Genomic DNA, 57,671 nt, shown 5'->3' on the forward strand with positions numbered 1-57,671 from the left:
GGTCAGGCCGAGGGACGTTTGTTGGGCATGCTCGGCGCGGTAGGGAAGGACACCGAAGTGCAGAGCAGCCTGGATGCCATGCTGCAGAACATCATCACCTCTTCAGCCATCGAGGGTGAACAGCTGAATCTCGGTTCGGTACGCTCATCACTGGCGCGGCGTTTGGGGCTGAATGAAGAAGGCCGCACCACCTCACGCTCCGAAAGCCTGGCGGAACTCCTGCTCGATGCCACCCGTGCCCACCAGCAACCGCTGGACGAACAGCGACTGTTCACCTGGCACCGTTGGTTATTCCCCAGCGATGAGCAATTGCTGGCGCGGCCGTTACACATCGGCGCACTGCGTGGCGATGAGCCGATGCAGGCCGTATCAGGCCGGATCGACCGCCCTACCGTACATTTCGAAGCTCCTCCTCGCGAAGGGCTGGAAGCGCAACTGGCAGAATTTCTCGCCTGGTTCGAGCGCAGCCGCAGCGAGGCTAGCCTCGACCCCTTTGTACGCGCCGGCATCGCTCATTTCTGGTTCGTTACCCTGCACCCCTTCGATGATGGCAACGGTCGCCTCACACGCGCCATCACCGACCTGGCATTGGCTGAAGGCGAGCAGCAGGCCGTCCGCTTTTACGCCATGTCCGCAAGCATCCTCGATGACCGCACCGGTTACTACCGCATCCTCGAGGCCAGCCAGAAAGGCTCCCTGGACATCACCGCCTGGCTGCAATGGTTCCTCGCGACGTTGCTCAAAAGCCTGGAACAGGCCCTTGCTCGCATCGATCGCGTGCTGGCCAAGGCACGCTTCTGGCAGGCGCATCGCAGCCAGACATTGTCGGTGGAGCAGGTCAAAGTGCTCAATCGCCTGCTGGACGGTGGAGAACGTGGTTTTGAAGATCGCATCAGCGCCGCTCAGTACCAAGCGGTAACCAAGGTATCCAAAGCCACCGCGACCCGTCATCTGAGCGACTTGCTGAAAAAGGGCTGTATCGAACGACTGCCCGGTGGCGGGCGCAGCACACGCTATCGAATTACACGTTGAGCAACTGAACCGCCAGCGGGTCACTGCCCTTGCCCTCATCGCCAAGGGCTGGCTAGGCTGGCAGGCCAACCGTAGAGACTTGCCATGTCGGATTCCCGTTCCATCACGCTGGATGAAATCGATCGCCAGCTGATCGCCCTGCTGCAGATCAACGCCCGCGAAAGTGTCGCTACCCTTGCCCGCCAGCTGGGTATCGCCCGCACTACCGTCAACTCGCGCCTGGAGCGGCTGGAGAAGAACAAGGTCATCTCCGGCTATGGCGTGCGTCTGGGCCAGCGGGTATTGGGCGGCGGGCTGCAAGCGTATGTGGGGATCAAGGTGCAGCCGCGCTCGGGCAAGGAGGTGGTGCGGCGCTTGAGTGCCATGGGGCAGGTGCAGCAGCTGTGCGCGGTGAGCGGCGAGTTCGACTATGTGGCCTGGCTGCGTACGGATTCGCCCGAGCAACTGGACCAGTTGCTCGACCAGATCGGCAGTGTCGACGGGGTGGAGAAGACCACCACGTCGATCATCCTCAGCAGCAAAGTGGACCGCGGACAGCCGCTCTGAGCTGGCTGGCACTCAGGCCTCCTGGGCGTCGAGCAGGCTCTCCAGGATTGCAGAGAGGCTTTCGGCGCAATGCTGCATCGACCAGACCATGTCACGGCTGCGCTCGGGCGCATGGTGCTGGGCATAGTCGGTGACGATCTGATCGAGGCCACGGGCCAGAAGACAGGCGTGAACCAGAGCGTCTGCGGCGTCGATGCCGGGGCGGATGGCGAACAGCGGCGGGTGGCTGGATTCGCAGTTGCAGAAGGTTTTTTCGGCGGTGGGTTTCAGTTTTTCGAGTTGTCCAGAATCAGATTTCTTCACGATGCAGTTTCCAAATTGAGTCTTGAGGAAACTGCCGGCCAACTCCTTCTCACGGGAATAGGCGGCAGCCATGCACGGGGTGAGAAACCGGCCAACTTGGAAATCCGGCCAGACCGAAGCCTGCCCGCGCACAGCTGCCATGACACAAGCCTTGGTGCGAAGTTGGAGGATGGGTTCTCACACCCGCTCGCCCGAACAGCAGCGACACAGTGAAGTTAACGATGAGGTGTTTCCCACGCAGCCAGACCGAGGCTATAGCGGGCGTAGGGTAATTCTTTAACGCACGGCTCGGGTGTAGGAATTGGCTGGTCATCCCTGATCAAAGCCCCACAGGGGGCGGTGTTTGTCTTGGGCATGCTTTCACCAGTTTCGTCTTAATAGATTGACTGACAGTCATTTCGACGAAGCAAGTGACATTTGGACAACACTATGTACCTTAATAACGAACACCCCACTCCCTAAAATGGCCCTAGGCATCTCCTATACTCAGGCTCCGCTACCCGCGCAGCCCCCTCTGGCAAGGTCACTCCATGAACAAGAAAAACCGCCACCCCGCCGACGGCAAGAAGCCCATCACCATTTTCGGCCCGGACTTCCCATTCGCCTTCGACGACTGGCTGGAACACCCCGCAGGCCTGGGCAGCATTCCGGCCGAGCGCCATGGTGAGGAAGTGGCTATCGTGGGCGCCGGCATCGCCGGGCTGGTGGCGGCCTACGAACTGATGAAACTTGGCCTCAAGCCGGTGGTGTACGAGGCCTCCAAGCTGGGTGGCCGGCTGCGTTCGCAAGCCTTCAACGGCACCGACGGGGTCATCGCCGAGCTGGGTGGCATGCGTTTCCCGGTGTCGTCCACCGCCTTCTACCACTATGTGGACAAACTGGGCCTGGAAACCAAGCCCTTCCCCAACCCACTGACCCCGGCCTCGGGCAGCACCGTGATCGACCTGGAAGGCCAGACCTACTACGCCGAAAAGCCCAGCGACCTGCCCAAGCTGTTCCAGGAGGTGGCCGACGCCTGGGCCGACGCGCTGGAAAGCGGCGCCCAGTTCGCCGATATCCAGCAGGCTATCCGCGACCGTGACGTACCGCGCTTGAAAGAGCTGTGGAACAAACTGGTACCGCTGTGGGACGACCGCACCTTCTACGACTTCGTGGCCACCTCGCGCTCGTTCGCCAAGCTGAGCTTCCAGCACCGTGAGGTGTTCGGCCAGGTCGGCTTCGGCACCGGCGGCTGGGATTCGGACTTCCCCAACTCGATGCTGGAAATCTTCCGCGTGGTAATGACCAATTGCGACGACCACCAGCACCTGGTGGTCGGCGGGGTGGAACAGGTGCCGCAAGGCATCTGGCGCCATGTGCCGGAGCGTTGCGTACACTGGCCCGAAGGCACCAGCCTGAGCGCGCTGCATGGCGGCGCGCCGCGCACCGGGGTCAAACGCATCGCCCGCGCTGCCGACGGCCGCCTGGCGGTCACCGACAACTGGGGCGACACCCGTCACTACAGCGCCGTGCTCGCTACCTGCCAGACCTGGTTGCTGACCACCCAGATCGACTGCGAGGAATCGCTGTTCTCGCAGAAGATGTGGATGGCCCTGGACCGCACCCGCTACATGCAATCGTCGAAGACCTTCGTCATGGTCGACCGGCCATTCTGGAAGGACAAGGACCCGCAAACCGGTCGCGACCTGATGAGCATGACCCTCACCGACCGCCTCACCCGCGGCACTTACCTGTTCGACAATGGCGACGACAAGCCGGGGGTGATCTGCCTGTCCTACGCCTGGATGAGCGACGCCCTGAAGATGCTGCCGCACCCGGTGGAAAAACGCGTGCAACTGGCCCTGGACGCACTGAAGAAAATCTACCCGAAGACCGACATCGCCGGGCACATCATCGGCGACCCGATCACCGTTTCCTGGGAAGCCGACCCATACTTCCTCGGCGCCTTCAAGGGCGCGCTGCCAGGCCACTACCGCTACAACCAGCGCATGTATGCCCACTTCATGCAGCAAGACATGCCTGCCGAGCAGCGTGGCATCTTCATCGCCGGTGACGACGTGTCCTGGACCCCCGCCTGGGTCGAAGGTGCGGTGCAGACTTCGCTGAATGCGGTGTGGGGTATCATGAACCACTTCGGTGGTCGCACCCACCCGGAAAACCCTGGCCCAGGTGACGTGTTCAACGAAATCGGCCCGATCGCCCTGGCGGACTGAGACAAGGAGGCAGCATGCGCATCGCTCTGTTCCAGGGCGCGCCCAAGCCACTGGACGTGCCCGGCAACCTGCAACGCTTGCGCCACCAGGCGCAACTGGCGGCCGAACGCGGCGCCCGGTTGCTGGTGTGCCCGGAGATGTTCCTGACCGGCTACAACATCGGCCAGGCCCAGGTCGAGCGCCTGGCCGAGGCCGACGACGGCCCGGCAGCCATGGAGGTGGTGGAGATCGCCCAGGCGCACCGCATCGCCATCGTCTATGGCTACCCGGAGCGCGGCGATGACGGGGCGATCTACAACAGCGTGCAGTTGATCGATGCACAGGGGCGGAGCCTGGGCAACTACCGCAAGACTCACCTGTTCGGTGAGCTGGACCGCTCGATGTTCAGCGCAGGTCCCGACCACTTTCCGGTGGTGGAGCTGGAGGGCTGGAAGGTCGGCCTGCTGATCTGTTACGACATCGAGTTCCCGGAGAATGCCCGCCGCCTGGCGCTGAACGGTGCCGAACTGATCCTGGTGCCGACGGCGAACATGGCACCGTACGACTTTGTCTGCCAGGTGACCGTAAGGGCGCGGGCACAGGAGAACCAGTGCTACCTGGTGTATGCCAACTACTGTGGTGCGGAAGGCGAGATCCACTATTGCGGGCAAAGCAGCATCATCGGCCCCGATGGCAGCCTGCTGGCGATGGCCGGGCACGACGAGTGCCAGCTGCTGGCGGAGCTTGAGCATGAACGGGTGGCGCAGGGACGGGCGGCATTTCCCTACCTGAGCGATCTGCGCCAGGAGCTGCACCTGCGCAAAGGCTGACAGCCCTTTCGCGAGTTTACCCGCGAAGAGGCCGGGCCTGCCGGCAAATGGGTTAGCATGGCATGCAGCAACCGGAGCCCCCATGCCTGACGCCACCCGCCACCTCACCCTCGCCAACGGCCTGCAGCTGACCCTGCGCCACGCCCCGCGCCTGAAGCATTCGGCCGCGGCCCTGCGGGTGCATGCGGGCAGCCACGACGCCCCGGGCAAATGGCCCGGCCTGGCCCACTTCCTGGAGCACCTGTTCTTCCTCGGCACCGCGCGCTTCCCGCTTGAAGACGGCCTGATGCGCTACGTGCAGGCGCTGGGCGGCCAGGTCAATGCCAGCACCCGGGAACGCACCACTGACTTTTTCTTCGAGGTGCCGCCCAGTGCCTTGGCGGGCGGGCTCGAGCGCTTGTGCCAGATGCTCGCCGAACCAGACCTGGGCATCGAGCGCCAACGCCGCGAGCGTGAAGTGATCCACGCCGAGTTCATTGCCTGGTCACGCAACCCACAGGCCCAGCAGCAGTTCGCCTTGCTGCAGGCCGTGGCGCCCGGCCATCCACTGGGCGCTTTTCATGCCGGTAACCGGTACACCCTGGCCTTGCACGACCCGGCCTTCCAGCAAGCGTTGCATGGCTTTCACCAGCGCTTCTACCAGGGCGGCCAGCTTACCCTGAGCCTGTGCGGCCCGCAGCCGCTGGATGAACTGGAAATGCTGGGCCGCCAGCATGCTGCGCAGTTCAGCGCAGGTGCACGGGTATCTCAGGCCCTGCCACCGCCCCTGGCGGCGGCCACCCTGCCGCGGGTGTTCAGCCACGCGCAGTTGCCGGCGGGTGCCGAGCAAGCCCTGGAGCTGTTGATCAGTTGCCTTGGCGACAGCCGGCCGGGCACCTGGCTGGCTGCGCTTCGCCAGCGTGGCTGGCTGCAAGATTTCAAGGCCGAGGCGCTGTATGCGTACGCTGGGCAACTGATGTGGCATATCGATCTGCAGCTTACCGAGAACGCCAGTGCAGAAGAGGTCGATGCCCTCCTGCAGGGTTGGTTCGGCTTCCTCCAGGCCGCAGCAGAGCCATTGAATGCCGAGTTCGAATTGCTGCAGCAAAGCCGCGAACGCAGCGCCAGCGCCATTGAGCTAGCCCGCCGGGACAGTGCCGGGCAGCCGTTCGCCGGTTTGGATAGCCAAGCCCTGCAGGCCTTCCGAGCCCTGCTGGCAGGCCTGCCGAGTCGCGTGCATGGGCATTGGCAATTGCCCGCTGGCGAACCCTTGCTCGTGGCCGACCTGCCTGCTGCCAGGCCGCAGCCACTGCCAGCAGCACTGCAGATCAGCAACCTGCTCCCCAGCGCTCGCCAATACACGGCGCTGTACCTGCGCTGGCAGGTGCCGTCAGCCGCGCGCCAGCAGTTGCAGGCGGTGCTCGAACGCGCCCTGCAGCCCCTGCAGGAGCGTTGCGCCCGTGTGGCGGTGCAGTTGCAGTTCAATGCCGCTGGCGAATATTGGCAATTGCGCTGCGCCGGTTTACCGGCAGCGGTGCTGCGCACTGTGCAGCTGGCCCTGACGCTGCTTGTGCAGCCACCAGCCGGCAGCTGGCTCGCGCCCTCGACGCCGCCTGCGGGGTTGATCCCGATCAGGGCCCTGCTCAAGCAATTGCCCGACGCAGTGTTGGGTGCGTTGCCACTGCCTGGTGCGCCCGACACGCTGGCACAAGCCCAGCTCGACAGCCTGTGGCAGCAGGCACGCTGGCACGGCCTGGCGGTCGGCTTCGACGATACAGCCCTGAATGCGTTGGCGACGGCGTTGCAGCATTGCCCTGGCCAAGCTTCGACGCCTGGCCCGTTGCCGGCCTGGGCCAACCACCGCTGGCAGCGGGTCGACGCCCACGGCAGTGAACATGCCGTGCTGCTGTTCTGCCCATTACCGGCGGCGATGGAAGCCGCTGGCCGCCTGCTCGCCCAATCGCTGCAAGGGCCGGTCTATCAACGGCTGCGGGTAGAACTGCAACTCGGCTATGCGGTATTCAGTGCCTTTCGTCAGGTCGAAGGGGTCGGCGGCCTACTGTTCGGCGTGCAGTCGCCACACACCAGCCAGGCACAGATACTCGATCACCTGCTCACCGTGCTACGCCGGGGCGTTACTGTTGATCCGGCCGCTCGCCAGGCACTGGCCGGGCAATTCGCGGAACCCGCAATGGCCAATGAAGAACTCGCCGAATGGGCATGGCAGACATGCCTGGCCACGCAAGCTGGGGGGCTGGATGCTCTGCGCGGGGCTATTCTGGCCACGCAACAGATGGATCTGGACCACCTGCTGGACTACCTGCTCGACAGCGACAGCAGCTGGCTGTGCCTGGCCAACGCCGCCGCGCCAGATGGCGCCTGGTTGACCGCGACCGAGTGATTATTACGCGAGCTGCAAGGACACTTTGCTAATAATTAACCTTTCGGTACACCTATTTCTTGTAAGATAGCGCAATCTCAAATCAAGGGAACTGCCAGCCAATGGCGGTACCCTAGTATTAGCTGACAAACCCAACCCTCATCCGGAAGGAGTAATTCCATGTGGACCAAACCTGCATACACTGATCTTCGCATCGGCTTCGAAGTCACCATGTACTTCGCCAACCGCTAAGCCCGGCTTACGGTTCAACGCCTCGGCCTGCCGGGGCGTTTTCGTTTATTCGCTACGGTTTTCTGCATAGAGAGTGGCCATGTATATCCAGGTTCTCGGTTCCGCCGCTGGTGGCGGGTTCCCTCAGTGGAACTGCAACTGCGTCAACTGCAAAGGCTACCGTGACGGCACCTTGCGGGCCACGGCGCGCACACAGTCGTCCATTGCCCTGTCCGACGACGGCGTGCACTGGGTATTGTGCAATGCCTCGCCCGATATCCGCGCCCAGCTCCAGGCCTTTGCGCCGATGCAACCGGCCCGCGCCCTGCGTGACACCGGCATCAACGCCATCGTGCTGCTGGACAGCCAGATCGACCATACCACCGGCCTGCTCAGCCTGCGCGAAGGCTGCCCGCACCAGGTGTGGTGCACCGACATGGTCCACCAGGACCTGACCACCGGTTTCCCGCTGTTCAACATGCTCAGCCACTGGAACGGCGGCCTGCAGTGGAACCGCATCGAACTGGAAGGCAGCTTCGTGATCGACGCCTGCCCCAACCTGCGCTTCACCCCGTTCCCCCTGCGCAGCGCCGCGCCGCCCTACTCGCCGCACCGCTTCGACCCGCACCCGGGCGACAACCTTGGCCTGCTGGTCGAGGACACCCGCACCGGCGGCAAGCTGTTCTACGCCCCGGGCCTGGGTCAGGTGGACGACAAGCTGCTGGCGATGATGCATGGCGCCGACTGCCTGCTGGTCGACGGCACCCTGTGGGAAGATGACGAGATGCAACGCCGTGGCGTAGGCACCCGTACCGGGCGTGAAATGGGCCATCTGGCGCAGAACGGCCCTGGCGGCATGCTGGAGGTGCTCGATGGCTTCCCGCGTCAGCGCAAGGTACTTATCCACATCAACAACACCAACCCGATCCTCGACGAGGACTCGCCCGAGCGCGCCGAAGTACTGCGCCGAGGCGTGGAAGTGGCCTTCGATGGCATGAGTATCGAGTTGTAACAGCGCGCCCACCGGGTGGGTATTGCCAGGCCAGATAATCGTTTTACAGGAGCCAGCCGAATGAGCGACGCACTGCCAATGTCCCCTGCCGAATTCGAGCAGGCCCTGCGCGCCAAGGGCGCCTACTACCATATCCATCATCCCTACCACGTGGCGATGTACCAGGGCCGTGCCACCCGCGAGCAGATCCAGGGCTGGGTGGCCAACCGCTTCTACTACCAGGTCAACATCCCGATGAAGGACGCCGCGATCCTGGCCAACTGCCCGGACCGCGAAGTACGCCGCGAATGGATCCAGCGCCTGCTCGACCATGACGGTGCCCCCGGCGAAGACGGCGGTATCGAAGCCTGGCTGCGCCTGGGCCAGGCCGTGGGCCTGGACCCGGACCAGCTGCGCTCGCAGGAGCTGGTGTTGCCCGGCGTACGTTTTGCCGTGGACGCCTACGTCAACTTTGCCCGGCGGGCCAGCTGGCAGGAAGCGGCCAGCAGCTCGCTGACCGAGCTGTTCGCCCCACAGATCCACCAGTCGCGCCTGGACAGCTGGCCGCAGCACTACCCGTGGATCGACCCGGCCGGCTACGAATACTTCCGCACCCGCCTGGGCCAGGCCCGGCGTGACGTGGAGCACGGCCTGGCGATTACCCTGCAGCACTACACCACCCGCGCAGGCCAGGAGCGTATGCTGGAGATCCTGCAGTTCAAGCTGGACATCCTCTGGAGCATGCTCGACGCCATGAGCATGGCCTACGAGCTGAACCGCCCGCCCTATCACTCCGTCACCCAGGAACGGGTGTGGCACAAAGGGATCACCCTATGAGTTTCAATCGCAAGCAAGTACCGAACTGGCGCCCCGGCTACCGCTTCCAGTACGAACCGGCGCAAAAGGGTCATGTCTTGCTGTACCCCGAGGGCATGATCAAGCTCAACGACAGCGCGGCCCTGATCGGTGGCCTGATCGACGGCCAGCGCGACGTCGCCGCGATCATTGCCGAACTCGAACAACAGTTCCCCGGTGTCCCGCAAGTGGCCGACGACATCGAGCAGTTCATGGAGGTGGCCCGTGCCGAACACTGGATTGTCCTCGCCTGAGTTACCGCCTACGCCTGAGGTCGGCCTGCCGCTGTGGCTACTGGCCGAGCTGACCTACCGCTGCCCGCTGCAGTGCCCGTACTGCTCCAACCCGCTGGACTTCGCCGCCCAGGGCCAGGAGCTGAGCACCTCGCAGTGGTTCAAGGTCATGGCTGAAGCGCGGGAAATGGGTGCCGCGCAAATCGGTTTTTCCGGCGGCGAGCCGCTGGTGCGCCAGGACCTCGCCGAACTGATCGGTGAGGCGCGCCGGCTGGGTTACTACACCAACCTGATCACCTCGGGCATCGGCTTGACCGAGGCACGCATCGCCGACTTCAAGAAGGCTGGCCTGGACCATATCCAGATCAGCTTCCAGGCCAGCGACGAGCAGGTAAACAACCTGTTGGCCGGCTCGAAGAAGGCCTTCGCGCAAAAACTGGAAATGGCCCGCGCAGTGAAAGCCCACGGCTACCCGATGGTGCTCAACTTCGTCACCCACCGGCACAATATCGACAAGATCGACCGCATCATCGAGCTGTGCATCGCTCTGGAAGCGGACTTCGTCGAGCTCGCCACCTGCCAGTTCTACGGCTGGGCCCACCTCAACCGCCTGGGCCTGCTGCCGACCCGCGCGCAGCTCGAACGGGCCGAACGCATCACCAACGAGTACCGTGACAGGCTCAAGGCCGAAGGCAACCCGTGCAAGCTGATCTTCGTCACCCCGGACTACTACGAAGAGCGCCCCAAGGCCTGCATGAACGGCTGGGGTAGCCTGTTCCTCACCATCACCCCGGACGGCACCGCGCTACCATGCCACGGCGCGCGCCAGTTGCCGGTGCAGTTCCCCAACGTGCGCGACCACGACCTGCGGCATATCTGGTACGACTCGTTCGGTTTCAACCGCTTCCGTGGCTATGAATGGATGCGCGAGCCCTGCCGTTCCTGCGACGAGAAGGAAAAGGACTTCGGCGGCTGCCGCTGCCAGGCCTTCATGCTGACCGGCGATGCCAGCAACGCCGACCCCGTATGCGCCAAGTCGGCCGACCACGGCATCATCCTCAAGGCCCGCGATGAGGCGGAAAGCGCCAAGCTCGCGATTGAACAGATGACCTTCCGCAATGAGCGAAACTCTCGTGTCATCGCCCGCGGCTGAGTTCAGTGCGGCCCAGGCAGTCGCGGCCGGCACCGACTTCGCCGAACTCAAGGTCAGCGCTGCCGGGCTGTTCTGGAACGAGTTCCGCCCCGCCGATGGCGCTTGCCGCATCTGGCATTGGCAGCAGCAGCAGGCCCGCTGCCTGACACCGGATGGTTTCAGCGTGCGCAGCCGGGTCTATGAGTACGGTGGCGGGAGTTTCTGCCTGGGCGGCGACGGGGTGCTGTTCGTCAACGAGAAGGACCAGCAAGTCTACACCCAGGACCTGGCAGCAGCGCCGCCACGCGCCCTGACCGACAACGCCAATTGCCGCTATGGCGACCTGCAGTGGCACGCTGGCCTGGTGCTGGCAGTCGAAGAGCGGCATGGCGAACGGGTCGAGCATCGACTGGTTGCACTGGCTGAACAAAGCCGGCATGTGCTTGCCGAAGGCGCCGACTTCTACGCCTCGCCCACCTTGAGTGCCGATGGCCAGCGCCTGGCGTGGATCGAGTGGGACCGCCCGGCACAACCCTGGACGGTCACCCGGCTGATGTGTCGCATGCGCGACGACAGCGGCCAATGGGGCCCCGCGCAGTGTTTGGCCGCCGCCGACGAGTCGCTGCAACAGCCACGCTTCGATGCACAAGGCCGGCTTTACTGCCTGTCCGACCGCAACGGCTTCTGGCAGCCCTGGGGTGAGGTCGATGGTCGTTGGCAGGCGCTGCCTGCCGAGCCGGCAGACCACGCCGCCGCCCCCTGGCAATTGGGCGCGAGTACCTGGTTGGCACTGGGCCGGCAGAGCTACCTGGCCAGCTGGTTCGAAGACGGCTTCGGGCAGCTGGGGCTACGCACCGTCGATGGCCTGGAGCGATTCGCCAGCGCCTATACGCGTTTTCGCAGCCTGGCCATGGATGCCGAGCACCTGTACGCCATAGCTGCCTCGCCAATCAGCCCACCGGCAGTCATCAGCATCAACCGCAGCAACCATCAGGTCAGCGTTCTGGCCGGTGGCGCCGAAGTGCTTGCGGCCTCGCACATCAGCCTGCCACAGCCGATCCACTATGGCAGTGACGGCCACCAGGCACACGGATTTTTCTATCCGGCAGCCCGCTCGCAAGGGGCCACACCGCTGGTGGTGTTCATCCATGGCGGCCCGACTTCGGCCTGTTATCCGGTGCTCGACCCGCGCGTGCAGTACTGGACCCAGCGCGGCTTCGCCGTAGCCGACCTCAATTACCGGGGCAGCACCGGCTACGGTCGGGATTACCGCCAGGCCTTGCACCTGCGCTGGGGAGAAAGCGATGTGGCCGACGCCTGTGCGGCCGTCGAACATCTTGCGGCACGTGGCCTGATCGACCGCAGCAAAGCGTTCATTCGCGGCGGTAGCGCCGGCGGCTATACCACGCTATGCGCCCTGGCATTTCAGGATGTATTCCGCGCCGGTGCCAGCCTGTACGGGGTCAGCGACCCGCTGGCGCTGGGCCGGGCGACGCACAAGTTCGAGGGTGACTACCTGGACTGGCTGATAGGTGACCCGCAGCAGGACGCCGAGCGCTACCGTCAGCGCACGCCGCTGCTGCATGCGGGGCAGATCAAGGTACCGGTGATTTTCTTCCAGGGGGAACTGGATGCAGTGGTGGTGCCGGAGCAGACAAGATCGATGCTGGTAGCGTTACAGGCCAATGGGATAGAGGCCGAAGGGCACTTCTATGCAGGCGAGCGGCACGGGTTCCGCAAGGCCGAGAACCTGGCGCATGCGCTGGAAGAAGAGTGGAAGTTCTATTGCCGGGTGCTGGAAGGCTGAAATTCTGGGGCTGCCTTGCAGCCCCAAAAGGTCTCAGCGCTTGGCGATGATGTACACCGCGTGCACGATCCCCGGAATGTAACCCAGCAGGGTCAGCAGAATATTCAGCCAGAACGCCCCGCCGAACCCCACCTGCAGGAACACCCCCAGCGGCGGCAGGATGATGGCGATGATGATGCGAATGAAGTCCATGCGAGTCTCTCCTGAAGGGGTTACCTCACAGACTAGCCACACGCCACAGAGGTTCCACCCGCAAAAAAAACGCCCCGGGCCGAATGAAACAGGCCAGGGGCGATGCGCAGGAACGCCAGACGGTTCGTAGAATTCTCGGTTTCGCCAACCCGCTATGCCGGCATTTCCCGGCGCGCCTGCTGGCGGGCGTGCAGGCGGGCAAAGGCGCGGGCCAGGCGTAGCAGCATTTCGTCGATGTTGCCCTTGCTCACGGTCAAGGCCGGCGAGAAGCGCACCACATCCGCCTGCGGTGCATTGAGCAGCAGGCCTTCGTGCAGGGCGGCACTCACCAGCTCCTGGGCCAGGCTCTCTTTCAGTTGCAGTGCCCACAGCAGGCCCTGCCCGCGCACTTCCCCTTGGCCGTAACGCCCGGCCAGGCGGCTCAGGCCTTCGCGCAGGTGGCGCCCGTTGTCCTGCACCTGGGCAAAGAAGCCAGGCTCCTGCACGGCATCCAGCACGGCCAGGCCTGCGGCACACATCAGCGCATTGCCATGGTGGCTGCCTTGCAGTTCGCCAGGTTCGGCGCAGCACGCCGTGCCCCGGGCCAGCAACGCTGCCAGTGGCACACCACCCCCAAGGCCCTTACCCAGGGTGACGATGTCGGCACGCACGCCGTAGGTTTCTTCGGCCAGCAGCGCACCACAGCGGCCGATGCCAGTCTGCACTTCATCGAGGATCAGCAGGATGCCCAGCTCGCGGCAGAGGGTTTCCACCCCCTTGAGGTATTCCTGCGTAGCCGGGATGACACCCGCCTCGCCCTGGATCGGCTCCAGCATGATCGCCACGGTGCGCGAGTTGACCTCGGCGTGCAGCGCCGCCAGGTCGTTGAACGGCACTTTGCTGAAGCCGGGCAGTCCGGGTTCGCAACGATTGCACGGCAGCGGGTCGGATGCCGACAGCGCCCCCAGGCTACGGCCGTGGCAAGCCTGGCTGGCAGTGATGATGTGATAGGCGCCGTTGCGGTGCAGCTGACCCCACTTGCGCGCCAGCTTGATCGCGCCCTCGCACGCTTCGGCACCGCTATTGAGCAGGTAGGCCTGGTCGCTGCCGGTGCTTTGGCACAGGCGCTCGGCCAACTCCAGCAGACCACGACTGTGGAAACCCGAACCCGGGTTGATCAGCGCCTGGGCCTGGTTGCCCAGTGCCTTGACCAGCACGCTGGGGCTGTGCCCCAGGCTGTTGACCGCACCACCCTGGGTGAAGTCCAGGTAGGCATGCCCTTCGTTGTCCCATAGCCAGGAACCCTGGCCACGTACGAATACCTGCGCGGCGCGTTCGCTGCCAGGCATCAGTCGCTCATGCGACAGCTGCGGCGCTTCCGGCACGATCACCGGCGCACGCTTGGGCTCGGCGACGGCGGAGAGGGCCGGGCGGCGCAGCTTGAACAGGTTCATCAGGGCTCCAACCAATCACGGTAGAAGGCTTTGTCGGTGCGGTATGCATGCCGCCACTCGATATTTTGCCTTTCCTATCAAAAGTGTTTTTCATCCAAGGTAACAATCGAATAATTGATTGCTGTAACCCTTTGGAATACAGCGATAGACTAGGCCTCGCGGGGGTTTTCGACCATTTCGTTTTTCCAGCATTTTCGATAAGTATCACTTATGGATTTTCGCCAACTGCGTTATTTCGTCGCGGTGTATGAAGAGGGCCATGTGGGCCGCGCCGCCGAGCGCCTGTCACTGTCCCAGCCGGCGCTTTCCCAACAGATCCGCCAGTTGGAGCACAGCCTCGACCTGAGCCTGTTCGAGCGCAGCAACAAGCGCCTGCTGCCGACCCTGGCGGCACATACCCTGTACAACCATGCCCTGCCGCTGCTCGACGGCCTGCAGCGCGCCCACGAGGCCATGCGCAACTTCAAGGGCCAGTCGCTGCGCACCCTGGCCATCGGCGTGCTGCAGACCGTGCGCCCCAGCCTCGTGCCGCAACTGCTCGAACGCCTGCGCAGGGCACAGCCACACCTTGTGGTGCAGATCTACGAACTGTCGGGGCTGGAAATCGAACGGCGCCTGCTCAACGGCAGCCTGGACATCGGCATCAGTTACCTGCCGCCACGCCAGCCGGGGCTGCATGGCCTGTTGTTGTACGAAGATGAGCTGCAGTTGGTCATCCCCGCGACGCACCCGCTGAAGGACTTCAAGAAAGTGTCCATCCGCCAGGCCGCCGAGCTGCCCATGCTGATGCTGGGTGAAGAATTCCAGATCCGCCAGATCTGGCAGGCGCAGCTGGCCAGCCAGGGGCGTCGGCCGCAGGTACAGGCCGAAATGAACAACATGGCAGGGATACTCGACAGCCTGGCCCATACCGCGCTGGCGACCATCCTGCCTGGCCGGGCCAAGGAGGCCGCCGAGGATGACCAGGCGTTGTTGTGGAAGCCTTTGAGCGAGCCGCGCGTGCCGCTGAAGGTTGGCTTGGTGTTTCGCGATGCCCAGCGCCAGCAGGCCTCAGTGGAGCTGCTGCGCACGCTGCTGGAGGAAGAGACCGACGCCCGCGTGTTGGGGGCATCACCACTGGATGTGCTTGCCTGAAAAAACGCGCGCACAAAGAAAACCCCGCCTAAGCGGGGTTTTCCAGACTGTTTCCCTGTGACATCCGTATCGCCCCGCCATCCTGGCAGGTGTTCCTTCGTTGTCTTCCGTGATCTGTACTTTGCGCTTCCTGCGCAACGTCCATGTGGGAAAGATTAACCGTGGATCCAATGTGAGACCAGTGGTGAAAAGTCACCACGTCATGTAGGAAAAAGCTTACAAGACCAGATTCGATCGCAAGCAGGCCGAGAATTGGGGCCGCTGCGCGGCCCGCATGATCTGTCAGAACTGTTCAGCATCCAGCAGGTACAGCGATTCACTGCCCGCCTTCACCGCAGCCACCAACGAAGCCACCCGTGGCAGCAACCGCGCAAAGTAGAACCGCGCCGTACCCAGCTTGCCCGTGTAGAACGCCTGATCCCCTTCACCCGCCTGCGCCGCCCGCGCCATCAACGCCCACATGTAGGCGTAGGCCACATAGCCAAAGGCGTGCAAGTACTCGACCGAAGCCGCGCCGATCTCATTCGGGTTGCCCTTGGCCTGCTCCAGCACCCATTCGGTCAGCCCGTCGAGCTGGTCGAGGCTGGCCGCCAGCGGCTTGGCAAATTCCTCCAGCTGGCTACCTGCACTGGCGATGAACTGGCGAATCTCGTCGGAGAACAGGCGGTAGTACGCCCCACCACTGGCCACCACCTTGCGCCCCATCAGGTCCAGGGCCTGGATGCCGTTGGTGCCTTCGTAGATCTGCGTGATACGCACATCGCGCACCAACTGCTCCTGACCCCACTCGCGAATATAACCATGCCCGCCGAACACCTGCTGGCCGTGTACCGCGCACTCCAGGCCTAGGTCGGTAAGGAAGGCCTTGGCCACTGGCGTCAGCAATGCCACCAGCTCTTCGCTGCGCTTGCGCACGCTGGCGTCCTCGCTGTACTTGGCACTGTCCAGCTGCATGGCCACGTAGGTAGAGAAGGCTCGGCCACCTTCGATCAGTGCCTTCATGGTCAGCAACATCCGGCGCACATCCGGGTGGACGATGATCGGGTCGGCGGCCTTGTCCTTGGCTTGCGGCCCGGTCGGGGCGCGGCTCTGCAGGCGATCGCGGGCGTATTCCACGGCGTTCTGGTAGGAGCGTTCGGCCGAGGCCAGGCCCTGGATACCAACGCCCAGGCGCTCGTAGTTCATCATGGTGAACATTGCCGCCAGGCCCTTGTTCGGCTCGCCGACCAGATAGCCGACGGCTTCGTCGAAGTTCATCACGCAAGTGGCGGAAGCCTGGATACCCATCTTGTGCTCGATAGAGCCACAAGTGGCCGGGTTGCGCGCGCCGAGGCTGCCGTCTTCATCGACCAGGAACTTCGGCACCAGGAACAGCGAAATGCCTTTCGGCCCCGCTGGTGCATCTGGCAGCTTGGCCAGCACCAGATGGATGATGTTCTCGGTCAGGTCGTGCTCGCCACCGGTAATGAATATCTTGGTGCCGCTGACCTTGTAACTGCCGTCGGCCTGTGGCTCGGCCTTGGTGCGGATGATGCCCAGGTCGGTACCCGCGTGCGGCTCGGTCAGGCACATGGAGCCCGCCCACACACCGGCGTACATGTTCGGCAGGTACTTTTCCTTCAGTGCTTCACTGGCGTGGGCATTGATCGACAGGCAGGCACCGGCAGTCAGCATCGGATAAAGGCCGAACGCCAGGCTGGAGGCGTTGACCATTTCTTCGACCTGGGCCGAAATGGCCTTGGGCATGCCCATGCCGCCGAACAACGGGTCGCCGCCCACGCCCACCCAGCCACCTTCGGCGTATGTGTTGTAGGCCTCGATGAAACCGGCCGGCGTGCGTACGGCACCATTGTCCCAGTGGCAGCCCTCTTCATCGGCGGCGCGGCTGAGCGGCGCGATGGACTTGGCAGTGACCTTGCCGGCTTCTTCGAGCACCGCCATGGCTGTGTCGGCATCGACAACCTCGGCCAACCCGGGCAGCTGCGCCCACTGCTCGGCCACGTTGAAGACTTCATTCAGTACGAAGCGCATGTCGCGCAGGGGCGCTTTATATTCAGCCATGACAACCTCTCGCTAGTCGGTCGGGGCGGTCTCGGGGAACCGCGACACTGGGTAACGAGCAGTGTAACCGAACAACTTTTACGACACATAGGGTCATCACTAGACCGAGCAGTCAGTTCCAGTCACGCCATGCGCACCGCCCCACGCTGCGATTGCTGCCCATGCACCATGACACAATTGCGCCCTGCGCTCTTTGCGCTGTACAGCGCCTGGTCGGCGGATTTCAGCACAGCTTCGGGGTTGCGATGCTCGGCCTGGCGCTCGGCTACGCCGATGCTGATGGTGACCGAAACTGTCCCACCGCTGCTGCCTGCACGCCGCTGGCGTCCGGCGGTGTCGTCCTGCGGGCGGTTGTGCTGATCGCGCAGATGCATCACGTAATTGGCGATTACCTCGCGCACAGCCTCCACGTGCGGCACGCATTCTTCGGCGCTCTTGCCAGCGAACACCAGGGCGAATTCCTCACCGCCATAACGGTAGGCCCGGCCACCGCCGGTCACCTTGGACAGGCGGCTGGCGACCAGGCGCAGCACCTGGTCGCCGACATCGTGGCCGTGGGTGTCGTTGAACTTCTTGAAATGGTCGACATCGGTCATGGCAATCACATAGTTGCGTCCCAGGCGTTGCATGCGCTCGTTCAGCGCGCGGCGCCCCGGCAGGCCGGTCAGCTCGTCGCGGAAGGCCATTTGGTAGGCCTCGTGGGCCACCGCCGCCGCGATCATCAGCATCACCTGGCTGCACATGATGTTCAGGGTGAACGGCAGGATGAAGGTTTGCGGCAACATCCAGAAAATACCCAGCAGGCCCGAGATCAATGCGGCGTGCAGCGGCCGAGGAGCGCGCAGGTACTGCACCACCAGCAGGATCAACACGCCGAGGAACAGCGGGTAGACCATCTGGATCAGGCTCATCCACTGGCCATGCAGGGACGGCCAACGGATTTCTGCCAGCCAGGTCAGCAGCGCTTCGGGATAGCTTTGCTCGAGGGCCAGCGCAACGCTGCCGACGGCAAACAGCACGGCGCCACGGGCGACCAGGTCCTGCAGCAAATGGGTGCGCTCCTGCCAGGCGCCGTACAGCCCGAACAGGGCGGGCAACAGCAGGCACACCAAGTGGAAGACCAACGCCGCATCCTCGCGTACGCGACCATGGTCACGGTAGAAGTCGGTCTGGGTGTCGAGCAAAAAGTAGGCGATATACACCGTGAGCATCAGGAACAGCTCGCGCTGGCGACGGTATACCGCGCAATAGGCGCCGCCCAGCAGCAGGACCAAGGTGGGCAGGACATTGAACAGCGATGTGAAAAAGACACTGAGGTCTCTCACATAAGCCGCGGCGAGGCCTGCCAGCAACAGGATCAGCGAAGGCAGGAAGTGGCTCGCGCGAACAGCATTAAGACGAAGCAAGGGTAATCTCCAACCCGGCAGATCAATGGTGGCATTGTGCCCATACTTCATCGGCAGTGCACATGAACAGTTGAATTTCAAATCAGGCACTGCCCCTGCAAAAGGGGCCGCGCCGGGCCTGAAACACAAAAAACCCGCCTGCCGGTGAAGGCAGGCGGGTTTCAGTTACAACTACTGGATCAGTAGGACAGGCCGAAGCTTTCCTCGTCCATCGCCATCAGGTTGTCGGCACCCGACAGCATCGCTGCCACATGGGTACGGGTACGCGGCAGGATACGCTGGAAGTAGAAGCGCGCAGTCTGCAGCTTGGCGGCGTAGAACGCCGCTTCGCTGGTGCCGGCAGCCAGCTTCTCGGCGGCCAGGCGGGCGATGTCGGCCCAGAAGTAGGCCAGACAGGCATAGCCGGAATACATCAGGTAGTCGACCGAGGCCGCGCCCACTTCTTCGCGGTCCTTCATGGCGGCCATGCCTACTTTCATGGTCAGCTCGCCCCATTCCTTGTTCAGCGCCGCCAGCGGTTCGACGAACTCCTTCACCGCATCGTTGCCTTCCTGCGCCTGGCAGAACTTGTGCACGATCTTGGTGAAGCCCTTCAGCGCTTCGCCCTGGGTCATCAGCACCTTGCGGCCAAGCAGGTCCAGGGCCTGGATGCCGGTGGTGCCTTCGTACAGCATGGAGATACGGCTGTCGCGCACGTTCTGCTCCATGCCCCACTCGGCGATGAAACCGTGGCCGCCGTAGATCTGCACACCGTGGTTGGCGGCCTCGAAGCCGACTTCGGTCATGAACGCCTTGGCGATCGGGGTCAGGAAGGCCAGCAGGGCATCGGCCTTCTTGCGCTCCTCTTCATCCTGGCTGTACTTGACGATGTCCACTTGCTTGGCAGTGAAGTACACCATAGCGCGGTTGCCTTCGGCGAAGGCCTTCATGGTCAGCAGCATGCGGCGCACGTCAGGGTGGACGATGATCGGGTCAGCCGCCTTGTCCGGTGCTTTCGGGCCAGTCAGCGAACGCATCTGCAGACGCTCACGGGCGTACTTCAGGCCGCCCTGGAAGGCCACTTCGGCATGGGCCAGGCCTTGCAGCGCAGTACCCAGCCGGGCGGTATTCATGAAGGTGAACATGCAGTTCAGGCCTTTGTTGGCCGGGCCGATCAGGAAGCCAGTGGCGCCGTCGAAGTTCATCACGCAGGTGGCGTTGCCGTGGATGCCCATCTTGTGTTCGATCGAGCCGCAGCTCACGCCGTTGCGCTCACCCACGCCGCCTTCGGCGTTGGGCAGGAACTTCGGCACGATGAACAGCGAGATGCCCTTGGTGCCGGCCGGTGCATCCGGCAGGCGGGCCAGGACGATATGGACAATGTTGTCGGCCATGTCGTGCTCACCGGCCGAAATGAAGATCTTGGTACCCGACACCTTGTAGCTGCCGTCGGCCTGGGGCTCGGCCTTGGTGCGCAGCATGCCCAGGTCGGTACCGCAGTGTGGCTCGGTCAGGCACATGGTGCCGGTCCACTCGCCGGAGACCAGCTTGGTCAGGTAGGTGTGCTGCTGCTCAGGCGTACCATGCGCGGAAATGGTGTTCATCGCGCCGTGGGACAGGCCGGGGTACATGCCCCACGACCAGTTCGCACCACCGACCATTTCGCTCAGGGCCAGGCCCAGCGACTCCGGCAGGCCCTGGCCACCGTGCTCGACATCATGCGCCAGGCTCGGCCAGCCGCCTTCGACGAACTGCTGGTAGGCCTCTTTGAAGCCAGTCGGGGTTTTCACGCCCGATTCGCTCCAGGTGCAGCCTTCCTGATCACCCACACGGTTCAGCGGCGACAGCACCTGCTCACAGAACTTCGCGCCTTCTTCAAGGATCGCGTCGACCATGTCGGGCGTGGCGTCCTGGCAACCCGGCAGGCTCTGATAGTGCGCCTCATAGCCGAGCAGTTCGTCGCGAACGAAGCGGATATCACGCAAGGGGGCTTTGTAGTCAGGCATTGCGATGAACCTCTAGGTGAGTTCTGTGGGGTGACGCGCGCCATGCGGCAACGATCAAACAGTTGTTTGAAACTTACGTTTAGCTCCGTCTTATGTCAAGGATGGACTATGGTGCCATTTACGCCACGAAAAATGGCAAAAACGCCAAGCCATGACACAACCCCTGTGGGAGCGGGTTTACCCGCGAATGGGCCAGCCCGGAAAACAGAGATGTCCGGGCGGACGCATTCGCGGGCAAAGCCGCTCCCACAGGGATAGCGTCGGGTTCGGGAAAGGCCGCCGTATCAGGCGTAGGTATCGATGAACCGGCCAAGCATTTCGTCGGATGCCTTGGCGATCTTCACGCCAAGCTCGACTTCATGTTTACCCACGGCCAATTGCACGGTGCTGGTGGCGAGGTCCATCTGCTGGCTGCGGTCGACTGCGCGCAAGCGTTCAGCCTGAAAGTCGCTGGACTGGCTGGTGGCAGAACGTTCGGCAGTGGTATTGGCAATCTGGCTGGCGGCCTGATCGACGCGGTTCTGGCCGGTCTGGATTGCGCTCAAGCCCGCGTAGTAGGCGGAGCTACCGGTGATTTCCATGTCAGGACTCCATGACGCTGGATGACGAACAGGCCCAATTAAAGCAGGCCGGGCGCAAAAAGGCCCGTTTAAATCCCTAATGGCCTGGTGCCATTTGATAGGCCTTGGGTATTCCTGCAGCGGCCCGCGAAAAGGGGCCAGGCCTGGCAACGACTAATCCAGCAAATCCAGCTGCAGATGCTCAGCCACCATATCGGCGCTGGCCTGCTTGAGCTTGGGCACCCGTCCCAGGCAAGGCGCCGGCAAACGCTCAGCCAGGCTGGCCAGGTTTTCTTCCAGCCGCGAAGTACGGGGTTCGATGATGTTCGCCACCCATCCCACCAACTGCAGCCCGTCGCGGGCGATCGCCTCGGCGCTTAGCAGGGCGTGGCTGATGCAGCCCAGCCGCACCCCCACCACCAGGATCACCGGCAGCTTGAGGGCAATGGCCAGATCAGACAGGTTGGCCTGCCCCGACAACGGCACGCGCCAACCACCCGCCCCTTCGATCAGAGTGAAATCGGCATTCTGTTGCAGCACATTGCGCATCGCCGCAAGCAGCTCCGGTACGGCAAGGGTTACCCCCGCCTCACGCGCCGCTACATGGGGTGCGATAGCCGGTTCGAAGGCAAACGGGTTGACCTGCTCGTAGGGCAGCTTGATCGAGCTTTCATCAATCAGTGCCTGGGCATCGCTGTTGCGCAGCCCTTTCGCCGTCATCGTGCAGCCCGACGCCACCGGCTTGGCCCCCAGCGTGCTCAAGCCCTGCAAGCGCGCCGCATGCAACAGCCCGGCAGCGATGGTGGTCTTGCCAACGTCGGTATCGGTACCGGCAATGAAATAGGCCTGGCTCATCTCGCTCCCCTCACGCCTGTGGCTTGCGCAACACACCATAGACCACTTGATAAGTGGCTGGCAGCCCTTGAGGCTGGCGAAACGCCTCGTAGGCCTGCAGCAAGCCCTGCATGCGGGCCCGCCCCGTCAGCCCGGAAGGTCGCCCAGGGTTCAGGTTGTGCGCACCCAAGGCCTTCAGTTCGTGGGTCAGGCTGCGCACATCGGGGTAGTGCAGCACGTGCGGGCAACGCTGCAGTTCGAGTTGCTCAAGGCCACTGGCCGCGCACAGGCGCTGGTAGTCTTCAAACCGACGGAAGCGGTTCACATGCACCAGACCGTCCACCGCCTGCCAACTGGCGCGCAGTTCATCCAGGGTACCCACACACAGGCTGCTGAAGGCCAGCACACCGCCTGGCCGCAATACCCGCCGCACTTCTGCCAGCACGCTGGCGAACTGGTCGCACCATTGCACCGCCAGGCTGGAAAACACCAGGTCGACGCTGGCATCACGCAACGGCAAACGCTCGGCATCGCCAGCTACGTGATAGTGCGCCCCGCCTTGTTCGTTGCGCGCATGGCGCAGCATGCCTTCGGCGATATCCACCGCCACGCCACTGGCTGCGGCGAAACGCTCCGCCAGCGCCCGGCTGAAATGACCGGTGCCGCTGCCCAGGTCCAGCCAGCGCGATGGCTGCAGGCCTTCCGGCAACTGCGCCAGCAGGTTCAGGCCCACGGCGCGCTGCAGGGCCGCCACGCTGTCATAGCTGGCCGCAGCACGAGAGAACGAGGCCGCCACCTGGCGCTTGTCGGGCAGTGCGCCAGGCAGGGTTGGATGGGAAAGGTCAGTCATCGCCACTCTCATGCAGGAAACTCTTGATACCCGCCGCCAGCTCTTGCGGATACTCCAGCAAGAACGCGTGGGAACTGTCTTCGACCAGGCCCACTTCCACATCGGGCAACAGCTCGCTCAGGGCTTTTGCCGCTTCTGCCGGGACCAGTGCGTCGCTGCCGGCGAACAGGTGCAGCTGCGGGCCGGCATAGGCCTGCAGGGCTTCGCGGGTATCCAGCTTGGCCAGCACCTCCAGGCCGGTGACCAGGTACAGCGGGTCGGTGTCCGGCACGCCGATACCCAGCTGGCGCAGCAAGGTACGGGGTTGCTGGGCGCCGTCGCTGCATAGCGTACGGAAACGCTTGAGGGTGACCTGGGTATGGCTGCGGCAGCCGTCGAGGAAGGTGCCGAAGGTGTCTTCGGCCATGCCGTGGGGCCAGCCCGGGCGCACCACGAAACTGGGGTTGCTGGCCAGGGTCAGCAAGCCACAGCAGTGGTCGCCGCGCTTGTGTGCCAAGGCGCTGGCCAGCATCCCGCCGAACGACCAGCCGCCCAGCCAGACATCGTTCGGCAGCTTGCGATCAAGGTGCTCGACCCAGGCCTGGATATCGCTGTGAGGCAGCTCCGGCAGGGGCACGAGCTCTACCTGCAGGCGGGCGTCCTGGCCGCGCAGGCTGGCGGCCAGCGGCTCCAGGGACGCAGTGCCCAGGCCCCAGCCGGGCAACAGAACAAGTCGATTACGCATCGGCGCTCTCCAACTGTGGATAACACTCGGCCAATGCATTCAACAATAGCTGCACCTGCGCCTTGCTGTGGGCGGCGCTCAAGGTCACCCGCAGGCGTGCGCTACCCGCCGGTACAGTAGGCGGGCGGATGGCCGTCACCAGCAGGCCGCGCTCGCGCAGCATGCGCGACAGGCGCAGGGCCTGCGCGCTGTCGCCAATGACGATCGGCTGGATTGGCGTCGGGCTGTCCATCAATTGCAGCCCGATCTGCTGTGCACCTTCGCGGAACTGGCGAATCAACGCCGCCAGGTGCTCACGGCGCCAGGTTTCGCGGCGTAGCAGTTCCAGGCTTTTCAGCGTGGCGCAGGCCAGCGCCGGTGGCTGGCTGGTGGTGTAGATGTAGGGGCGGGCGAATTGCACCAGCGCCTCGATCAGTTCTTCGCTGCCAGCGACAAAGGCACCGGCAGTACCGCACGCCTTGCCCAGTGTGCCAATCAGCACCGGAACCTCATCCACGCCCAGGCCGAAGTGCTCGACAACACCGCCGCCGTGGTTGCCGAGGGTGCCCAGGCCATGGGCATCGTCGACCATCAGCCAGGCGCCTCGGGCCTTGGCGACTCCGGCCAGTGCCGGCAGGTCGGCCAGGTCGCCATCCATGCTGAACACGCCGTCGGTCACCACCAGGGTGTTGCCGACCGCCTTGTCCAGGCGGCTGGCCAGGCTGGCTGCGTCATTGTGCAGGTAGCGGCTGAAACGGGCCCCACTGAGCAACCCGCCATCCAGCAGCGAAGCGTGGTTCAAACGGTCCTGCAACACGGTGTCACCCTGCCCCACCAGCGCGGTGATGGCACCCAGGTTGGCCATGTAGCCGGTGGAGAACAGCAGCGCGCGCGGGCGCCCGGTGAGTTCGGCCAAGGCCTCTTCCACCTGATGGTGCGGCGTACTGTGGCCGATCACCAGGTGCGAGGCGCCACCACCGACACCCCAGCGCTCAGCGCCGGCCTGCCAGGCGGCAATCACCTGCGGGTGGTTGGCCAGGCCCAGGTAATCATTGCTGCAGAAGGCCAGCAAGGGCTGGCCGTCGACCACCACTTCCGGCCCTTGCGGGCTTTGCAGCAGTGGCCGCTGCCGATACAGGTCCGCGGCGCGCCGTTCGGCCAGGCGCGCGGCCAGGTCGAAGGCCATCTCAGGCAGACGCGGCGTTGTAGAACATCTCGCTGCTACGCTGCTCGACCAGCGCCTGCTCGATGGCTGCCTGGTGCACTTCGTCGGCGTGTTCCTCGCGTGCTTCGGGCTTGATGCCCAGGCGTGCGAACAGTTGCATGTCCTTGTCGGCCTGCGGGTTGGCGGTGGTCAGCAGTTTTTCACCGTAGAAGATCGAGTTGGCGCCCGCCATGAAGGCCAGGGCCTGCATCTGTTCGTTCATCTGCTCACGGCCGGCCGACAGGCGCACGTGCGACTTGGGCATGAGGATACGCGCCACGGCCAGCATGCGGATGAAGTCGAACGGGTCGACATCCTCTTCCTCGGCCAGCGGTGTGCCGGCGACCTTGACCAGCATGTTGATCGGCACCGACTCCGGGTGCTCGGGCAGGTTGGCCAGCTGGATCAGCAGGCCGGCGCGGTCGTCCAGCGACTCGCCCATGCCGAGGATGCCGCCGGAGCAGATCTTCATCCCGGCATCACGCACGTAGGCCAGGGTCTGCAGACGCTCGCTGTAGGTGCGGGTGGTAATGATGCTGCCGTAGAACTCCGGCGAGGTATCGAGGTTGTGGTTGTAGTAGTCCAGGCCGGCCTGGGCCAGCGCCTTGGTCTGCTCCTGGTCGAGCTTGCCGAGGGTCATGCAGGTTTCCAGGCCCATGGCCTTCACGCCTTTGACCATTTCCAGCACGTAGGGCATGTCTTTGGCCGACGGGTGCTTCCAGGCCGCGCCCATGCAGAAGCGGGTGGAGCCGATGGCTTTGGCGCGTGCGGCTTCTTCCAGCACCTTCTGCACTTCCATCAGCTTCTGTTTTTCCAGCCCGGTGTTGTAGTGGCCGGACTGCGGACAATATTTGCAATCTTCCGGGCAGGCGCCGGTCTTGATCGAAAGCAAGGTCGAAACCTGCACGCGGTTCGGGTCGAAGTGCGCGCGGTGCACGGTCTGCGCCTGGAACAGCAAGTCATTGAACGGTTGCTGGAACAGCGCCTTGACCTCGGCCAGGGACCAGTCGTGACGTGTTGTTGCAGTTGTGCTGGCGCTCATCGGTGTTTCCTTGTTTAGGCTGTAGCTGGCGCCGGGACAGGAAAGCCCGCCAGCGCATCACGGATAGCTCGCATAGTCATGGAAGGCCTATGAACTGTCAACCGCACTGGAAAAGACTGGTTTACAACTGTTCAATTATTAATCAAACGTGTTTGCTGTGCGACGAACGTGCCGAGCAGCCCTACCCGTTGTGCGTCGCCTGCGAACAGGAGCTGCCCTGGCTGGATGAGCAATGCCTGCGCTGCGCCCTGCCCATGCCAATGGCAGGCCTGACCTGCGCGCAATGCGGCCGCCGCACGCCGGCCTTCGAGCGGGTTGTTGCACTGTGGCATTTCGGCTTTCCGGTAGACACGCTGGTCAGCCGCTTCAAGCACAAGCGCCAGTGGCCCCTGGGGCGTCTGATGGCGCAAATGCTCGGGCATGGCTTGCTGCATCGCTTCGCCGAAGGGCTGGCCCGGCCCGACCTGCTGTTGCCGGTGCCCCTGGCCAGGCGTCGCCTGCGCGAGCGCGGCTTCAACCAGGCGGGAATGCTGGCGCGCTGGTTATCGGCACAACTGGGCATACGGTGCGACGAACGGTTGCTGGCGCGTCCCCGCGAAACGCCCGCGCAGCAGCAGCTGGATGCCAGGGCAAGGCGGCGCAATCTGCGCCAGGCATTTGCGGTCGCGGGTGGGTTGGCGGACCGGCATGTCGCCGTTGTCGATGACGTGCTGACTACCGGTGCCACCGCCCAGGCGGTTGCCGAAGTATTGCGCAAGGCCGGGGCGCGACGGGTCGATGTGTATTGCCTGGCACGCACGCCCAAGCCGGGTTATGTGTGATTTCAAGGGTCCCGGCTCACTTGACTGGCCCGAACAGGAGAGGCACCGTCCCTCCATCCGTTAATGACTTCATTACCTATGTCCCTGCCCCCCCTCCTCACCCAGCATATCGCCCGCCGCCCCCAGCGCATCGCCCTGCTGCATCACATTGCCGAGCAAGGCTCGATCACCCGCGCCGCCAAGGCAGCGGGGATCAGCTACAAGGCCGCCTGGGACGCCATCGACGAACTCAACAACCTGGCCAGCCAGCCGCTGGTCGAACGCAGCGCAGGCGGGCGTGGCGGCGGCGGTGCCCGCTTGTCGCTGGAAGGCGAGCGGGTACTGCGCCTGTATCAGAGGCTGCAGGCCCTGCAAGCGCAAATCCTCGAAGCGGCCGAACAATCCAGTGACCTCGACCTGCTTGGGCGCCTGATGCTGCGCACCAGCGCGCGCAACCAGTTGCAGGGGCAGGTCAGCGGGCTTCGCCGCGAGGGACGGCATGATCGCGTCAGTCTGGCCTTGGGCGGCGGGCTGGAGATCGAGGCGCTGATCACGCATGACAGCACTGCGCGGCTGGAACTGACACTGGGGACGATGGTAGTGGCGCTGCTCAAGGCGGGGTGGGTGCGGTTGCTAGCCGAACAGGAAGAGGCCGAAGCCGGCAGCAATTGTTTACGGGCGACGGTGGAAGACGTGCTGACGGAAGTGGAGGGGCCGAGTGAAGTCAGACTGGCGCTGGGCAACGGGCAGACATTGTGTGCGTTTGCCGAGGCCGATTGGTTGGCTGAACATCGGGTGGCGAGTGGCATTACGGTACGGGTGCAGTTTCATCCCTCTTATGTGTTGATCGGAGTTCCCGCGTAGGCTTGCCTGCGGGGAGGCCGGCACAGGTATAACGCGGTACCATGGGGCCCATGCCGCTTTTACCCGGAGCCCCCATGTCCCACCCCTTCGACACCCTCACCCCCGACCTGGTCCTGGACGCCGTGGAAAGCCTGGGCTTTCTCAGCGATGCCCGGGTGCTGGCGCTGAACAGCTACGAGAACCGTGTCTACCAGGTGGGTATCGAGGGCGCGCAGCCGCTAGTGGCCAAGTTCTACCGCCCAGGCCGCTGGAGCGATGCGGCTATCCTCGAAGAACACAGCTTCACCGCCGAACTGGCCGACTGCGAAGTGCCGGTGGTTGCGCCACTGCAGCACGGCGGTCGCAGCTTGTTCGAACACCAGGGTTTCCGCTTCGCGCTGTTCCCCCGCCGTGGCGGCCACGCCCCGGAGCCAGGCAACCTTGACCAGCTCTACCGCCTCGGCCAGCTGCTTGGCCGCCTGCATGCCGTAGGGGCCAGCAAACCGTTCGAGCACCGCGAGGCACTGGCTGTGGAAAACTTCGGCCACGCTTCGCTGAACACCCTGCTGGAAGACGGCTTTGTGCCCCCTGACCTGGTGCCGGCCTTCGAATCGGTGGCCCGCGACCTGCTCAAACGCGTGGAAGACATCTACACCCGCACGCCGCACCAGCTCATCCGCCTGCACGGCGACCTGCACCCCGGCAACCTGATGCATCGCGACGAGGTGTACCACGTGGTCGACCTTGACGACTGCCGCATGGGGCCGGCCGTACAAGACCTGTGGATGATGCTGGCCGGCAGCCGTGAGGAGCGCCTGGGGCAACTCGCCGAGCTGATCGATGGCTACAACGAGTTCCACGATTTCGACCCGCGCGAACTGGCCTTGATCGAACCGCTGCGCGCCCTGCGCCAACTGCACTACAGCGCCTGGCTGGCGCGGCGCTGGGACGACCCGGCGTTCCCGCCCAGCTTCCCCTGGTTCGGCCAGCCGCGCTATTGGGGCGACCAGATTCTGGCATTACGTGAACAGTTGGCGGCCCTGGATGAACCGGCATTGAAATTGTTCTAGAAGCATGCCCGCCTCTGTCTACAATAGGCGTCGCTTTATTTAGCTACCTAAGCAAGGATTCTGCATGCACGCCGCAAACCCGCGTCGCGGGTACCTACTGGGCCTGAGCGCCTACATCATCTGGGGGCTGTTTCCCCTGTATTTCAAAGCGATCCAGAGCGTCCCGGCGGTGGAGATCATCGTCCACCGGGTGCTGTGGTCGGCACTGTTCGGCTCGCTGCTGCTATTGGTGTGGAAACACCCTGGCTGGTGGCGTGAGCTGCGCGACAACCCGCGCCGGCTGGGCATCCTGGCCCTGAGCGGGGCGCTGATCGCCGGCAACTGGCTGACCTACGTCTGGTCGGTGAACAACGGCCGCATGCTCGAGGCCAGCCTGGGCTACTACATCAACCCGCTGATCAATGTGCTGCTGGGCATGCTGATTCTTGGCGAGCGCCTGCGCCGCCTGCAATGGCTGGCAGTGGCCATGGCCGCCGTGGGCGTGGCCCAGCAAGTGTGGCAAGTGGGCAGCCTGCCGTGGGTGTCGCTGGCGTTGGCACTGAGCTTCGGCTTTTACGGGTTGATCCGCAAACAGGCGCCGGTAGCGGCGCTGCCGGGCCTGGTGGTGGAAACCTGGATGCTGGTACCCCTGGCCTTTGGCTGGCTGCTGCTGCACCCGGCAGCAATGAGCGCCCAGGGTGCGTTCTACACCAGCAGCGAAGCGTTGTGGCTGATGGCCGCAGGGCCGGTAACGCTGATACCCCTGGTGTGCTTCAACGCTGCCGCGCGGCACCTGCCGTATACCACGCTGGGCTTCCTGCAATACCTGGCGCCGACCCTGGTGCTGTTGCAAGCGGTGTTGCTGTTCGATGAGCATCTGTCGTCGAGCACACTGGTGGCGTTCATGTTCATCTGGGCGGGGCTGGCGGTGTATAGCGTCGATGCGTGGTTGAGTTTGCGCAAGCGTAGCTGATCAAAAAATAACCATTATTCTGCAGGCCTCGCGGCGCGGGGCCTGCAGCGACATCTCCCAAGGTTATCCACACCCTCGTCCCCGTGCTTTGTGCACAAGCTGCTGATTTTTGGGTGTTTTTTGAACAAAGCTCTGCAGGGCCCGAATCTAATGGGCTGGAGAGGTAGACCCCCAGCTTATCCACAGGGCCTTCCCCGTGATATCGGGATAACCGCGAGGGCCGCTTTGCAGCCCCGACAATCTCGAATTACTCCTGCGGCCGCAGCTTCAACTCCACCATCAAGTCATCCGCCAGGCTCTCCAGCTTCTGTTGCAGCTCATCCAGCGACAGCGTCAACGGCAAAGCCAACAAGGCATCGGCATGAAACAGCGGCTCGCTGCTCATCGGCGCCGGGCGCACCTCAGTGGTGAACCGTTCGAGGTTCACCCCCAGGTCCGCCAGCAAGCGGGTAATGTCACGCACGATCCCAGGCCGGTCGTTACCCACCAGCTCCATGGCAATCGGTTTCCAGGTGCATGACGGCTCGATCCCGCTCTCGGCGATCAGCACGCGAATGTCATACCGCACCAGCCCCTGCAACGACGCCACCAGCTCGTCGTAGTTTTCTGCCGGCACCGCCACCCGCAGGATCCCGGCAAACTGCCCGGCCATTCGCGACATGCGGCTTTCCAGCCAGTTGCCGCTGTGGTCGGCAATGCACTGGGCAATGCGTTCGACCTGCCCGGCCTTGTCCGGGGCAATCACAGTCAGTACAAGATGATCCACAAGCCGTTCCTCGTGTCAGACCGCGCCGGGCGGCAGGAAATCAGGGGATCGACTCAGTATAGGCAAGGCGCGGCAACCTGCCGCAGGGCAATCTGCATAACCAATCGTGTACTGTTTCAAGATTTATCTGGAACAATCTACCTGTTTTTTGCGAACATACTCACTCCCAGCGTGACCATACGCGACCAACGGGTCGCATAACGGCGCTTTTAGTCTGATTTTGCCCCGCCTACTGCTTCATGTAGTATCCCGTGGCGCGGACTACAAAACGCTGTTTGGATGTCTGCCAAGGCGCCTGTGAAAATACGCACACTGTCTGCCAGCCAGTCTGGCAGGCCGCACCCAGCCGCGCTCGGGCTTTCCCCGGGCGCATGCACTGGTGCCGTGTTTAGAGAAGCGCTACAGGCTTAATACAGAAGAGCGAAATAGCTGAGCAGAGTGAGGCAAGCAATGACTGGATACGTTCAAGTCGGTGGCCTTCAGGTCGCCAAGGTCCTGTACGACTTCGTGAACAACGAAGCCATCCCCGGGACCGGCATCGTCGCCGAGCAGTTCTGGGCGGGTGCAGAGAAGATCATCAATGACCTCGCTCCAAAGAACAAAGCCCTGCTCGCCAAGCGCGACGAGCTGCAAGCCAAGATCGACGCCTGGCACCAGGCACGCAAAGGCCAGGCCCACGACGCCGCAGCCTACAAAGCATTCCTCCAGGAAATCGGCTACCTGCTGCCACAAGCTGACGATTTCCAGGCCTCCACCCAGAACGTGGACGAAGAAATCGCCCATATGGCCGGCCCACAGCTGGTCGTACCGGTGATGAACGCCCGTTTCGCTCTGAACGCTGCCAATGCCCGCTGGGGCTCGCTGTATGACGCGCTGTACGGCACCGATGCCATCAGCGATGAAGGCGGCGCCGAAAAAGGCCAGGGCTACAACAAGGTGCGCGGCGACAAGGTGATTGCCTTCGCCCGCGCCTTCCTCGATGAAGCCGCGCCACTGGCGGCTGGCTCGCATGTCGATTCCACCGGCTACCGCATCGAAGGCGGCAAACTGATCGTTGCCCTCAAGGGCGGCAGCAACAGCGGTCTGCGTGACGACGCCCAACTGATCGGCTTCCACGGCGATGCAGGCGCACCGACTGCCGTGCTGCTGAAGCACAACGGCCTGCACTTCGAAATCCAGATTGATGCCAGTACCCCGGTCGGCAGCACCGACGCCGCTGGCGTGAAGGACATCCTGATGGAGTCGGCGCTGACTACCATCATGGACTGCGAAGACTCGGTCGCCGCCGTCGACGCGGATGACAAGGTGGTGGTCTACCGCAACTGGCTGGGCCTGATGAAAGGCGACCTGGCGGAAAGCGTGAGCAAAGGTGGCAAGACCTTCACCCGCACCATGAACCCGGACCGCGAGTACGCCGCGCCCAACGGTGGCAGCGTGACCCTGCACGGTCGTTCACTGCTGTTCGTGCGCAACGTTGGCCACCTGATGACCAACCCGGCGATCCTCGACGCCCAGGGCAACGAAATTCCCGAGGGCATCCAGGACGGCCTGTTCACCAACCTGATCGCCCTGCACAACCTCAACGGCAACACCAGCCGCAAGAACACCCGCACCGGCAGCGTGTACATCGTCAAGCCGAAGATGCACGGGCCGGAAGAAGTTGCCTTCGCCGCCGAAATCTTCAGCCGCGTCGAAGACTTGCTGGGCATGAAGCGCAACACCGTCAAGGTCGGCATCATGGACGAGGAACGCCGTACCACGGTCAACCTCAAGTCCTGCATCAAGGCCGCAGCCGAGCGCGTGGTGTTCATCAACACCGGCTTCCTCGACCGCACCGGCGACGAAATCCACACCTCGATGGAAGCCGGCGCCGTGGTGCGCAAGGGCGCCATGAAGAACGAGAAGTGGATCGGCGCCTACGAGAACAACAACGTCGACGTTGGCCTGGCCACCGGCCTGCAAGGCCGTGCCCAGATCGGCAAAGGCATGTGGGCCATGCCTGACCTGATGGCGGCCATGCTCGAGCAGAAGATCGCCCACCCGTTGGCCGGTGCCAACACCGCCTGGGTGCCGTCGCCGACCGCCGCCACCTTGCATGCCCTGCATTACCACAAGGTTGACGTACAGGCGCGCCAGCGCGAACTGGCCTCGCGTACCCCGGCCTCGGTGGACGACATCCTGACCATCCCACTGGCGGCCGACACCAACTGGACGGCCGAAGAGATCCGCAATGAGCTGGACAACAATGCCCAGGGCATCCTCGGCTACGTGGTGCGCTGGATCGACCAGGGCGTGGGTTGCTCGAAGGTGCCGGACATCAACAACGTTGGCCTGATGGAAGACCGCGCCACCCTGCGCATCTCGGCCCAGCTGCTGGCCAACTGGCTGCGCCACGGCGTGGTCAGCCAGGCGCAGGTGCTGGAAAGCCTCAAGCGCATGGCCGTGGTGGTCGACCAACAGAACGCAGGCGACGCCTTGTACCGCCCGATGGCTCCGAACTTCGATGACAACATCGCATTCCAGGCAGCAGTAGAGCTGGTGCTGGAAGGTGGCAAGCAGCCGAACGGTTACACCGAGCCGGTACTGCACCGCCGTCGCCGCGAGTTCAAGGCGCGTAATGGGTTGTAGGTAGCATCCGCCAACGGGGGCCGCTTTGCGGCCCCTAACCTGCCTTACTGGATCTGCAACTCTTTCCTCACCAGCTCCAGCAGCTTGTTCAGGTCCACCGGCTTCAACAGGAAATCCACCACCCCCAGGTGCATCACGTCCACCGCCTCTGCGACATCGGTGTCACCCGAAACCACAATGATCGACAACGCCGCCCGCTCCGATTCGCGAACCTGCCGGATCAGCGTCAGGCCGTCCTCGGGCTGCATACGCAAATCGGTGATCATCAAGCCTATCCGCGGCTGGTAATGCAGGTACAGCCTGGCTTCTTCGGCGCCGTCCGCCCCTACGCAGTCGATACCTCGGCTTTTCAGGTAATAGATCAGCGCATCGCGGTTCGCCGCATTGTCATCCACCACCAGCACCAGTGGCCTGGAGGCCGCCGGCGCATTGGCCAGGGCCAGAGCCTCGCGCTCTGCATCGCTCAGGATGTCGTGTGGCTCAACCATGGTCATCTCGTCAAAAAAACTCCGCTTCAGCATTAGGACCACAGAACTTGCGTAACCCGGTTCGCCTTTCGTCGGGTCTTTGACGGGCCGCTCATAGACTTACGTCCAATGGGCACCACACCGCCGCAAGCCGACCATGGAGGCAGAGAACAACATGGCCGGCACCTATATATAGATATATATAGATCGGCATAGCGATACGGTCAGTTTCATGAGCAAAAAGGACGCCTACAGCCAGGCGGGCAGGACAGCAGTGCTGCAGAATATCCAGGGCACCCTGCAGTTCCTGCAGCGCTTTCCGCCGTTCAACCAGATGGAGCACAGCCACCTGGCCTATCTGGTCGAGCAGTGCCAGCTGCGCTTCTATGCCAGCGGCGAAAGCATCGTCAAACCGGCCGACGGACCGGTGGAGCACTTCTACATCGTCAAGCAGGGCCGCGTGGTCGGCGAGCGCCAGCACCTGGTAAAGCCCGGCGTCGAGACCACGTTCGAGATCACCAGCGGCGAATGCTTCCCGCTGGCGGCCCTGCTCGGCGAACGGGCGACCCGTACCGAGCACCTGGCTGGTGAGGACACCTTCTGCCTGCAACTGAACAAGGCCGCGTTCATCCGCGTGTTCTCGATGTCCGAAGTGTTTCGCGATTTTGCCCTGCGCGGCGTCAGCAGCCTGCTCGACCAGGTCAACCAGCAAGTACGCCAGCGCGCAGTGGAAACCCTCGGCACCCAGTATTCACTGAACACCCCCTTGGGGGAGCTGGCCATGCGCCACCCGGTGGTGTGCAGCGCCGACACCCCGCTGCGCGATGCCGTGCGGCTGATGCACGAGCAGCAGGTCGGCAGCATCGTGGTGGTCGATGCGCAGCGCTATCCCACCGGCATCTTCACCCTGCGCGACCTGCGCCAGGTAGTCGCCGCCGCCGATGCCGAGCTGGGCGCGCCGATCGAACGACACATGACCGCCCGGCCGTTCTACCTCAGCCCCCAGGCCAGCGCCTTCGACGCAGCCATGGCCATGACCGAGCGGCACATTGCCCATGTATGCCTGGTGGAAAACCACCGCCTGTGCGGGGTGGTTTCGGAGCGTGACCTGTTTTCCCTGCAACGGGTCGACCTGGTCCACCTGGCGCGTACCATCCGCCATGCCCCACGGCTGGAGAACCTGGTCTCGCTGCGCGGCGAAATCAGCCAGCTGGTCGAGCGCATGCTGGCCCACGGCGCGTCATCCACGCAGATTACCCAGATCATCACCCTGCTCAACGACCACACCGTGTGCCGGGTAATCGAGCTGGCGCTGGCCGAGCGCGGCGACCCCGGCGTGCCGTTCAGCTGGTTGTGCTTCGGCAGCGAAGGGCGCCGCGAGCAGACCCTGCACACCGACCAGGACAACGGTATCCTCTTCGAAGCTGCCGACAGCGCCGAAGCCGACGCCATCCGCACCCGCCTGCTGCCGTTGGCGCAGTACATCAATCAGTGCCTGGCCCAATGCGGCTTCACCCTGTGCAAGGGCAACGTCATGGCCGGTAACCCCGAGCTATGCCTGTCACGCAGCGAATGGGCACGGCGCTTTGCCGGTTTCGTCCGCGAAGCCAGCCCGGAAAACCTGCTGGGCTCAAGCATCTACTTCGACCTGCGTGTAGTGTGGGGCGACGAGCAGGGTTGCGAGCAACTGCGCCAGGGCCTGCTCGAGCAAGTGGCCGACAACCGCCTGTTCCAGCGCATGATGGCTGACAACGCCCTGCGCCAGCGCCCACCGGTTGGCCGCCTGCGCGAGTTCGTGCTGACCCGCCAGGGCAACGACAAGGCCGCCACCCTCGACCTCAAGGTCCAGGGCCTGACGCCCTTCGTCGATGGTGCCCGGCTACTGGCCCTGGCCAACGGCATTGCTGCCTGCAATACCCTGGAGCGCCTGCGCCAGCTGGTGGCCAAGGGCATCATCGAGGCGCAGGACGGCGCGGCGTATGAGGAGGCCTACCACTTCATCCAGCAAACCCGCATGCAGCAGCACCAGCGCCAGACCCGCGATAACCTGCCCTACTCCAACCGGCTCGACCCGGACAGCCTCAACCACCTGGACCGGCGCATCCTGCGCGAATCCCTGCGCCAGGCCCAGCGCCTGCAAAGCAGCCTGGCCCTGCGGTACCAGTTATGAGCCTGTTCGCCTGGCTGCGCCCCAGCGCGCCCGAGCTGGATGCGGCCACCCGCCAGCGCCTGGCCGGGCTGCCCAGACCCGCACCGTTGGGGGTATGTACCCTGCGTGAACAGCGCTGGGTGGTACTGGACCTGGAGACCAGCGGCCTCAACCTCAACCGTGATCAGGTGCTGTCGATTGGCGCCGTGGCGATCGAGGATGGCGCCATCGACTTTGCCCAGCAGTTCGAGCGCACCCTGCACCGGCCAACACAGAAGACCAACGCCAGCGTGCTGATCCACGGCTTGGGCCCAAGTGCCCTGGCTGCCGGTTGCGACCCGGCCGAAGCCTTGCTCGATCTGCTCGACTTCATCGGCAACAGCCCGGTGCTGGCGTTCCATGCCCCCTTCGACCAGCGCATGCTGGCCCGCGCGCTGAAGGACAGCCTGGGCTACCGCCTGCAGTCGCCGTTCCTCGACATCGCCGAACTGGCACCGATGCTCAACCCCGACACAGTGCTGCGCGAGGCTGGGCTGGATGACTGGGTGGCGCGGTTTGGCCTGCAGGTGGAGGAGCGCCATCATGCCAGCGCCGATGCCCTGGTGACCGCCGAACTGGCGCTGATCCTGTTCAGCCAGGCCCGGCGCCAGCAGCTGGACAGCCCGTTGCAGCTGGAACAGCGGCTGCGCGGATGGCGGCGACGCAAGATCCAGAGTCACGGCCTGTAGTCGCTTTGCAGTTCAGGCCTCATCGTATTCAAGTCATGTGCAATCCATGTGGGAGCTGGCTTGCCGGCAATGAGGCCATCAGCCTTTCCATGATGGCCATCCGATAAGCGCCCATTGCACCCTCCCCTTGCCTCTGTAACAATCGCGAATAATTATCGTTAGTCAATGCGAACGTTCCAGGGGGACGCTGCTTGTCGTCTGCACAAAGCCCACACGCCGAACTGGTCGGTGCGCTGTACCGCGACCATCGCGGCTGGCTACTCGCCTGGCTGCAACGCAGCATGGCCTGCCGCCAGCGTGCCGAGGACCTGAGCCAGGACACCTTCGTGCGCCTGCTCGGCCGCGAGCGACTGGACACCCCTCGTGAGCCACGCGCCTTCCTCACCGCCGTGGCCAAGGGGCTGCTGTTCGACCACTTCCGCCGCGCCGCGCTGGAACAGGCCTACCTGGCCGAGCTGGCCCTGATGCCGGAAGCCGAGCAACCTTCTCCGGAAATGCAGCACCTGATCCTCGAAGACCTCAAGGCCATCGACCGCCTGCTGGGCAAGCTGTCGAGCAAGGCCCGTGCGGCGTTCCTGTACAACCGCCTGGACGGCATGGGCCATGCCGAAATTGCCGGGCGCCTGGGCGTTTCGGTGTCGCGGGTACGCCAGTACATCGCCCAGGGCCTGCGCCAGTGCTACACGGCCCTGTACGGGGAGCCGACGTGAGTAGTGGCCCGGTTTCGTCCCGTGTGCTGGAAGCCGCAATTGCCTGGAAACTCAGCCTCGACGGCGGCAGCAGCACACCCGACGATCGCAATGAATTCATGCGCTGGCATGCTGCCAGCGAGGAGCATGCCCGCGCCTGGCGCCAGTTGGGTGCCATGGAGCAGCGCGTCGGCGCCGCAGTCGGCCCGGCACGCCAGGCCCTGTTGCAGTCGCGTGCAGGCCTGCGCCGCCGAATCGGCAAGGTAGGCAGCGGGTTGGCCGGCATGTTCCTGCTCGGCTCGCTGCTGGCCTGGCCTGGCGCGCCGTCGCTGGCGCCCAGCTACTGGCTGGCCGACCAGCGCACCGCCACCGGCGAACTGCGTACCTTGCGCCTGGAAGACGGCACATTGCTGAGCCTGAACAGCCATACCGCCGTGGATATCGACTACGCAGGCGCACAACGGACCATCGTGCTGCACCAGGGCGAAATCTCGGTGCAGACCGGTCATCAGGACCCGCGCCCACTGCTGGTCAGCACCGACGATGGCCGCCTGCGCCCATTGGGCACGCGCTTCCTGGTGCGCCGCGAAGCCAACGGTACGCGCCTGGAAGTGCTGCAGGCCTCGGTCGCTGCCATGCCGCTGAACAGCGGCGATGAACAGGTGCTGCGCGAAGGCCAGCAAGTGCTGATGCACGCCAACGGCCTTGGCCAGGTCGGCGCGGTAGCCGCCGGTGCCGACGCCTGGACCCGCGGCATGCTGGTGGTGGACAACGTGCGCCTGGCTGACTTGCTGGCCACGCTGGGCCAGTACCGCAGCGGTTACCTCGGGGTGGACGACAAGGTAGCCAACCTGCGCGTGACCGGCAGCTTCCCACTGACCGACACCGACCTGGCGCTGTCGTCGCTGGTGCCAGCATTGCCGGTGAAGGTCGAGCGGCATACCCAGTGGTGGGTGACCGTCGGTCCCAAGTAGATCTGTACCGGCCCTTTCGCGGGTTTACCCGCGAAGGGTCGGTACAGACAAAAGCCAACTTCAAATAATTCTCGATTTTCTTCAGATTCGCCCTGTCACTTTTCAAATCTCGCTCGGCATGGAAGCACAAAGCACTTATCCGTCGAGGAGCCGCTGCATGTCCCGTGCTGTTGATCGTATCCTGCGCCCCAGTCTGATGGCCCTGGCCATCGCCGTGGCCACGCCATTGACCAGCCCTGCCCTGTCCGCCGCCGAGCAATCCGCTCAGCGCGCTTACGACCTGCCCAGCGCCCCGCTGGCCACCACCCTCAACCAGATCGCCAGCCAGGCCGGCATTACCCTGGCCATCGACCCGGCACTGGTCAGCGGTCGCACCTCGGCACCGGTGAGCGGGCAGTACGATGGCCTTGGTGCCCTGCAGGCCGCTCTGCGCGGCACCGGCCTGCAGCTGCAGCAAAGCAGCGTGGGCAGCTACAGCCTGGTGGCTACGCCGGAAGGGACACTGGCGTTGCCTGAGACTGCGATCAATGCGACTTCCAACTATGAAAGCGCCTGGGGGCCGGTAGAGGGTTACACCGCTACCCGGACAGCAGCAGGTACCAAGACCGACACCGCCATCGCCGAACTCCCCCGCTCGGTAAGCGTGATTACCCGCCAGCAGATGGAAGACCGCTCGGTGCTCAACCTGAACGATGCCCTTCGCTACACTGCTGGTGTGCAGAGCAGCGGTTATGGCTCCGACTCGCGCAGCGACTGGTTGCTGGTACGCGGTTTTGTGCCTACCCAATTCCTCGATGGCCTGCCACTGCCCAAGGGCAACTACGCCACCCCCAAGATCGAGCCTTGGAACCTGGAGCGCATCGCCGTGCTGCGCGGCCCGGCTTCTTCGGTCTACGGCCAGACTCCACCAGGCGGCTTGCTGGACATGACCAGCCGTCGGCCGCAATTGGAAAGCAGCCACGAAGTCGAAGCCCAGGTTGGCAGCAACAACCACAAGCAGATCAACTTCGACACTACCGGCAAGCTCGACGATGCAGGCCAGTTCCTGTACCGAGTGAGCGGTATCGTGCGTGACAGCGGCTCGCCGGTCGACCACATCCCGGACCAGCGCTACAACATAGCGCCCAGTCTGACCTGGAATATCAACGACGACACCAAGCTGACTTTCATCAGCCAGTACACCCGCGATGACACCGGCATCACCGGCCAGTTCCTGCCACTGCAGGGCACGAAACTGGATAGCCCCGCAGGCAAGATTTCGCACCACAAGAACCTGGGCGACCCGGATTGGGAATCCTACGATCGCACCTACTACCACCTGGGCTATGCGTTCGAGACCCGCCTGAACGATACCTGGCAGTTCCGTCAGAACCTGCGCTACGCGCGTAACGAACTGGACTTCAAGGGCATCACCGCCGGTGGTTCGATCTGGCCAGCCGGCCCGGACGAAGCTGTCAGCGCCGATGGCACCGTGCAACGCACCGCCGGTATCGTCGAGGAGGACATCTCCCAGTTCGCCCTGGACAACAACTTCCAGGCCGACTTCCAGACCGGGCAGGTTGTCCATACCCTGCTGCTGGGGCTCGACCACCAGCGCTCGGACAGCAATGCCCGCTGGCGCTGGGGCTCGGCGGGTGTGCCACCGAGCAATATCCACAACCCCATCTACGGTCAGGATTTCTCCAACGTTCAGTACTTCGACATGTACGACTACGACCAGAAAACCCAGCAGACCGGCCTGTATATCCAGGATCAGATGGCTCTGGAAAACTGGCGCCTGACCCTTGGTGGCCGTGAGGACTGGGTGCACACCGGCACCACCTTCCACAACCAAGGCGACGCCACCAACACCCAACGCGACAAGAAATTCAGTGGTAACGCAGCACTCAGCTATGTATTCGATAACGGCCTGACGCCTTACATCTCCTATGCCGAGTCGTTCCAGGCCGCCACCGGCTCCACCGTCAACAGCACCGATGCCTTCAAACCGACCGAAGGCAAGCAATACGAACTGGGCATCAAGTACCAGCCTCCAGGCAGCAATAGCCTGTTCACCGCTGCTGTGTTCGACCTGACACAGGAGAACATGTCGGTGACCGAGGGTGGTGTAACCCGCCAGGTTGGTGAAGTGCGTGTCAAAGGCCTGGAACTGGAAGCTACCTCGGATGTGACCGAGAACCTCAAACTGGTGGGCTCGTACACCTACAACGACAGCGAAATCATCAAAGGCACCCGTGACGAAAAAGGCAAGCGCATGGCGCAGGTGCCGCGCAACCAGGCCACTGCCTGGGCTGACTACACCTGGCACAGCGGACCACTGGATGGGTTTGGGGTCGGCGTTGGCGTGCGCTACGTTGGCGACACCTACGGTAATACCACTAACACCGCTTGGGGCCATGTGGGGTCCTACACCGTCTACGACGCTTCGGTGCACTACGACCTGGGCCGCCTGAACAGCACCCTCAAGGGGGTGACCGTAGCCGTGGATGCAAAAAACCTGTTCAACAAGGACTACTTGTCTACCTGTGACGGGTACTACTGCTACTACGGCGACGAGCGCAACGTGGTGGCCAGTGTCAATTACAAGTTCTGAGTGAACGGGGGCCGCTTTGCGGCCCCAGCTTCCAACAGGCAAGAATCGGTACCGTGATGAAAAGCCCAACCATCCGCCGCTGGTCGGTGATCCACACCTGGAGCAGCCTGGTCTGCACCCTGTTCCTGCTGTTGCTGGCAGTCACCGGCCTGCCGCTGATCTTCCACCACGAACTCGAACACCTGCTCGGCAACGCCCCCGAACTGCGGGAAATGCCGGCCGATACACCACACCTGGACCTGCAGCAGTTGGTGATCAAGGCCGAGCAGCACCGCCCCGGCGAGGTCATGCAGTACTTCGGCTACGACGAGGACGAAGCCAACGGCCTAGTGGCCATCACCGCTGCCACCGCCGGCACCGAGCCCAATTCGTCGCACACCTTCATGCTCGACGCCCGCACCGGTGAAGCCGTGGCCATGCCGGCCGCCAACGGCGGCTTCATGATGACCATGCTGCGCCTGCACGTGGACATGTTCGCCGGCTTGCCCGGCAAGCTGCTGCTGGCCTTCATGGGCGTGCTGTTCGTCGTGGCGATCATCTCCGGCACCGTGCTCTATGCACCGTTCATGCGCCGCCTGGACTTCGGCACGGTGCGCCACGGCAAATCCCGTCGCCTGCGCTGGCTCGACCTGCACAACCTGATCGGTGTGGTCACCCTGGCCTGGGCACTGACGGTAGGCGTGACCGGCGTCATCAGCGCGCTGTCGGACCTGGTCATCGCCGCCTGGCGCAACGACAGCCTGGCGGCCATGGTTGCCCCATACCGTGATGCCCCGCCGCTCACCGAACGCGCCCCGGCCACCCAGCTGCTGACCATCGCCGAACAGGCCGCCCCCGGCATGCGCCCGGACTTCATCGCCTTCCCCGGCACACGCTTTTCCAGTGAGCACCACTATGCGGTGTTCATGAAGGGCGCCACGCACCTGACCTCGCACCTGCTCACGCCTGTGCTGATCGATGCGCGAACACTAACGGTGACCGCCGTCGGCGAACGCCCCTGGTACATGGATGCCATGGGCCTGTCGCAACCACTGCACTTCGGCGACTACGGCGGCCGGCCAATGCAAATCCTGTGGGCGCTACTCGATGTGCTGACCATCATCGTCCTCGGCAGCGGCTTGTACCTGTGGTGGGGCAAACAACGCACGAAGCGGGAGGCGCTGGCATGAGCCACAAGTCCCAGCCGACCTGGCGCGTCTTCGCCTGGCCAAGTGTCATCGCTCTGCTCACTGCCTTGGGGCTGTCTGCCGCCTTGCTGGGGGACGGGGTGTGGGACAGCCTGGCCTGGCTAGGCCTGGGGGTATCGGCTGCCCTCGGCTTGCAAGGTTTCTACCCTCGTCCGCGGCAGTAACCGGGTAGTACCCGCACTCTCTTTTGCCGCGACATGGTTGGCTGCCATCCTCCAAGGAGCCATACCATGACACCTTTGCAGCGCCTCGAAGCGCTCGATCAACAACTCATCGCCCTTGAACAAGGCAAACCCGAACTGGCGGACGAAACGGAACCGGCCGCCATGCGTCAGCGTTTTTTTGGCGACCTGGCCACGTTCTGGAACGGCCCTGTCGAGGCAGGCCACAGCCGCGCCCGGCAACTGCGCCACCTGCGCCATGAGCAACTTCTGGCCGAACTGGAGCTGCGCCTCGCCGACCAGACCCTGGACTACAGCCACATCAGCCTGCTGCGCACCTCCCTGGAACTGCCGCTACCCTGGCAACGCAATCACCTGCCAGATACCCACCGAGCCCAGGTTTATCGTCCGGTATTCAACCGTTCAAGCCCCCATGGTCGGTTGCCGTTACCCGGCGTGCTGGTATTGGTGGCAGAAGCACCGGAAGGGGTCATTGCCGAGCCCGCAACAGCCACAGGCCAGGCACTGCTGTGCAGCATTTCTCATGGCGTTGAAGGTTTCGCCAACCTGGCCGAACTGCATAGGGAGCTGTGCGAGCGCCTGGACGACCCCATGCAAAGCCGGCCAATGCTGCAACTGCTACCACGCCTGCAGGACCAGCAACTGCTCCGGTGTGCCGACCGGCTGCGCTACGAGTGGTTTACCGGGGACCTGGTCGAACAACAGACCACTGACGTGATCGACGCACAGCATCAACGGCTTACCATCGCCTGGCACGCCGCCTGGGCCCTTGACCAGGCCCCGGATCTGCCGGCACTGCAAACCGCCCTCGCCAAACAGCAGTCATTGATCGACCTCATGGGCAGCCAATATGCGTTGTCCACCCGTTATGCGCTGCTGCTGGAAAAACACCTGCCTGCCTGGCTGCGCCAGAGCTCGACACAAAGCCTGACGCACATCATGCAAACGATCCAGGAGCTCGCCGGGGCCATCACACAAGCTGCCGCACCCGGCCTTTTGACCCTGGAGGCATTCGGTAATCGCCACCACCTGCTGGCATGGGTGCGCGAGCGCCTCGGCAAGGCGCTGCGGCGCGAATTCTCCATCGAATTGCCTGCCGAAAAAATCTGCATAACCGTCACGCTTGCACACCGCACCGGCCCATTGCTCAACCCACTGGCACCTTCGGCTTACGTGGCCGTTGCCAACCGTCGCCATGTCGGTGGCACTATTGAACTGGTAACCACTACCTACCGTCTGGACGAGCTGGCCTTGCTGAACATCGGCTGGTTCGACGTCGATTACTGGCTGACGGCACGGGTACACCAGGAAGATGGCTCCGCGCTGGAATCAATATCCCCGGAAGGAGTAAAGCGCCTGGTGCGCGAACTTGACGCCGGCAGCGGCTATCTCCGCTACCTGCGAACACATTTGCTGGAGTCTCCTGGTGCACGCTGGCGCATGCAAAGCCACGGCGACATCAACCGCGCTCGCATGCGCGCCGAGGCGGCCAAGGCCCGCTATGCCAGGCACTTTCTGAACGATACCCACGAGCGGGGCTATCGCTGGGTCAAAGCCGTCACCGACCACCCCGACAACAATTGGCGCCCAACCATCGATGAGCATCGTATCGCGGTACGCCAGCTGATAATCGACGGGCATACGCTGCAAGGGGTGCTACTGCTCAATGCCGAGAGCGACAACCACCCGTCGCTGGTTCTGTATACCCCGGATGCTCCCGACCGGCGCGCATGGCGCGAATTCCCGGATACCCGGGCGCTGCTCAGAACTCTTCGCAACACACCTTCCTTGCGCAAGTACCTGATCCAGCGTGCCCCTCTGGCGGATGGCAATCGGCTCGACAAGTTGGTGCGCAAGGGCCGCCTCGGGCCATATGTGCAAAGGCCGATGATCAACGGCAACCTCTTCGATGCCCTTTACAAGGCTCAGGTCCACGCCATGATCGCCGAGGCCGATACCAACAGCCGCAGTAACCGCGAGCTCCTCGGTGAATACGGGCTGTCGACGCTGCGCCTGGTTCTCGACCTCATCAGCCTCGTGCTGCCGGCCCCGACAATGTCAGCCCTGGCCTTCGGCCGTATGTCGATTGCGCTGTGGGACGGTTTAGAAGCACTGGAAAAGGAGGATTATGCAGCAACCTTCCACCACACCATGGCAGCTTTGAGCCACAGCGCCGACGGGTTGTCCAGTTTCGCTGGCTCGCCCCTCATGCGCAGGGCGATGCGCGGCTTGCCACCGCAACCTCCACGCCCACTGCCGAAAACCCACGAAGCGGCCGTGGACGTGAGCAAACTGCGCTACCGGATCGACGGGGTTCATGGCGAGGAAGTGTACGAACAGATCAACAGCGTGCCAGGTCCGGACCGTTACTTCGTCAAGGACAGCCAAGGGCGGCTGTACAACGTCCACTTCGACGGCTATCGCTGGCGGGTGCTCGACCCCAGGCAGCCGGATGCCTACGCGCAACTGCCGATCAAACGACTGCGCAATGGCAATTGGGTGGTCGATTCCATCGTGCTTTGGCATGACGGGTTGCCTGACATAGCCCGGCTGTTGGAAGAGGTTCGCCTGCAACCACCATTCGAGGGCAAACCGGTGGCTGGGGAAGCCGACCTGCACGACGCCGGGGGGCAACTCTATCTGCAGCTGGGTAACCATCAGTTGCCGGTTCGTCGGCACCTGCTTGCCGGGCATTACCATTTGCTGCTGGCCGAAAAGGCACTGGGCGCAGTTCACGCCTGGGCAGTACTGCGCCAACAGAGCGGCCAGTGGCGCATTCGCGTGCGCCAGCCAGGCCGCAGTAGCGACTGGCTGGCACTGCCGGCGGATTACTCTGCCAACCTGGGCAGCAACCGGTCGAGCCGCTGATGCAAGGCACTGCCACTCGGCCAGTTGCGCAGCAGCCGCGCCCGATCACGGGCGTAGGCCGGGGCGAAGCTGAGCTGGGTGGCATGCTGGCACATGGCATCGAGGTCGATCAGCGACCACTGGCCGTTGTGCCAGAACAGGTTATGGCCCTTGAAGTCGCCGTGGCTGATACGCTCGCGAATCAGCTGCTGCATCACGTGCACCAGGGCATCCACCTGTTCCTCGGGCGCATCGCCGTTATCCACGTAGGGCGCGAAGCATTCGGCCAAGTCCGGGCCATCGACATATTCGGTGACCAGGTAGGCGCGGCTTCGCAACCCCATCACCCGCTGCTCCAGTACCGCGAGCGGACGCGGTGTGGCAATGTCGAGGAATTCCAGGCGGTGGCCTTCGATCCATGAATGCCAGGCCCGGCTCGGGCGCCAGAAGCGCTTGAACCAATGCGCGGTGTTCTTGATGTTGTAGCGCTTGAGCACCAGCATACGGCCGCCAACCTCGATGCGCGCCACGCTGGCGGCGCCTCCAGTCTTGTACAGGTGGCCTTGCTCGATCAATGCATCGGCCTGCTCCAGCACCGGCAGCATGGTTTCGACCTCGTCGCGGCGGACCGCCCGCAAGCCCGAAAGGCTGCGCTCGACACTGAACAGGCTGCATTCGCGGCCAGCCTTTTCCAGGTAATCCTTCTGGCGCCAGCCGCGCACCTTGTCCACTTGCTTCTGCAAGGCTTCCAACGGCAGCGCATGCTCGGCGTTGGCCAACAGGTAGTGCACCAGCAGCTCTTCGATGAACGGTTCCAGGCGTTTGGGCAACTGGGCGAAGAACACCCCGAGGTTTTCCAGCACACGCGGGCGCGACAATTGCTGGCCAGGCGTTTCGGCCTTGATGCCGGCACCATCGATCAGGTACAGCTTGCCGCCGTGGCGCAACAGGTTGTCCAGGTGCAGGTCCTCCTGCCACAGGCCTTGGGCGTGCATGTGCGCCACCGCAGTGAGCGCCTCGCCCAGTACCAGGTGCTGCTCGTCGGCCAGCACCGGCAAGTGTTCCACTGCCGCCCAGGCATCGGCCAGGCTTTCGGCGCCGTCGAGAAACTCGAACAGCAACCAGCCGCCCTCGCCTTCCTTGAGGCCATCGGCCAGCAGCTTCGGCGTAGTCAGGCCCTGCTCGGCCAGCAGCTTCACGCCCTGCAGTTCACGCTGGAAATGCCGGGCAGCGTTACCGCCGACCAGGAGCTTGGCCAGCACCGGAATGCCGCGCCATACCCCGGCGCCCACATAGCGCTGGCCCGGCAGCACGCGCAGCAGACTGAGCAGTTGCAAGTCAGCGCTGCCGGCAGCGTCGGCCAAGGTAATGCTCAGGGGCAGCGACGGGTTGCGCCCGGCCTCTTTCAAATCAGACAAACGCATCAGCGGGCCTCTTTTTCACGACGGCGTTGCGTCAGGCGTTGCAGCCAGGTATCGACCAGCGTGCCATCGTCCGGCTGCGCCAGGTAACTGGCCAGCAAGGTACGGACATCGTGCTCGCTCCAGGCCTGGGCGCGGCGCAGCAGCGGCTCCAGGTCCTTGAGGCGGTCACGCATGCCGAACAGCAGAGGCCGGGTCTTTTCCAGGTCGATCAGTTGCGCATCCCAGCCTTCGCGGCGCTGGCGCAGGAAGATGTGCTTGGGGTAGAAACAGCCATGGACCTGCCCGGCACTGTGCAGGGTACGCGCCAGCTGGCCGCAGGCCTGCAGGATGCCATTGCGTTCAGCATCACCCAGTTGTGCCCAGCGGGCCAGCAGGCTGTCGAGGTCGGCCCATTCGTCCAGGGCGCGTGTCATCAGGATGGCCCGGTGCTGGCCGCCTTGCTTGCGCTCGCCATAGAACACCGCCTGCAAGGCAGGAATGTGCAGCTTCTGGTAGCGGCTGATATTGCGGAATTCACGAGCGAAGGTGGGCTCGCCGAACGGCCGGTGCAGGGTACGGGTCAGGTAGTCGCACTGGCGCTTGAGGTAGTAGCCCTTGCCTTCGAGTTCCAGGCGAAACACGCTGCTCCAGCCGCCACGGCCGGTATTCGGCTCGTCGACGGCATCCAGCTGCAGTGCCCACAGCGCCTCGAAGTCATCCAGGCCATGGCGTTTGAGCAGCGCGAGGTCCGCGCTGGCCAGGTAATCGGTCATTCCCTTCCCTCGAAAAAGCCCACTACCTGGCGAATGCGCTTCTTGTCGCGCTCATTCAGCCGGTCGCGGCCACGGTATTGCAGGTAGAACCGCAGGCGCTGGGTTGCCGACAGCCGGTACTTGGCCACTTTGTCCAGGCACGCCAGGTCCTTGATCATCCGGTGCCGCCACATGAAGCCGCGCCAGAAGTCACCAGTGGGGCAATCGATGAAGAATAGCGTGCCCTGGTCATCGACCAGCAGGTTGCGCCACTTCAGGTCGTTATGGGCGAAGTGGTGCTTGTGCATGACCCGGGTATGGCGCGCCAGTTGGCTGCTGACATGCCCGACCCAGGCGCGGTCGGCCAGGCGCGCATCGTTGCGCTCGGCCAACGCCGACAGGTCTTCGGTACGCGGCAGCTCGCGGGTGATCATCGCGCCCCGGGCAAAGGCCAGGCCATTGCGCTCCAGGCCCCAGGCCACCACTTCGGCAGTGGGGATGCCCCACTTGGCGAACAGCTTCAGGTTCTGCCATTCAGCCTTGATCCGCGGCCGGCCCAGGTAACGGCGCATATGCTTGCCGGCTCCGGTATAGCGCTTGACGTAGTAATTGACCCCGTCACGCATGATGCGCACCACTTCGCTGAGCGGGTCGCGGGTCAGGCGTTCGCCTTGCAGGGCGAATACCGCCTCGAGGCTGCCGAAGTCCGTCGCCAGGTGCTCATAGCCCGGCGCCAGTGTCCAACCCGACATCAGAGTGCATCCCCATAGCGTTGCTTGCGATCGTAGAGTTTCTGCGCCTTGCGCTCCAGCCAGGCGAGCAGCGCGGCCTCATCCTTGAGGATCTGCCGCAGCGGGCGCTGGAAATAACCACGCAGGAAGCGCAGCTTGTCGCGCTGGGTGAGGCCGATGTCCAGCGCCGAGAAGTACAGCGCGGCCAGGTCCTTGTCGCGCCAGCGGCGGCTGATTTTCGCCCGGGTCTGCGCGCGGTGCAGGTCGATAACCGACAATTTGAAGTCATCCGCCGTCACCGGGCGGTCGGTATGCAACAGGAAGTGGCAGATGTAGCAGTCGCGATGGTTGACCCCGGCGCGGTGCATGCCGCCAGTCATCCTGGCCACCTCGGCGATCAGCGCGCGCTTCAGGCGCGGCTCGGGCGGTTGCCTGACCCAGTCGATGCTGAAGTCTTCCAGGCTGATGGTCGGCGCCAGTTCTTCGGTGATGATGAACGAATGCTGCGCGGCCGGGTTGCTGCCACGCTCGCCATAGGCAACCGCGGTCATGGTCGGCACGCCAGCCTGGTGCAAGCGCTGGATGGCTTGCCATTCCTGGCCGGCACCGAGCACCGGCAGCTTGGCGGTAAACAGGTTCTTGAAGATCTCGCCCCAGCCGATGCCGCGGTGGATCTTGACGAAAAAGCCTGCACCAGCGACCTCGGTGCGCAGCGTGCGGCGCCCTTCCAGTTCGCGGTAGACCTCGCCTTGCAGCGCCTCCACCGCATCGAAGGCATCGCGCCCCGCCCACAGGCGCTTGAACGGCTCGGCCAGTATCAGCTTCATGCGGACTCCTGCCCCAGGATCACGTCGGCGGCATGCTGCGGCATGCTGTACAGGTCGGCGGTTTCAGCAAACGCCAGGCCGTTGCGCGACCAGCTGGCACGGGCCGCCTGGTCTTCGAGCATGCGCTGCAGATAGGTATTGAGCTGCTCTTGTTCGAACGGCTCGTCCAGCACCAGGCCGCTGTCGGCCTCGGCAATGTAGTGGGCGTAACCACACACCTTGGACACCAGCACCGGCAGGCCGGCCACCAGCGCTTCGAGCAGCACCGTGCCGGTATTTTCGTTGTACGCCGGGTGGATCAGCAGGTCGGCGCCCAGCAGGAAGCGCGGAATGTCGCTACGCCCCTTGAGGAACTGCACCTGCTCGCCCAGGCCCAGGGTAGCGCTTTGCAGCTGGAACACCTTGGGGTCGTCCTGGCCGATCACCATCAACCTGGTCCGCTTGCGCAGGGCCGACGGCAGTGCGGCCAGGGCCTTGAGGCTGCGGTCCACGCCCTTGGTCTTGAAACCAGAGCCGATCTGTACCAGCAGCAGGTCGTCATCGCCGAGGTTGAACTCCTTGCGGAATTCGGCGCGGATCTCGGCAGCGTTGGCCGGCGCGCGACGGTCCTGGGAAATGCCAGGCGGCAGCAGGTGGAAGCGTTCCACCGGGGTACCGTAGTGCTTGATGAACAGCGGCTGCTGCACTTCGGAAATCATCAGCACTTCGGTATGCGCATCCTTGGCAAACACCGCGCGCTCGTACTCGGCGAAATGCCGGTAGCGGCCCCAGCGGCGGTACAGGCCGCCACGCAGGGTCTGCGCCTTGTCCTCGAAGCAGCCGTCGGCGGCGTAATACACGTCCAGCCCCGGCATCTTGTTGAAGCCGATCAGGCGATCGACCGGGCGCTTGGCCAGATCGGCAGCCATCCAGGCACTGAGTTTCTCGTTGCGGCGGTGGTTGAAAATCGCCTTCACCGGCGCCACCAGCACTTCGAAGCCCGGCGGAATGTCACCCTCCCAGATCAGCGTGTACACACGGATCTGGTGGCCCCGCTTCTGGCACTCCAGGGCAATGCGCATGAAATCGCGCTGCAGCCCGCCGAAGGGGAAATATTTGTACAGCACGAAAGCCAGTTGCATCAACGGACATCCTCAGCCAGCAGCAGCGCGCTCAAGCGGCTCGCCACATGCTCGGGATTCAGGCGAGTGAAGCACAGCGGCCACTCGCGTTTCAGATCGTACCGGCGCAGGTCGTCGGCGCTCGGTTTGTAAGTGCACTTCTTCTGCAGGCAGGGAGCGCATGGCCAGTCACTGGCCTGGTGAATCTGGGTCCGTCCGTAGGCACCGGTCAGCCCCGGGTTGGTCGGGCCGAACAGCGAAATGGTGGGTACATCGAGTGCCGCCGCCAAGTGGCCAAGGCCGGTATCGACGGCCACGCATGCCTTTGCCGCCGCCAATACCCGGGCGACACCGGCCAGGTTCAATCTGGGGAGCACCTGACAGTTGTTCAAGCCCTGGGCAATGCGCTCGGCCCGCGCCTTCTCGGCCGGGTTGCCCCACGGCAGGCGCACTTCCAGCTTGCGCCGGCCCATACGTTCAGCCAGTTCGCGCCAGTAGGCTTCGGGCCAGTGCTTGGTCGCCCACGTAGTGCCATGCAGGAACACCACGTACGGGGCAGCCGGCGGTAGCTGCAGACGGTCAAGGTCGAGGCCGTAGTTGCCAATGCCTTCCGGCAGGTCGTAGGCCAGGGCCATGGCGAACAGCTGGCGTACCCGCTCTACTGCATGCTGGCCGACGGCAATCGACAGGCGTCGATCGTAAAAGCGGCTGGCCCAGCCTTCACGGGCCGAGTAGCGATCCAGGCCGGCGACCGGTGCTTTCACGTAGCGGGTCAGCCAGGCCGACTTGACCAGGCCCTGGGCGTCGATCACCAGGTCGTACTGGCGCTCGCGCACACGCTGCTTGAACGCTTTCCACTCGCCACTCTTGATGGTTTGCCAAAGGTTCTTGCGCCAACGGCGGATGGCCACCGGAATGACCTGGTCAACCGCCGGGTGCCAGCTGGGGATTTCGGCAAAGCCTTCTTCCACCACCCAGTCGAAGCGGATACCCGGAATGGCATGGGCGGCATCGGTAAGCGCCGGCAGGGTATGAATCACATCACCCAGCGACGAGGTCTTGATGATCAGTACCCGCACTTAGTCGACCTCGGCCACGGTATCGATCAGTTCCGGCCCGCTCAGGCTGTGCAGGGCGGCAATGACTTTGCCCGGTTCAAGCAGGCGCAGGCAGTTGTAGTGGCCGAAGCGGCAGGTACGGTCGAAACATGGGCTGCACTCGATGCCGGTGCGCACCACTTCCACGTGCTCGGCCAACGGCGGGGTGAAGCCCGGCGAAGTCGAGCCGTACACCGCCACCAGCGGGCGGTTCAGCGCTGCCGCCACGTGCATCAGGCCAGAGTCGTTGGAGACCACGGCGTCGGCGCAGGACATCAGGTCGATGGCCTCGGCCAGTGAGGTTTCCCCGGCCAGATTGGACGATTCTTCGCGTATGCCCGGGATCAGGCGGTCGCGGATCTGCTCACCGACCGGGTGATCGTTCTTCGAGCCGAACAGCCACACCTGCCAGCCTTGGCGGATCATCGCATCGGCCACGCTGGCATAGTGCTCGGCCGGCCAGCGCTTGGCCTCGCCGAACTCGGCACCGGGGCACAGTGCCAACACCGGGCGGTCCAGCGCCAGGCCGAACTTGGCCAGGGCGGCGTCACGGCTCTGCGCTTCGATCTGCAGGCTTGGGCGCGGATAAGGCTGCGGCAACTCGGCGCCAGGCGCGTAGGCCAGCGCCATGAAGCGCTCGATCATCAGTGGGTAGCGGGCCTTGTCCAGCTTGCGCACGTCGTTGAGCAGGCCGAAGCGCATTTCGCCACGCCAGCCGGTACGTTTGGGAATACCGGCGAAAAACGGCACCAATGCCGACTTCAGCGAATTGGGCAGCAGGATGGCCTGGTCGTACTGGCCGGCCAGCGACTTGCCGATGCGCCGCCGCGTCGCCAGCTCCAGCGCGCCGTGGCCGAGCGGGAAGCTCAAGGCCTGACGCACCTCGGGCATGCGCTCGAGGATCGGCCGGCTCCACTCGGGGGCCAGCACATCGATCACGCAGTCGGGGTGCTGCTGTTTCAGGCACTGGAACAGGGTCTGCGCCATCACCATGTCGCCGACCCAGCTGGGGCCAATGATCAGTATTCTCATGCTTGGTCCAGAAACACTCGGGGAGGCTACAGGCTGCAGTACAGCCTGGCCTCCCCTCTTTATATTCAGGCTATGTGGCGGACAGTGTACCACCGGTGGTGGGGGATGAGCCTTTGGGGCTGCTTTGCGCCGCGATGGGCCGCAAAGCGGCTTAACAATCTCAAGTCAAACCCAATTCACCCCAGACCCGCCGCACCTCGCGGCGTTCATCGGCAAACTGCGCGGCATCGATCACCCCGGCCTGCTTCTGCAGGGCCTGGCGGTGCGAGGCAGAGCGGAACGCCTTGTACACTTCACGCAACAGCACCGCGTCACTGGCCGGCATCAACCCTGCCTGCTCCAGCTCTTCCAGAATGCGGATGTTATCGGTCCATCGCAGCAAGGCCGGATGGTCATGCGACCAGGCCAAGGCGGCGTATTGCACCATAAATTCGATATCGACGATACCGCCGGCATCCTGCTTGATATCGAAGGGCATACCGGGCTCGAACGCGTTGGCCGCCGTGCCGGCAGCGGTGGCCTTGGTGCCGAGGTTGTCGCGCATCTTGGCGCGCATTTCGCTCACTTCGCTGCGCAGTTTTTGCAGGTCGCGAGGCTGGCCCAATACCTTGGCGCGCACGCCTTCGAACGCTGCCCCCACCTGCGGGCAGCCCACCAGTACACGGGCCCGCACCAGGGCCTGGTGCTCCCAGGTCCAGGCTTCGTTCTGCTGGTAGCGCTCGAACGCGCCCAGCGAGCTGACCAGCAGCCCAGCAGCCCCGGACGGGCGCAGGCGCATGTCCACGTCATACAGCTGGCCGGAGTTGGTCTGGGTGGCCAGCAGGTGGATGATGCGCTGGCCCAGGCGGGTGAAGAACTGCGCACCGTCGATCGGCTTGGCGCCATCAGTTTCCGCCTGCGGGTCGCCGTCGTGGATGAACACTAGGTCCAGGTCCGAGCCGTGGCCCAGCTCCAGGCCACCGACCTTGCCGTAACCAATGATGATGAAGCCCGGGTCGCACAGGCTGCCATCGCTGCGCCTGGGCTGGCCATGGCGGGCCACGGTCTGGCGCCAGGCCAGGGCCAGCACCTGGTCGAGGATGGCTTCGGCCAGCCAGGTCAGGTAGTCGCTGACTTTCATCAACGGCAGGTTGCCACTGATCTCCGAGGCAGCCACGCGCAGGCTGTGGGCCAGCTTGAAATGGCGCAGCGCCTCCATTTGCTGCTCCAGGTCGTCCTCGGGGATGCGCGTCAGGCGCTCGCGCAGCTCGCTGGCAAGTTCCGGTGCCAGCGGTGGGCTGTACAGGCGGCCTTCGTTGAGCAGTTCGTCGAGCAGCAGCGGGTAGCGGGCAATCTGCTCGGCGATCCACGGGCTGGCGGCACAGAGGGTCAACAGGCGGCCCAGGGCACCGGGGTTTTCGGTCAGCAGCACCAGGTAGGCAGAACGCCGCGCCACGGCTTCGACCAGCGGCAGCACGCGCTCCAGCACCAGGTCGGGGTCGGCATGTTCGACCGTCTGGGCCAGCAACCGTGGAATAAAGGCATCCAGACGCTCACGGCCAATACGTTGCATCGAGCGCAGTTGTGGGCTCGAACGCAACGCAGCCAGGCGCCGCAGGGCGTCGGCGGGCTGCTTGAAACCGGCCTCTTCCAGCTGGCGGCCGGCAGCCTCTTCATCCTGCGCCTGCTCCCACAGCGGCGACCACTCACCGCCTACCACCAGCTCGCCCTCGCCGTCTTCGTCATCCGGGTCGGCGATCACCTGGCGGAAGTGCCAGTCGATGCGGCCCCGCCAGTACACCAGCTGGTCCTGGAAGCTCTGCCAGTCGGCAAACCCGAGCATGTAGGCCACCCGTGCCTGGTCAGGCTGATTATCCGGCAACATCTGCGTCTGGCGGTCGGCGATGGCCTGGATGGCGTGTTCGGTATACCGCAGGAACTCGTAGCCCTCGCGCAATTCGGTGACCACGGCCGGTGGCAGGTAGCCCTGGCCTTCGAGGGTGGCCAGCACTTTCAGCAATGGTCGTTGCTGCAGGCTGAGGTCGCGGCCACCGTGGATCAGCTGGAACGCCTGGGCGATGAATTCCACCTCGCGAATACCGCCAGCGCCCAGCTTGATGTTGTCGGCCATGCCCTTGCGCCGCACTTCCTGCTGGATCAGTTGCTTCATGGTGCGCAGCGCTTCGATCGCGGAAAAGTCCAGGTAGCGGCGATACACGAACGGTCGCAGCATCTCCTGCAGCTGCGCGCCGGCGGCCTGGTCACCGGCCACCACGCGCGCCTTGATCATCGCGTAGCGCTCCCAGTCGCGCCCCTGGTCCTGGTAATACTGCTCCAGCGCATTGAAGCTGAGCACCAGCGCGCCGGCCGAGCCGTAGGGGCGCAGGCGCATGTCGACGCGGAACACGAAACCGTCCACGGTGACCGGGTCCAGGGCCTTGATCAGGCGCTGGCCCAGGCGGGTGAAGAACTCCTGGTTATCCAGCGAGCGCTTCACCCCTTCGGTTTCGCCACCTTCGGGGAAGGCGAAGATCAGGTCGATGTCCGATGACAGGTTCAACTCCACCGCACCCAGCTTGCCCATGCCCAGCACCACCATATGCTGCGGTTGGCCGCTGCGGTTGCCGATGGGCGTACCGAACTGCTGGCAATGCCGCGGGTACAGCCATTGGTAGGCCTCATCGATGGCGGCGTCGGCCAGGTCGGACAGGTCGCGGCAGGTTTCCCCCAGCGCGGCCTGGCGGGTGATGTCGCGCCAGATGATGCGCAACTGCTGGCGGTTGCGCTCGCGACGCAGGTTGCGCGCCAGCTCGTCCTCGCTGTGCGCCGCCTGGGCGGCTGCGGCCAAGTGCCCGCGCAACTCACCCATGGCGTAGGGCCGGTCCATCTCGCCACTGGCCAGCAGGCCGAACAACATGGCCGGCTCGCGCCGGGCCAGGCCAAGCACGAAGTCGCTGGCAGCGGCTACCTGGTCGAACTGTTGACGGTGCGCCGGGCTCCAGGCCTGCAGGTCGAGTTCGGGATGGTAAGCCACGGCATCGCGAAGGAATTGCTGGTTGCGAGCGACCAGTGGTTGCAGGGTGGCGGGCAGATCGGACGGCAAAGGCAGGCGCATGGTCTATCCTTGATCGGCGTGAAATGGAGGGGAAAAAGCGGCCAAGGGGAAGCTGGACCACGGTTGGACTGTCGTACAAAAGTTGGAAATAGCTGAAACAGCCGTAAAATTGGCAACAACCATCAAGAATTACCCGTTCGCGACACAATGCCAACCAACATGAACGTTTTTCCTCACAAGCCAGCATGCGACGAAACGTCGCACAAATGTAGTTTTACTACTACCCCTGTCATGTAAAAGCATGAAATGCGAAAGCAAATGTAGTAAAACTACACGGCGCCGGAGGACACCCCGGTAATCCAAGAATTCACGACGTCTGCCCATAAGGCCAGTCGCAAACTCAGGCAATCGATTCTGGTTGCCTTTCCGCCCTGGAGCAAGCCATGCAAGACCTCGATCCAATCGAAACCCAGGAATGGCTGGATGCCCTGGAGTCGGTCCTCGACAAAGAAGGCGAAGACCGCGCTCATTATCTGATGACCCGTATGGGCGAGCTGGCCACCCGTAGTGGCTCCCAGCTGCCATACGCGATCACCACGCCATACCGCAACACCATCCCTGTCACCCACGAAGCACGCATGCCTGGCGACCTGTTCATGGAACGCCGCATTCGCTCGATGGTGCGTTGGAACGCCCTGGCCATGGTCATGCGTACCAACCTGAAAGACTCGGACCTGGGCGGACACATCTCCAGCTTCGCCTCCAGCGCCACCCTGTACGACATCGGCTTCAACTACTTCTTCCAGGCTCCGACCGAAGAACATGGCGGCGACCTGATCTTCTTCCAGGGCCACGCTTCGCCAGGCGTCTACGCCCGCGCCTTCATGGAAGGCCGCATCAACGAAGAACAGATGAACAACTTCCGTCAGGAAGTGGACGGCAACGGCCTGTCTTCGTACCCGCACCCTTGGCTGATGCCTGACTTCTGGCAGTTCCCGACCGTATCGATGGGTCTGGGTCCGATCCAGGCCATCTATCAGGCACGTTTCATGAAGTACCTGGAAGCGCGCGGCTTCATCCCGGCCGGCAAGCAGAAGGTCTGGTGCTTCATGGGCGACGGCGAGTGCGACGAGCCGGAATCCCTGGGCGCAATCGCCCTGGCCGGCCGCGAGAAGCTGGACAACCTGATCTTCGTCATCAACTGCAACCTGCAGCGCCTCGACGGCCCGGTTCGCGGCAACGGCAAGATCATCCAGGAACTCGAAGGCGTGTTCCGTGGCGGTGGCTGGAACGTCAACAAGGTCGTCTGGGGCCGTTTCTGGGACCCACTGTTCGCCAAGGACACCAACGGTGCCCTGCAGCGTCGCATGGACGAAGTCATCGACGGCGAGTACCAGAACTACAAGGCCAAGGACGGCGCGTACGTCCGTGAGCACTTCTTCAACACCCCAGAGCTCAAGGCCATGGTCGAAGACCTGTCCGACGATGAGATCTGGAAGCTCAACCGTGGCGGCCACGACCCGTACAAGGTCTACGCGGCGTACCACCAGGCGGTCAACCACAAGGACCAGCCTACCGTCATCCTGGCCAAGACCATCAAGGGTTACGGTACCGGTGCCGGCGAAGCCAAGAACACCGCGCACAACACCAAGAAGGTCGACGTCGACAGCCTGCGCCACTTCCGTGACCGCTTCGACATCCCGGTCAAGGATGCCGACCTGGAGAACCTGCCGTTCTTCAAACCGGAAGAAGGTTCTGCCGAAGCCAAGTACCTGGCCGAGCGCCGTGCTGCCCTGGGCGGTTTCGTGCCACAGCGCCGTGCCAAGAGCTTCAGCGTGCCGACCCCGCCACTGGAAACGCTGAAAGCGATCCTGGACGGCTCGGGCGACCGCGAAATCTCCACCACCATGGCTTTCGTGCGTATTCTGGCGCAGCTGGTCAAGGACAAGGAAATCGGCCAGCGCATCGTCCCGATCATCCCGGACGAAGCCCGTACCTTCGGTATGGAAGGCATGTTCCGCCAGCTGGGCATCTACTCGTCGGTCGGCCAGCTCTACGAGCCGGTCGATAAAGACCAGGTGATGTTCTACCGCGAAGACAAGAAGGGCCAGATTCTCGAGGAAGGCATCAACGAAGCCGGCGCCATGTCGTCGTTCATCGCTGCCGGTACCTCGTACAGCTGCCACAACCAGCCGATGCTGCCGTTCTACATCTTCTACTCGATGTTCGGCTTCCAGCGCATTGGCGACCTGGCCTGGGCCGCTGGCGACAGCCGCACCCGTGGCTTCCTGATCGGCGGCACCGCCGGCCGTACCACCCTCAACGGTGAAGGCCTGCAGCACGAAGACGGTCACAGCCACATGATGGCGGGCACCATCCCGAACTGCCGCACCTACGATCCGACCTACGGCTACGAGCTGGCGGTGATCATCCAGGACGGCATGAAGAAGATGACCGAAGAGCAACAGGACATCTTCTACTACATCACCGTGATGAACGAGTCCTACCAGCAGCCAGCCATGCCGGCCGGTGTCGAGGAAGGCATCATCAAGGGCATGTACCTGCTGGAAGAAGACACTCGCGAAGCCGCGCACCACGTACAGCTGATGGGCTCCGGCACCATCCTGCGCGAAGTCCGCGAAGCGGCGAAGATCCTGCGTGACGAGTTCAACATCGGTGCCGACGTGTGGAGCGTGACCAGCTTCAACGAACTGCGTCGCGACGGCCTGGCAGTGGAACGCGCCAACCGCCTGAAGCCTGGCCAGAAGCCACAGCAGACCTACGTCGAGCAGTGCCTGAACGGCCGCAAAGGCCCGGTCATCGCCTCCACCGACTACATGAAGCTGTTCGCCGAGCAGATCCGCCAGTGGGTGCCGAGCAAAGAGTTCAAGGTCCTGGGTACCGA

48 protein-coding genes (2 of these 48 cut by a window edge) are annotated in these 57,671 nt (G+C 63.8%); 26 read left to right on the forward strand and 22 right to left on the reverse strand.

Going from position 1 to position 57,671, the window contains the following annotated elements:
- Together HU760_RS23205 and HU760_RS23210 are read left to right on the forward strand one after the other, a co-directional pair.
- Nucleotides 1–1,032: the 3' portion of a Fic family protein gene (locus HU760_RS23205; protein ID WP_186675023.1), read on the forward strand. It extends 90 nt beyond the left edge of the window; only the last 1,032 of its 1,122 coding nucleotides appear in the window; its start codon lies off the left edge, out of view; it ends in the stop codon at nt 1,030–1,032.
- 84 nt (nt 1,033–1,116) lie between these two features.
- Nucleotides 1,117–1,578 (forward strand): Lrp/AsnC family transcriptional regulator, encoded by a 462-nt coding sequence (locus HU760_RS23210; RefSeq protein ID WP_112251518.1) that lies wholly within the window; start codon nt 1,117–1,119, stop codon nt 1,576–1,578.
- Between the two features lie 12 nt (nt 1,579–1,590).
- On the opposite strand, the gene HU760_RS23215 is transcribed toward HU760_RS23210, so the two are convergent.
- Complete coding sequence (locus HU760_RS23215) at nt 1,591–2,022, reverse strand: hypothetical protein (protein WP_225932897.1); 432 nt, start codon at nt 2,020–2,022, stop codon at nt 1,591–1,593.
- Between the two features lie 389 nt (nt 2,023–2,411).
- Between HU760_RS23215 and HU760_RS23220 the strand changes: the two genes are divergently transcribed.
- From HU760_RS23220 to HU760_RS23260, 9 genes are all read left to right on the forward strand, one after another.
- The gene (locus HU760_RS23220; protein WP_186675022.1) at nt 2,412–4,094 is read left to right on the forward strand and encodes a flavin monoamine oxidase family protein; all 1,683 of its coding nucleotides are present in this window, start codon (nt 2,412–2,414) and stop codon (nt 4,092–4,094) included.
- A 14-nt stretch (nt 4,095–4,108) separates the two neighbouring features.
- Nucleotides 4,109–4,903, forward strand: a complete 795-nt coding sequence (locus HU760_RS23225; protein ID WP_186675021.1) for a carbon-nitrogen hydrolase family protein — start codon at nt 4,109–4,111, stop codon at nt 4,901–4,903.
- Between the two features lie 82 nt (nt 4,904–4,985).
- Nucleotides 4,986–7,283, forward strand: a complete 2,298-nt coding sequence (pqqF, locus tag HU760_RS23230; protein WP_186675020.1) for a pyrroloquinoline quinone biosynthesis protein PqqF — start codon at nt 4,986–4,988, stop codon at nt 7,281–7,283.
- A 159-nt stretch (nt 7,284–7,442) separates the two neighbouring features.
- The gene (pqqA, locus tag HU760_RS23235; protein WP_003243383.1) at nt 7,443–7,514 is read left to right on the forward strand and encodes a pyrroloquinoline quinone precursor peptide PqqA; all 72 of its coding nucleotides are present in this window, start codon (nt 7,443–7,445) and stop codon (nt 7,512–7,514) included.
- 79 nt (nt 7,515–7,593) lie between these two features.
- On the forward strand, nt 7,594–8,505 hold the full coding sequence (pqqB, locus tag HU760_RS23240) for a pyrroloquinoline quinone biosynthesis protein PqqB (protein ID WP_051101123.1): 912 nt from the start codon (nt 7,594–7,596) through the stop codon (nt 8,503–8,505).
- A gap of 60 nt (nt 8,506–8,565) precedes the next feature.
- The gene (gene pqqC, locus HU760_RS23245; protein ID WP_003255592.1) at nt 8,566–9,321 is read left to right on the forward strand and encodes a pyrroloquinoline-quinone synthase PqqC; all 756 of its coding nucleotides are present in this window, start codon (nt 8,566–8,568) and stop codon (nt 9,319–9,321) included.
- Nucleotides 9,318–9,593, forward strand: coding sequence for a pyrroloquinoline quinone biosynthesis peptide chaperone PqqD (gene pqqD, locus HU760_RS23250; protein ID WP_186675019.1), 276 nt, complete (start codon nt 9,318–9,320; stop codon nt 9,591–9,593). Before pqqC ends, pqqD begins: the two co-directional genes overlap by 4 nt.
- Nucleotides 9,565–10,725 carry a pyrroloquinoline quinone biosynthesis protein PqqE gene (pqqE, locus tag HU760_RS23255; protein WP_186675018.1) on the forward strand — a complete coding sequence of 387 codons (1,161 nt, stop codon included), beginning with the start codon at nt 9,565–9,567 and terminating at the stop codon, nt 10,723–10,725. Before pqqD ends, pqqE begins: the two co-directional genes overlap by 29 nt.
- Nucleotides 10,691–12,511 carry a S9 family peptidase gene (locus tag HU760_RS23260; protein WP_186675017.1) on the forward strand — a complete coding sequence of 607 codons (1,821 nt, stop codon included), beginning with the start codon at nt 10,691–10,693 and terminating at the stop codon, nt 12,509–12,511. Before pqqE ends, HU760_RS23260 begins: the two co-directional genes overlap by 35 nt.
- Before the next feature lie 33 nt (nt 12,512–12,544).
- Here HU760_RS23260 and HU760_RS23265 read toward each other — a convergent pair whose 3' ends face one another.
- Together HU760_RS23265 and HU760_RS23270 are read right to left on the reverse strand one after the other, a co-directional pair.
- A complete protein-coding gene (locus HU760_RS23265; protein ID WP_009681539.1) occupies nt 12,545–12,703 on the reverse strand; it encodes a YqaE/Pmp3 family membrane protein in 159 nt (52 codons plus the stop codon).
- Between the two features lie 152 nt (nt 12,704–12,855).
- The gene (locus HU760_RS23270) at nt 12,856–14,136 is read right to left on the reverse strand and encodes an aspartate aminotransferase family protein (RefSeq protein WP_186675016.1); all 1,281 of its coding nucleotides are present in this window, start codon (nt 14,134–14,136) and stop codon (nt 12,856–12,858) included.
- A 210-nt stretch (nt 14,137–14,346) separates the two neighbouring features.
- Between HU760_RS23270 and HU760_RS23275 the strand changes: the two genes are divergently transcribed.
- The gene (locus HU760_RS23275; RefSeq protein WP_186675015.1) at nt 14,347–15,270 is read left to right on the forward strand and encodes a LysR family transcriptional regulator; all 924 of its coding nucleotides are present in this window, start codon (nt 14,347–14,349) and stop codon (nt 15,268–15,270) included.
- Nucleotides 15,271–15,552: 282 nt separating this feature from the next.
- Here the strand turns inward: HU760_RS23275 and HU760_RS23280 are convergent, their stop codons facing one another.
- From HU760_RS23280 to bioB, 9 genes are all read right to left on the reverse strand, one after another.
- Entirely contained in the window at nt 15,553–17,331 is a 1,779-nt protein-coding gene (locus tag HU760_RS23280) for an acyl-CoA dehydrogenase C-terminal domain-containing protein (protein WP_186675014.1), read from the reverse strand.
- A 122-nt stretch (nt 17,332–17,453) separates the two neighbouring features.
- The gene (locus HU760_RS23285; RefSeq protein WP_186675013.1) at nt 17,454–18,737 is read right to left on the reverse strand and encodes a GGDEF domain-containing protein; all 1,284 of its coding nucleotides are present in this window, start codon (nt 18,735–18,737) and stop codon (nt 17,454–17,456) included.
- Nucleotides 18,738–18,916: 179 nt separating this feature from the next.
- The gene (locus HU760_RS23290) at nt 18,917–20,722 is read right to left on the reverse strand and encodes a phenylacyl-CoA dehydrogenase (protein ID WP_186675012.1); all 1,806 of its coding nucleotides are present in this window, start codon (nt 20,720–20,722) and stop codon (nt 18,917–18,919) included.
- A gap of 284 nt (nt 20,723–21,006) precedes the next feature.
- Nucleotides 21,007–21,303 carry a pyrroloquinoline quinone biosynthesis protein PqqE gene (locus tag HU760_RS23295; protein WP_170027920.1) on the reverse strand — a complete coding sequence of 99 codons (297 nt, stop codon included), beginning with the start codon at nt 21,301–21,303 and terminating at the stop codon, nt 21,007–21,009.
- Nucleotides 21,304–21,456: 153 nt separating this feature from the next.
- A complete protein-coding gene (gene bioD / locus HU760_RS23300) occupies nt 21,457–22,137 on the reverse strand; it encodes a dethiobiotin synthase (RefSeq protein WP_170027919.1) in 681 nt (226 codons plus the stop codon).
- Nucleotides 22,138–22,147: 10 nt separating this feature from the next.
- Nucleotides 22,148–22,966 carry a malonyl-ACP O-methyltransferase BioC gene (gene bioC / locus HU760_RS23305; RefSeq protein ID WP_186675011.1) on the reverse strand — a complete coding sequence of 273 codons (819 nt, stop codon included), beginning with the start codon at nt 22,964–22,966 and terminating at the stop codon, nt 22,148–22,150.
- Nucleotides 22,959–23,690, reverse strand: a complete 732-nt coding sequence (locus HU760_RS23310) for an alpha/beta fold hydrolase (protein WP_186675010.1) — start codon at nt 23,688–23,690, stop codon at nt 22,959–22,961. The genes bioC and HU760_RS23310 overlap by 8 nt, the downstream gene beginning before the upstream one ends.
- Nucleotides 23,683–24,855 carry an 8-amino-7-oxononanoate synthase gene (gene bioF, locus HU760_RS23315; protein WP_186675009.1) on the reverse strand — a complete coding sequence of 391 codons (1,173 nt, stop codon included), beginning with the start codon at nt 24,853–24,855 and terminating at the stop codon, nt 23,683–23,685. Before bioF ends, HU760_RS23310 begins: the two co-directional genes overlap by 8 nt.
- Nucleotide 24,856: 1 nt before the next feature.
- Entirely contained in the window at nt 24,857–25,915 is a 1,059-nt protein-coding gene (gene bioB, locus HU760_RS23320) for a biotin synthase BioB (RefSeq protein ID WP_085626226.1), read from the reverse strand.
- A gap of 89 nt (nt 25,916–26,004) precedes the next feature.
- Between bioB and HU760_RS23325 the strand changes: the two genes are divergently transcribed.
- The 4 genes from HU760_RS23325 (at nt 26,005) to rarD (ending at nt 29,580) form a co-directional block, all read left to right on the forward strand.
- Nucleotides 26,005–26,736: a ComF family protein gene (locus HU760_RS23325; protein ID WP_186675008.1), complete on the forward strand. Its 732-nt coding sequence runs from the start codon at nt 26,005–26,007 to the stop codon at nt 26,734–26,736.
- Nucleotides 26,737–26,814: 78 nt separating this feature from the next.
- Nucleotides 26,815–27,579, forward strand: coding sequence for a TOBE domain-containing protein (locus tag HU760_RS23330; RefSeq protein WP_186675007.1), 765 nt, complete (start codon nt 26,815–26,817; stop codon nt 27,577–27,579).
- A 74-nt stretch (nt 27,580–27,653) separates the two neighbouring features.
- The gene (locus tag HU760_RS23335; protein ID WP_186675006.1) at nt 27,654–28,628 is read left to right on the forward strand and encodes a serine/threonine protein kinase; all 975 of its coding nucleotides are present in this window, start codon (nt 27,654–27,656) and stop codon (nt 28,626–28,628) included.
- Between the two features lie 64 nt (nt 28,629–28,692).
- Complete coding sequence (rarD, locus tag HU760_RS23340; RefSeq protein ID WP_186675005.1) at nt 28,693–29,580, forward strand: EamA family transporter RarD; 888 nt, start codon at nt 28,693–28,695, stop codon at nt 29,578–29,580.
- Nucleotides 29,581–29,827: 247 nt separating this feature from the next.
- Here the strand turns inward: rarD and HU760_RS23345 are convergent, their stop codons facing one another.
- On the reverse strand, nt 29,828–30,346 hold the full coding sequence (locus tag HU760_RS23345; protein WP_186675004.1) for a glycine cleavage system transcriptional repressor: 519 nt from the start codon (nt 30,344–30,346) through the stop codon (nt 29,828–29,830).
- 450 nt (nt 30,347–30,796) lie between these two features.
- On the opposite strand from HU760_RS23345, the gene HU760_RS23350 reads away from it, so the two are divergent.
- The gene (locus HU760_RS23350) at nt 30,797–32,974 is read left to right on the forward strand and encodes a malate synthase G (protein WP_186675003.1); all 2,178 of its coding nucleotides are present in this window, start codon (nt 30,797–30,799) and stop codon (nt 32,972–32,974) included.
- A 44-nt stretch (nt 32,975–33,018) separates the two neighbouring features.
- On the opposite strand, the gene HU760_RS23355 is transcribed toward HU760_RS23350, so the two are convergent.
- A complete protein-coding gene (locus tag HU760_RS23355) occupies nt 33,019–33,495 on the reverse strand; it encodes a response regulator (RefSeq protein WP_186675002.1) in 477 nt (158 codons plus the stop codon).
- A gap of 178 nt (nt 33,496–33,673) precedes the next feature.
- Here HU760_RS23355 and HU760_RS23360 point away from each other — a divergent pair, with 178 nt between their 5' ends.
- From HU760_RS23360 to HU760_RS23395, 8 genes are all read left to right on the forward strand, one after another.
- Nucleotides 33,674–35,611 (forward strand): DUF294 nucleotidyltransferase-like domain-containing protein, encoded by a 1,938-nt coding sequence (locus HU760_RS23360; RefSeq protein WP_186675001.1) that lies wholly within the window; start codon nt 33,674–33,676, stop codon nt 35,609–35,611.
- The gene (locus tag HU760_RS23365) at nt 35,608–36,318 is read left to right on the forward strand and encodes a 3'-5' exonuclease (protein ID WP_186675000.1); all 711 of its coding nucleotides are present in this window, start codon (nt 35,608–35,610) and stop codon (nt 36,316–36,318) included. The genes HU760_RS23360 and HU760_RS23365 overlap by 4 nt, the downstream gene beginning before the upstream one ends.
- Nucleotides 36,319–36,509: 191 nt before the next feature.
- Entirely contained in the window at nt 36,510–37,028 is a 519-nt protein-coding gene (locus tag HU760_RS23370) for an RNA polymerase sigma factor (RefSeq protein WP_186674999.1), read from the forward strand.
- A complete protein-coding gene (locus HU760_RS23375; protein WP_186674998.1) occupies nt 37,025–37,981 on the forward strand; it encodes a FecR domain-containing protein in 957 nt (318 codons plus the stop codon). The genes HU760_RS23370 and HU760_RS23375 overlap by 4 nt, the downstream gene beginning before the upstream one ends.
- A gap of 157 nt (nt 37,982–38,138) precedes the next feature.
- Nucleotides 38,139–40,574: a TonB-dependent siderophore receptor gene (locus tag HU760_RS23380; protein ID WP_186674997.1), complete on the forward strand. Its 2,436-nt coding sequence runs from the start codon at nt 38,139–38,141 to the stop codon at nt 40,572–40,574.
- 56 nt (nt 40,575–40,630) lie between these two features.
- A complete protein-coding gene (locus HU760_RS23385; RefSeq protein WP_186674996.1) occupies nt 40,631–41,743 on the forward strand; it encodes a PepSY-associated TM helix domain-containing protein in 1,113 nt (370 codons plus the stop codon).
- Nucleotides 41,740–41,925: a hypothetical protein gene (locus tag HU760_RS23390; protein ID WP_186674995.1), complete on the forward strand. Its 186-nt coding sequence runs from the start codon at nt 41,740–41,742 to the stop codon at nt 41,923–41,925. The genes HU760_RS23385 and HU760_RS23390 overlap by 4 nt, the downstream gene beginning before the upstream one ends.
- A gap of 66 nt (nt 41,926–41,991) precedes the next feature.
- Nucleotides 41,992–44,811 carry a dermonecrotic toxin domain-containing protein gene (locus HU760_RS23395; RefSeq protein ID WP_186674994.1) on the forward strand — a complete coding sequence of 940 codons (2,820 nt, stop codon included), beginning with the start codon at nt 41,992–41,994 and terminating at the stop codon, nt 44,809–44,811.
- On the opposite strand, the gene HU760_RS23400 is transcribed toward HU760_RS23395, so the two are convergent.
- The 8 genes from HU760_RS23400 to glnE all read right to left on the reverse strand — a co-directional run bounded on the left by HU760_RS23400 (nt 44,772) and on the right by glnE (nt 54,826).
- Complete coding sequence (locus HU760_RS23400; protein ID WP_186674993.1) at nt 44,772–46,214, reverse strand: lipopolysaccharide kinase InaA family protein; 1,443 nt, start codon at nt 46,212–46,214, stop codon at nt 44,772–44,774. The two genes, HU760_RS23395 and HU760_RS23400, sit on opposite strands and share 40 nt — an antisense overlap.
- Nucleotides 46,214–46,966 carry a lipopolysaccharide kinase InaA family protein gene (locus tag HU760_RS23405; RefSeq protein ID WP_186674992.1) on the reverse strand — a complete coding sequence of 251 codons (753 nt, stop codon included), beginning with the start codon at nt 46,964–46,966 and terminating at the stop codon, nt 46,214–46,216. The genes HU760_RS23400 and HU760_RS23405 overlap by 1 nt, the downstream gene beginning before the upstream one ends.
- Nucleotides 46,963–47,697 (reverse strand): lipopolysaccharide kinase InaA family protein, encoded by a 735-nt coding sequence (locus HU760_RS23410; protein ID WP_186674991.1) that lies wholly within the window; start codon nt 47,695–47,697, stop codon nt 46,963–46,965. Before HU760_RS23410 ends, HU760_RS23405 begins: the two co-directional genes overlap by 4 nt.
- Nucleotides 47,697–48,503 (reverse strand): lipopolysaccharide core heptose(I) kinase RfaP, encoded by an 807-nt coding sequence (gene rfaP, locus HU760_RS23415; RefSeq protein WP_186674990.1) that lies wholly within the window; start codon nt 48,501–48,503, stop codon nt 47,697–47,699. Before rfaP ends, HU760_RS23410 begins: the two co-directional genes overlap by 1 nt.
- A complete protein-coding gene (locus tag HU760_RS23420; RefSeq protein WP_186674989.1) occupies nt 48,500–49,624 on the reverse strand; it encodes a glycosyltransferase family 4 protein in 1,125 nt (374 codons plus the stop codon). The genes rfaP and HU760_RS23420 overlap by 4 nt, the downstream gene beginning before the upstream one ends.
- On the reverse strand, nt 49,624–50,682 hold the full coding sequence (gene waaC, locus HU760_RS23425) for a lipopolysaccharide heptosyltransferase I (protein WP_186674988.1): 1,059 nt from the start codon (nt 50,680–50,682) through the stop codon (nt 49,624–49,626). Before waaC ends, HU760_RS23420 begins: the two co-directional genes overlap by 1 nt.
- Complete coding sequence (waaF, locus tag HU760_RS23430) at nt 50,683–51,732, reverse strand: lipopolysaccharide heptosyltransferase II (RefSeq protein WP_186674987.1); 1,050 nt, start codon at nt 51,730–51,732, stop codon at nt 50,683–50,685.
- A 160-nt stretch (nt 51,733–51,892) separates the two neighbouring features.
- Nucleotides 51,893–54,826 carry a bifunctional [glutamate--ammonia ligase]-adenylyl-L-tyrosine phosphorylase/[glutamate--ammonia-ligase] adenylyltransferase gene (glnE, locus tag HU760_RS23435; RefSeq protein ID WP_186674986.1) on the reverse strand — a complete coding sequence of 978 codons (2,934 nt, stop codon included), beginning with the start codon at nt 54,824–54,826 and terminating at the stop codon, nt 51,893–51,895.
- Nucleotides 54,827–55,209: 383 nt separating this feature from the next.
- Between glnE and aceE the strand changes: the two genes are divergently transcribed.
- Nucleotides 55,210–57,671: the 5' portion of a pyruvate dehydrogenase (acetyl-transferring), homodimeric type gene (gene aceE / locus HU760_RS23440; RefSeq protein ID WP_186674985.1), read on the forward strand. 184 nt of this gene lie beyond the right edge of the window; the window shows 2,462 of its 2,646 coding nt (coding positions 1–2,462); it begins with the start codon at nt 55,210–55,212; its stop codon lies off the right edge, out of view.

This window comes from Pseudomonas oryzicola, from assembly GCF_014269185.2.
Classification (GTDB): Bacteria; Pseudomonadota; Gammaproteobacteria; order Pseudomonadales; family Pseudomonadaceae; genus Aquipseudomonas; species Aquipseudomonas oryzicola.

What these genes read in the sequence shown, in the direction of transcription:
- pqqB (WP_051101123.1), top strand. Translation starts at nt 7,594, where the DNA reads ATGTATATCCAGGTTCTCGGTTCCGCCGCTGGTGGCGGGTTCCCTCAG.
- HU760_RS23260 (WP_186675017.1), top strand. Translation starts at nt 10,691, where the DNA reads ATGAGCGAAACTCTCGTGTCATCGCCCGCGGCTGAGTTCAGTGCGGCC.
- HU760_RS23420 (WP_186674989.1), bottom strand. Translation starts at nt 49,624, where the DNA reads ATGCAACTGGCTTTCGTGCTGTACAAATATTTCCCCTTCGGCGGGCTG.
- rarD (WP_186675005.1), top strand. Translation starts at nt 28,693, where the DNA reads ATGCACGCCGCAAACCCGCGTCGCGGGTACCTACTGGGCCTGAGCGCC.
- HU760_RS23265 (WP_009681539.1), bottom strand. Translation starts at nt 12,703, where the DNA reads ATGGACTTCATTCGCATCATCATCGCCATCATCCTGCCGCCGCTGGGG.
- HU760_RS23335 (WP_186675006.1), top strand. Translation starts at nt 27,654, where the DNA reads ATGTCCCACCCCTTCGACACCCTCACCCCCGACCTGGTCCTGGACGCC.
- pqqF (WP_186675020.1), top strand. Translation starts at nt 4,986, where the DNA reads ATGCCTGACGCCACCCGCCACCTCACCCTCGCCAACGGCCTGCAGCTG.
- HU760_RS23365 (WP_186675000.1), top strand. Translation starts at nt 35,608, where the DNA reads ATGAGCCTGTTCGCCTGGCTGCGCCCCAGCGCGCCCGAGCTGGATGCG.
- HU760_RS23275 (WP_186675015.1), top strand. Translation starts at nt 14,347, where the DNA reads ATGGATTTTCGCCAACTGCGTTATTTCGTCGCGGTGTATGAAGAGGGC.
- bioF (WP_186675009.1), bottom strand. Translation starts at nt 24,855, where the DNA reads ATGGCCTTCGACCTGGCCGCGCGCCTGGCCGAACGGCGCGCCGCGGAC.
- HU760_RS23330 (WP_186675007.1), top strand. Translation starts at nt 26,815, where the DNA reads ATGTCCCTGCCCCCCCTCCTCACCCAGCATATCGCCCGCCGCCCCCAG.
- HU760_RS23395 (WP_186674994.1), top strand. Translation starts at nt 41,992, where the DNA reads ATGACACCTTTGCAGCGCCTCGAAGCGCTCGATCAACAACTCATCGCC.
- HU760_RS23295 (WP_170027920.1), bottom strand. Translation starts at nt 21,303, where the DNA reads ATGGAAATCACCGGTAGCTCCGCCTACTACGCGGGCTTGAGCGCAATC.
- HU760_RS23355 (WP_186675002.1), bottom strand. Translation starts at nt 33,495, where the DNA reads ATGCTGAAGCGGAGTTTTTTTGACGAGATGACCATGGTTGAGCCACAC.
- HU760_RS23390 (WP_186674995.1), top strand. Translation starts at nt 41,740, where the DNA reads ATGAGCCACAAGTCCCAGCCGACCTGGCGCGTCTTCGCCTGGCCAAGT.
- waaF (WP_186674987.1), bottom strand. Translation starts at nt 51,732, where the DNA reads ATGAGAATACTGATCATTGGCCCCAGCTGGGTCGGCGACATGGTGATG.
- HU760_RS23400 (WP_186674993.1), bottom strand. Translation starts at nt 46,214, where the DNA reads ATGCGTTTGTCTGATTTGAAAGAGGCCGGGCGCAACCCGTCGCTGCCC.
- HU760_RS23215 (WP_225932897.1), bottom strand. Translation starts at nt 2,022, where the DNA reads ATGGCAGCTGTGCGCGGGCAGGCTTCGGTCTGGCCGGATTTCCAAGTT.
- rfaP (WP_186674990.1), bottom strand. Translation starts at nt 48,503, where the DNA reads ATGAAGCTGATACTGGCCGAGCCGTTCAAGCGCCTGTGGGCGGGGCGC.
- HU760_RS23220 (WP_186675022.1), top strand. Translation starts at nt 2,412, where the DNA reads ATGAACAAGAAAAACCGCCACCCCGCCGACGGCAAGAAGCCCATCACC.
- HU760_RS23410 (WP_186674991.1), bottom strand. Translation starts at nt 47,697, where the DNA reads ATGTCGGGTTGGACACTGGCGCCGGGCTATGAGCACCTGGCGACGGAC.
- HU760_RS23225 (WP_186675021.1), top strand. Translation starts at nt 4,109, where the DNA reads ATGCGCATCGCTCTGTTCCAGGGCGCGCCCAAGCCACTGGACGTGCCC.
- bioC (WP_186675011.1), bottom strand. Translation starts at nt 22,966, where the DNA reads ATGACTGACCTTTCCCATCCAACCCTGCCTGGCGCACTGCCCGACAAG.
- HU760_RS23360 (WP_186675001.1), top strand. Translation starts at nt 33,674, where the DNA reads ATGAGCAAAAAGGACGCCTACAGCCAGGCGGGCAGGACAGCAGTGCTG.
- HU760_RS23380 (WP_186674997.1), top strand. Translation starts at nt 38,139, where the DNA reads ATGTCCCGTGCTGTTGATCGTATCCTGCGCCCCAGTCTGATGGCCCTG.
- HU760_RS23350 (WP_186675003.1), top strand. Translation starts at nt 30,797, where the DNA reads ATGACTGGATACGTTCAAGTCGGTGGCCTTCAGGTCGCCAAGGTCCTG.
- HU760_RS23405 (WP_186674992.1), bottom strand. Translation starts at nt 46,966, where the DNA reads ATGACCGATTACCTGGCCAGCGCGGACCTCGCGCTGCTCAAACGCCAT.
- glnE (WP_186674986.1), bottom strand. Translation starts at nt 54,826, where the DNA reads ATGCGCCTGCCTTTGCCGTCCGATCTGCCCGCCACCCTGCAACCACTG.
- HU760_RS23210 (WP_112251518.1), top strand. Translation starts at nt 1,117, where the DNA reads ATGTCGGATTCCCGTTCCATCACGCTGGATGAAATCGATCGCCAGCTG.
- HU760_RS23325 (WP_186675008.1), top strand. Translation starts at nt 26,005, where the DNA reads ATGAACTGTCAACCGCACTGGAAAAGACTGGTTTACAACTGTTCAATT.
- HU760_RS23290 (WP_186675012.1), bottom strand. Translation starts at nt 20,722, where the DNA reads ATGCCTGACTACAAAGCCCCCTTGCGTGATATCCGCTTCGTTCGCGAC.
- bioB (WP_085626226.1), bottom strand. Translation starts at nt 25,915, where the DNA reads ATGAGCGCCAGCACAACTGCAACAACACGTCACGACTGGTCCCTGGCC.
- bioD (WP_170027919.1), bottom strand. Translation starts at nt 22,137, where the DNA reads ATGAGCCAGGCCTATTTCATTGCCGGTACCGATACCGACGTTGGCAAG.
- HU760_RS23270 (WP_186675016.1), bottom strand. Translation starts at nt 14,136, where the DNA reads ATGAACCTGTTCAAGCTGCGCCGCCCGGCCCTCTCCGCCGTCGCCGAG.
- HU760_RS23385 (WP_186674996.1), top strand. Translation starts at nt 40,631, where the DNA reads ATGAAAAGCCCAACCATCCGCCGCTGGTCGGTGATCCACACCTGGAGC.
- pqqC (WP_003255592.1), top strand. Translation starts at nt 8,566, where the DNA reads ATGAGCGACGCACTGCCAATGTCCCCTGCCGAATTCGAGCAGGCCCTG.
- pqqD (WP_186675019.1), top strand. Translation starts at nt 9,318, where the DNA reads ATGAGTTTCAATCGCAAGCAAGTACCGAACTGGCGCCCCGGCTACCGC.
- HU760_RS23280 (WP_186675014.1), bottom strand. Translation starts at nt 17,331, where the DNA reads ATGGCTGAATATAAAGCGCCCCTGCGCGACATGCGCTTCGTACTGAAT.
- HU760_RS23310 (WP_186675010.1), bottom strand. Translation starts at nt 23,690, where the DNA reads ATGCGTAATCGACTTGTTCTGTTGCCCGGCTGGGGCCTGGGCACTGCG.